Annotated in this window: 43 protein-coding genes and 1 pseudogene (1 of these 44 cut by a window edge); 20 read left to right on the top strand and 24 right to left on the bottom strand. The window is 70.5% G+C overall.

From position 1 onward, the window contains the following. From murC to ACZ4Z5_RS10545, 3 genes are all read right to left on the bottom strand, one after another. Window positions 1-308 carry the start of a UDP-N-acetylmuramate--L-alanine ligase gene (murC, locus tag ACZ4Z5_RS10555; RefSeq protein WP_468259560.1) on the bottom strand. 1,084 nt of this gene lie to the left of the window's left edge, so the window shows 308 of its 1,392 coding nt (coding positions 1-308); it begins with the start codon at window positions 306-308; its stop codon lies beyond the left edge, outside the window. Window positions 309-441: 133 nt separating this feature from the next. Beyond that, the gene (locus ACZ4Z5_RS10550; protein WP_468259557.1) at window positions 442-909 is read right to left on the bottom strand and encodes an indole-3-glycerol phosphate synthase; all 468 of its coding nucleotides are present in this window, start codon (window positions 907-909) and stop codon (window positions 442-444) included. Window positions 910-1,036: 127 nt separating this feature from the next. Continuing rightward, window positions 1,037-1,801, bottom strand: coding sequence for a pyrimidine reductase family protein (locus ACZ4Z5_RS10545; protein WP_468259554.1), 765 nt, complete (start codon window positions 1,799-1,801; stop codon window positions 1,037-1,039). A 36-nt stretch (window positions 1,802-1,837) separates the two neighbouring features. Between ACZ4Z5_RS10545 and zapE the strand changes: the two genes are divergently transcribed. The 3 genes from zapE to ACZ4Z5_RS10530 all read left to right on the top strand — a co-directional run bounded on the left by zapE (window position 1,838) and on the right by ACZ4Z5_RS10530 (window position 4,166). Then, on the top strand, window positions 1,838-2,929 hold the full coding sequence (zapE, locus tag ACZ4Z5_RS10540; RefSeq protein ID WP_468259551.1) for a cell division protein ZapE: 1,092 nt from the start codon (window positions 1,838-1,840) through the stop codon (window positions 2,927-2,929). Window positions 2,930-3,118: 189 nt separating this feature from the next. Then, window positions 3,119-3,544: an OsmC family protein gene (locus ACZ4Z5_RS10535; RefSeq protein WP_468259548.1), complete on the top strand. Its 426-nt coding sequence runs from the start codon at window positions 3,119-3,121 to the stop codon at window positions 3,542-3,544. Between the two features lie 157 nt (window positions 3,545-3,701). Next, window positions 3,702-4,166 carry an SRPBCC family protein gene (locus tag ACZ4Z5_RS10530; RefSeq protein WP_468259545.1) on the top strand — a complete coding sequence of 155 codons (465 nt, stop codon included), beginning with the start codon at window positions 3,702-3,704 and terminating at the stop codon, window positions 4,164-4,166. Window positions 4,167-4,198: 32 nt separating this feature from the next. On the opposite strand, the gene ACZ4Z5_RS10525 is transcribed toward ACZ4Z5_RS10530, so the two are convergent. Then, entirely contained in the window at window positions 4,199-4,876 is a 678-nt protein-coding gene (locus tag ACZ4Z5_RS10525) for an AIM24 family protein (RefSeq protein ID WP_468259543.1), read from the bottom strand. Between the two features lie 194 nt (window positions 4,877-5,070). Here ACZ4Z5_RS10525 and ACZ4Z5_RS10520 point away from each other — a divergent pair, with 194 nt between their 5' ends. The 4 genes from ACZ4Z5_RS10520 (at window position 5,071) to ACZ4Z5_RS10505 (ending at window position 9,286) form a co-directional block, all read left to right on the top strand. Then, on the top strand, window positions 5,071-5,781 hold the full coding sequence (locus ACZ4Z5_RS10520; RefSeq protein ID WP_468259540.1) for a peptidyl-tRNA hydrolase: 711 nt from the start codon (window positions 5,071-5,073) through the stop codon (window positions 5,779-5,781). A 100-nt stretch (window positions 5,782-5,881) separates the two neighbouring features. After that, window positions 5,882-6,649 (top strand): DUF4142 domain-containing protein, encoded by a 768-nt coding sequence (locus ACZ4Z5_RS10515; RefSeq protein ID WP_468259537.1) that lies wholly within the window; start codon window positions 5,882-5,884, stop codon window positions 6,647-6,649. A 238-nt stretch (window positions 6,650-6,887) separates the two neighbouring features. Beyond that, window positions 6,888-8,288, top strand: coding sequence for a multinuclear nonheme iron-dependent oxidase (locus ACZ4Z5_RS10510; protein ID WP_468259535.1), 1,401 nt, complete (start codon window positions 6,888-6,890; stop codon window positions 8,286-8,288). Beyond that, window positions 8,285-9,286 carry a TIGR04222 domain-containing membrane protein gene (locus ACZ4Z5_RS10505; protein WP_468259532.1) on the top strand — a complete coding sequence of 334 codons (1,002 nt, stop codon included), beginning with the start codon at window positions 8,285-8,287 and terminating at the stop codon, window positions 9,284-9,286. Before ACZ4Z5_RS10510 ends, ACZ4Z5_RS10505 begins: the two co-directional genes overlap by 4 nt. A 177-nt stretch (window positions 9,287-9,463) precedes the next feature. On the opposite strand, the gene hemQ is transcribed toward ACZ4Z5_RS10505, so the two are convergent. Next, the gene (hemQ, locus tag ACZ4Z5_RS10500; protein ID WP_468259529.1) at window positions 9,464-10,201 is read right to left on the bottom strand and encodes a hydrogen peroxide-dependent heme synthase; all 738 of its coding nucleotides are present in this window, start codon (window positions 10,199-10,201) and stop codon (window positions 9,464-9,466) included. Window positions 10,202-10,205: 4 nt separating this feature from the next. Beyond that, window positions 10,206-11,666, bottom strand: a complete 1,461-nt coding sequence (gene hemG / locus ACZ4Z5_RS10495) for a protoporphyrinogen oxidase (protein WP_468259526.1) — start codon at window positions 11,664-11,666, stop codon at window positions 10,206-10,208. A 128-nt stretch (window positions 11,667-11,794) separates the two neighbouring features. On the opposite strand from hemG, the gene ACZ4Z5_RS10490 reads away from it, so the two are divergent. Beyond that, window positions 11,795-12,835: a DUF4349 domain-containing protein gene (locus tag ACZ4Z5_RS10490; protein ID WP_468259524.1), complete on the top strand. Its 1,041-nt coding sequence runs from the start codon at window positions 11,795-11,797 to the stop codon at window positions 12,833-12,835. A gap of 61 nt (window positions 12,836-12,896) precedes the next feature. Then, window positions 12,897-14,282 (top strand): FAD-dependent oxidoreductase, encoded by a 1,386-nt coding sequence (locus ACZ4Z5_RS10485; protein WP_468259523.1) that lies wholly within the window; start codon window positions 12,897-12,899, stop codon window positions 14,280-14,282. 28 nt (window positions 14,283-14,310) lie between these two features. Here the strand turns inward: ACZ4Z5_RS10485 and hemE are convergent, their stop codons facing one another. Continuing rightward, window positions 14,311-15,375 carry a uroporphyrinogen decarboxylase gene (hemE, locus tag ACZ4Z5_RS10480; protein ID WP_468259522.1) on the bottom strand — a complete coding sequence of 355 codons (1,065 nt, stop codon included), beginning with the start codon at window positions 15,373-15,375 and terminating at the stop codon, window positions 14,311-14,313. A 90-nt stretch (window positions 15,376-15,465) separates the two neighbouring features. Between hemE and ACZ4Z5_RS10475 the strand changes: the two genes are divergently transcribed. The 5 genes from ACZ4Z5_RS10475 to ACZ4Z5_RS10455 all read left to right on the top strand — a co-directional run bounded on the left by ACZ4Z5_RS10475 (window position 15,466) and on the right by ACZ4Z5_RS10455 (window position 22,519). After that, entirely contained in the window at window positions 15,466-16,128 is a 663-nt protein-coding gene (locus ACZ4Z5_RS10475; protein ID WP_468259520.1) for a DUF3000 domain-containing protein, read from the top strand. Between the two features lie 715 nt (window positions 16,129-16,843). Next, the gene (locus ACZ4Z5_RS10470) at window positions 16,844-17,506 is read left to right on the top strand and encodes a helix-turn-helix transcriptional regulator (RefSeq protein ID WP_468259517.1); all 663 of its coding nucleotides are present in this window, start codon (window positions 16,844-16,846) and stop codon (window positions 17,504-17,506) included. 88 nt (window positions 17,507-17,594) lie between these two features. Continuing rightward, entirely contained in the window at window positions 17,595-18,869 is a 1,275-nt protein-coding gene (locus tag ACZ4Z5_RS10465; RefSeq protein ID WP_468259514.1) for an HRDC domain-containing protein, read from the top strand. 303 nt (window positions 18,870-19,172) lie between these two features. Further along, a complete protein-coding gene (locus ACZ4Z5_RS10460; RefSeq protein WP_468259511.1) occupies window positions 19,173-20,393 on the top strand; it encodes a thiolase family protein in 1,221 nt (406 codons plus the stop codon). Continuing rightward, a complete protein-coding gene (locus ACZ4Z5_RS10455; RefSeq protein WP_468259509.1) occupies window positions 20,390-22,519 on the top strand; it encodes a 3-hydroxyacyl-CoA dehydrogenase NAD-binding domain-containing protein in 2,130 nt (709 codons plus the stop codon). The genes ACZ4Z5_RS10460 and ACZ4Z5_RS10455 overlap by 4 nt, the downstream gene beginning before the upstream one ends. Window positions 22,520-22,839: 320 nt before the next feature. Here ACZ4Z5_RS10455 and ACZ4Z5_RS10450 read toward each other — a convergent pair whose 3' ends face one another. Further along, on the bottom strand, window positions 22,840-23,940 hold the full coding sequence (locus tag ACZ4Z5_RS10450) for a PLL family lectin (RefSeq protein ID WP_468259506.1): 1,101 nt from the start codon (window positions 23,938-23,940) through the stop codon (window positions 22,840-22,842). Between the two features lie 127 nt (window positions 23,941-24,067). On the opposite strand from ACZ4Z5_RS10450, the gene ACZ4Z5_RS10445 reads away from it, so the two are divergent. After that, the gene (locus ACZ4Z5_RS10445; protein WP_468259503.1) at window positions 24,068-24,436 is read left to right on the top strand and encodes an NTP pyrophosphohydrolase; all 369 of its coding nucleotides are present in this window, start codon (window positions 24,068-24,070) and stop codon (window positions 24,434-24,436) included. 164 nt (window positions 24,437-24,600) lie between these two features. Here the strand turns inward: ACZ4Z5_RS10445 and ACZ4Z5_RS10440 are convergent, their stop codons facing one another. The 9 genes from ACZ4Z5_RS10440 to ngcE all read right to left on the bottom strand — a co-directional run bounded on the left by ACZ4Z5_RS10440 (window position 24,601) and on the right by ngcE (window position 36,693). Continuing rightward, window positions 24,601-26,112, bottom strand: coding sequence for an amino acid permease (locus ACZ4Z5_RS10440; protein WP_468259501.1), 1,512 nt, complete (start codon window positions 26,110-26,112; stop codon window positions 24,601-24,603). Between the two features lie 182 nt (window positions 26,113-26,294). Beyond that, window positions 26,295-28,208 carry a 1-deoxy-D-xylulose-5-phosphate synthase gene (gene dxs / locus ACZ4Z5_RS10435; protein WP_468259498.1) on the bottom strand — a complete coding sequence of 638 codons (1,914 nt, stop codon included), beginning with the start codon at window positions 28,206-28,208 and terminating at the stop codon, window positions 26,295-26,297. Window positions 28,209-28,385: 177 nt separating this feature from the next. Then, window positions 28,386-29,657 (bottom strand): sugar ABC transporter permease, encoded by a 1,272-nt coding sequence (locus ACZ4Z5_RS10430; protein ID WP_468259637.1) that lies wholly within the window; start codon window positions 29,655-29,657, stop codon window positions 28,386-28,388. A gap of 29 nt (window positions 29,658-29,686) precedes the next feature. Then, window positions 29,687-30,478, bottom strand: a complete 792-nt coding sequence (locus ACZ4Z5_RS10425) for an ATP-binding cassette domain-containing protein (protein WP_468259496.1) — start codon at window positions 30,476-30,478, stop codon at window positions 29,687-29,689. 186 nt (window positions 30,479-30,664) lie between these two features. Beyond that, window positions 30,665-31,765 (bottom strand): sugar ABC transporter substrate-binding protein, encoded by a 1,101-nt coding sequence (locus tag ACZ4Z5_RS10420; protein WP_468259634.1) that lies wholly within the window; start codon window positions 31,763-31,765, stop codon window positions 30,665-30,667. Window positions 31,766-31,897: 132 nt separating this feature from the next. Beyond that, complete coding sequence (locus ACZ4Z5_RS10415) at window positions 31,898-33,097, bottom strand: ROK family transcriptional regulator (protein ID WP_468259493.1); 1,200 nt, start codon at window positions 33,095-33,097, stop codon at window positions 31,898-31,900. 201 nt (window positions 33,098-33,298) lie between these two features. Continuing rightward, a complete protein-coding gene (locus ACZ4Z5_RS10410) occupies window positions 33,299-34,234 on the bottom strand; it encodes a carbohydrate ABC transporter permease (RefSeq protein ID WP_468259491.1) in 936 nt (311 codons plus the stop codon). A gap of 31 nt (window positions 34,235-34,265) precedes the next feature. Next, window positions 34,266-35,189: a carbohydrate ABC transporter permease gene (locus ACZ4Z5_RS10405; protein ID WP_468259489.1), complete on the bottom strand. Its 924-nt coding sequence runs from the start codon at window positions 35,187-35,189 to the stop codon at window positions 34,266-34,268. 52 nt (window positions 35,190-35,241) lie between these two features. Beyond that, window positions 35,242-36,693: an N-acetylglucosamine/diacetylchitobiose ABC transporter substrate-binding protein gene (gene ngcE / locus ACZ4Z5_RS10400; RefSeq protein WP_468259486.1), complete on the bottom strand. Its 1,452-nt coding sequence runs from the start codon at window positions 36,691-36,693 to the stop codon at window positions 35,242-35,244. A 477-nt stretch (window positions 36,694-37,170) separates the two neighbouring features. Here ngcE and ACZ4Z5_RS10395 point away from each other — a divergent pair, with 477 nt between their 5' ends. Continuing rightward, complete coding sequence (locus ACZ4Z5_RS10395; protein WP_468259484.1) at window positions 37,171-41,007, top strand: GH92 family glycosyl hydrolase; 3,837 nt, start codon at window positions 37,171-37,173, stop codon at window positions 41,005-41,007. A gap of 162 nt (window positions 41,008-41,169) precedes the next feature. Here ACZ4Z5_RS10395 and acnA read toward each other — a convergent pair whose 3' ends face one another. Beyond that, window positions 41,170-43,884, bottom strand: coding sequence for an aconitate hydratase AcnA (acnA, locus tag ACZ4Z5_RS10390; RefSeq protein WP_468259481.1), 2,715 nt, complete (start codon window positions 43,882-43,884; stop codon window positions 41,170-41,172). A gap of 524 nt (window positions 43,885-44,408) precedes the next feature. On the opposite strand from acnA, the gene ACZ4Z5_RS10385 reads away from it, so the two are divergent. The 3 genes from ACZ4Z5_RS10385 (at window position 44,409) to ACZ4Z5_RS10375 (ending at window position 47,304) form a co-directional block, all read left to right on the top strand. Then, window positions 44,409-45,938 (top strand): helix-turn-helix domain-containing protein, encoded by a 1,530-nt coding sequence (locus ACZ4Z5_RS10385; protein ID WP_468259479.1) that lies wholly within the window; start codon window positions 44,409-44,411, stop codon window positions 45,936-45,938. A gap of 299 nt (window positions 45,939-46,237) precedes the next feature. Beyond that, entirely contained in the window at window positions 46,238-46,630 is a 393-nt protein-coding gene (locus tag ACZ4Z5_RS10380; protein ID WP_468259476.1) for a hypothetical protein, read from the top strand. Window positions 46,631-46,635: 5 nt separating this feature from the next. Beyond that, window positions 46,636-47,304 (top strand): nucleotidyl transferase AbiEii/AbiGii toxin family protein, encoded by a 669-nt coding sequence (locus ACZ4Z5_RS10375; protein WP_219671137.1) that lies wholly within the window; start codon window positions 46,636-46,638, stop codon window positions 47,302-47,304. Between the two features lie 263 nt (window positions 47,305-47,567). Here the strand turns inward: ACZ4Z5_RS10375 and ACZ4Z5_RS10370 are convergent, their stop codons facing one another. The 6 genes and pseudogenes from ACZ4Z5_RS10370 to ACZ4Z5_RS10345 form a co-directional block, all read right to left on the bottom strand. Further along, window positions 47,568-49,157 carry a tropomyosin gene (locus tag ACZ4Z5_RS10370; protein WP_468259473.1) on the bottom strand — a complete coding sequence of 530 codons (1,590 nt, stop codon included), beginning with the start codon at window positions 49,155-49,157 and terminating at the stop codon, window positions 47,568-47,570. 231 nt (window positions 49,158-49,388) lie between these two features. Further along, the gene (locus ACZ4Z5_RS10365; protein ID WP_468259471.1) at window positions 49,389-49,901 is read right to left on the bottom strand and encodes a hypothetical protein; all 513 of its coding nucleotides are present in this window, start codon (window positions 49,899-49,901) and stop codon (window positions 49,389-49,391) included. Further along, window positions 49,823-50,800, bottom strand: a complete 978-nt coding sequence (locus tag ACZ4Z5_RS10360; RefSeq protein ID WP_468259468.1) for a hypothetical protein — start codon at window positions 50,798-50,800, stop codon at window positions 49,823-49,825. The genes ACZ4Z5_RS10365 and ACZ4Z5_RS10360 overlap by 79 nt, the downstream gene beginning before the upstream one ends. A gap of 770 nt (window positions 50,801-51,570) precedes the next feature. Then, complete coding sequence (locus ACZ4Z5_RS10355) at window positions 51,571-52,659, bottom strand: MerR family transcriptional regulator (RefSeq protein WP_468259632.1); 1,089 nt, start codon at window positions 52,657-52,659, stop codon at window positions 51,571-51,573. 499 nt (window positions 52,660-53,158) lie between these two features. Then, window positions 53,159-54,865 (bottom strand): BTAD domain-containing putative transcriptional regulator, encoded by a 1,707-nt coding sequence (locus ACZ4Z5_RS10350; protein WP_468259630.1) that lies wholly within the window; start codon window positions 54,863-54,865, stop codon window positions 53,159-53,161. Between the two features lie 9 nt (window positions 54,866-54,874). Then, window positions 54,875-55,135: pseudogene (locus ACZ4Z5_RS10345) on the bottom strand (AfsR/SARP family transcriptional regulator); the annotation flags it as partial. Between the two features lie 951 nt (window positions 55,136-56,086). Between ACZ4Z5_RS10345 and ACZ4Z5_RS10340 the strand changes: the two are divergent. Beyond that, the gene (locus tag ACZ4Z5_RS10340; protein WP_468259466.1) at window positions 56,087-57,559 is read left to right on the top strand and encodes an NDP-hexose 2,3-dehydratase family protein; all 1,473 of its coding nucleotides are present in this window, start codon (window positions 56,087-56,089) and stop codon (window positions 57,557-57,559) included. Window positions 57,560-57,671: the final 112 nt, after the last annotated feature.

The following is a 57,671-nucleotide window of genomic DNA, read 5'->3' as shown; positions in this document are numbered from 1 at the left end:
AGCGCGTCGGAACGGTGCACGACGGGGATGCCCAGCTCGGCGGCCCGGGCCAGCTCGGGGTTGTCCTCGCGGATCGCGCTGGACACCACGACACAGGTGGCGTCGTCCGCCAGGTGCTCGGTGGCGTGTCCGATGTGGACGGTGACACCGAGGGCGCGCAGCGCCTCGGAGGTGGCCGACTCGCGTGCGTCACTGCCCGCGACCTTGGCACCGCGCTGGGCGAGGATCTTCGCGATGCCCGACATTCCGGCGCCGCCGATGCCGATGAAGTGCGGCCGTTCCATGGCGGAAGGGATGGCGGCTGCCATGCGGTGTCTCCCCGGGTAGTGACGTGACTCGGGGGCCCAGCCTAGTTGCTCGCCACAGGTCCGGCGGAGCCCGGAGGGGGCGTGCCCGTTCCCGCACCGCGGTCCGGGGCCGGAGACGCGGCCGGAACCGGGCTCACTCGCTGTGCGCGAAGAGCTTCAGCACGGGCACGCCGACCTTGTGACGGGCCCGGGACGCCCAGTCCCGGTGGAAGAACTCCTCGACGAAGTGGGGGGCGGTCAGGACGATCACCTCGTCCGCGCCGGATTCCTCGACGACCTCCCTGAGCTTGTCGAGCGGATGCTTCTCGACGATCTGGCCGACGGCCCCGCTCCCGGCGGCCCGCAGTGCCGCGACGGAGTGCTCCAGGGCCCGCTCGGCCGGCTGTCTCGCCTCCTGGCCCGCGGGTTCCTCGGCCTCGTGGACGGCGTCGTCGATCTCACCGAGCGCGACGTCGTCGATGGCGCGCAGCAGCCGGTCCTGGTCCCCACGGGGCTGGAGCAGGACGATGAAGGAGACCTGCTCGTCCCCGTGCAGGCTGGTGACGAATTCCACGTCGACGGACGTCAGGGGCTTCTCGATCATCAGAACGCTGGTGAACACGGTGGTGGCCCTTCTCCAGTCTTGGGCCGCGGTGGCCCCAGCGGAAACCATCCTTCCCCGTGCCCGCACGGGGTTGCCGGGAGTGTGCCCACCCGGCAGTAACCGGAACGACAAGTTCCACCGATTGTCAGATCCGACGGTAGCGGGTGAACAGAAACCCGGCCTCTTCCAGCAGGGAGTCGAGCGCGAACCGCTCGGGAACGGACACTCCCGGTCCGCCGGCGATCCGCTGGGCACTGCCGGCGGTCATCGACGGCGAGAGGGTCAGACACAGCTCGTCGAGCACGCCCGCGGCCACGAACTGGCCGAGCAGTCGTGGCCCGCCCTCGGTCAGCTGCCTGGTCAGCCCGCGCCCGGCGAGCACCTGCACGGCCCTGGCCGGGTCGACCCCGGCGCCGTCCCCCGCGACGAGCACCTCGGCACCCGCCTCCTCGGCCGCCCGGACCCGGTCCTGGTCCGCCGCCGCGCCGGTCAGCACCAGGGTCGGCACCAGGGGGGACGTGAACAGCGGCATGGAGAAGTCCAGGTCCAGGGACGCGCTCACCACGGCGATCACCGGCGCGGGCCCCTGCCCGGCGGCCGCCCGGCGCGCGGCGAAGGCCTCGCGGGCCCGCGCGGGCCGGTAGCCCTCCATCCGTACGGTCTCGGCCCCCACCACCACGACGTCGGCCAGGGCCCGCAGCGTGCCGAAGATCCGCATGTCGGTGTCGGAGGAGATCGGCTGCGAGCGGCCCTCGTGCTGCGCGGCGCCGTCGAGCGTGGTGACCATGTTGGCGCGCAGCCACTTCCGCTCGCCCGCCGGATACGCGTACGCGTCGGCCAGGGCGTCGAGGTCCCACTCCCGGTCGCTGGTCTCGGCTGTCTGGTCGGTCACAGGGAACAGGCGTCGCATTCGTGCAGTCTGACACGGCACGTAAAGTGGAGGGCTGTGTCGTCCTCCACCGCCGCGCCGGGGCAGCGCCCCATAGCCGACGCGGCCCCGCTGTCCCTGTGCGCCCGCGAGCCGCACGTCCCCGCCGACCGTCTGGTCGCCGAGATGGTGCCGCCGCCGCGCTTCGACTCGGTCCGCTTCGATACGTACATCCCGGATGCGAAGCAGCCGAGCCAGTCCGAGGCGGTCTCCGTGCTCGCCTCCTTCGCGGCCGGGCTCGGCGGTGCGCATGCGAGCGGCGGCGGGAAGCGCCGCTGGTTCGCGAAGAAGCCCGCCGCCCCGACGGGTCCGCGCGGGATGTACCTGGACGGCGGCTACGGCGTCGGCAAGACCCATCTGTTGGCTTCGCTGTGGCACGCCACCCCGGCGGCACCCGAGCTCAAGGCGTTCGGCACGTTCGTCGAGCTGACGAACCTGGTGGGTGCGCTGGGCTTCCAGCAGACGGTGAAGACGCTGAGCGGGCACCGCCTGCTGTGCATCGACGAGTTCGAACTGGACGACCCGGGGGACACCGTCCTGGTCTCCACCCTGCTCGGCAAGCTGGTCGACGCGGGTGTGGCGCTCGCCGCCACGTCCAACACCCTGCCCGGCAAGCTCGGCGAGGGCCGGTTCGCCGCCGTCGACTTCCTGCGCGAGATCCAGGGCCTGTCCGCACACTTCCGCCCGCTGCGGATCGACGGCGAGGACTACCGCCACCGCGGTCTGCCGGAGGCCCCGGCGCCGTACTCGGACGAGGTGGTCACCAAGACCGCCTACGCCACACCGGGGGCGTCGCTGGACGACTTCCCCTCCCTGCTCGACCACCTGGCCCGGGTGCACCCCAGCCGCTACGGCGCACTGACGGACGAGGTCGGCGCGGTGTGCCTCACCGATGTGCAGCCGATACCGGACCAGTCGACCGCGCTGCGCCTGGTGGTCCTCGCGGACCGGCTGTACGACCGGGAGGTGCCGGTCCTCGCCTCCGGGCTGCCGTTCGACCGGCTGTTCAGCGAGGAGATGCTGAAGGGCGGGTACCGGAAGAAGTACTTCCGGGCGATCTCCCGGCTGACCGCCCTGGCCCGGGACGCGAAGGGCCTGGTCGAACAGTAGGTCATGGTTCGCCCCTACGGGGGACCAGCTTCGCGCCTGTTCACGGGGGACCGGCCGGGGACCACTGGTGCAGACCGAGCCGGCCTCCCGATGTACCGAAAAGATTCCCTCGACGGGTATTCGGTCGGGCGGTCGGGGACTTGATCGACTGTAGGTTGGGGCTCACACCCCATCAGAAAGGGATCGATCATGGCCACCACCCGCCAGGCCCACACGGTTTGGGAAGGCAACCTGCTCGAGGGTTCGGGCAAGGTGTCGCTGGACTCCTCCGGCATCGGTACCTACGACGTCTCCTGGCCGTCGCGGGCCGAGCAGGCGAACGGCAAGACCAGCCCCGAGGAACTGATCGCCGCGGCCCACTCCAGCTGCTTCTGCATGGCCCTCTCGCACGGGCTGACCGGTGCCGGCACCCCGCCCACCCGCCTGAACACCCGGGCGGACGTCACCTTCCAGCCCGGCGAGGGCATCACGGGGATCCACCTCACCGTGCAGGGCGAGGTCCCGGGTCTCGACGAGGCGGCCTTCGTCAAGGCGGCCGAGGACGCCAAGGCGAACTGCCCGGTGAGCCAGGCCCTCAAGGGCACGACGATCACCCTGAGCGCGTCGCTCGCCTGACGTCCGACGACTCGGCGGCGCGACCCGCGCACGGCTCACCCGGCATCGGCCGGGTGAAGCCCGGTGCGGGTCGCGACTCCGGTCAGCCGGTCAGCCGGAGCAGGCCCATCAGCCCGCTCAGCGGGTACGGAGCCCCGGAGCGGGTGAGAATCCGGCCATGGACACACCACAGGTCGCCGTCGAGCGGCGGATCGCGGCGCCGCGGGACCGCGTCTGGGCCGCCCTGACCGACCTCCGGGGGATGCCGGAGGTGCTGAGCGGCGTCGAGCGGGTCGAGCTGCTCGGCGAGGGCCCGTTCGCGGTGGGCACCCGGTGGCGCGAGACCCGCCGGATGTTCGGCAAGGAGGCCACCGAGGAGCTGTACGTGACCGTGTGCGAGGCACCGGTCCGCTACGTCGTCGAGGCCGACTCCGCGGGCACGCACTACGTCTCCGAATTCGCCCTCCGTGAGGCGGCGTCCCCGTCGGGGACCGTGGTCCGTATGACCTTCGCCGCCACTCCCCCGGGCGGCTTCGCCGGCCTCCTCGCCAGGGTGCTCGGCGGTGTGGGCCGCCGGGCGGTGGCCAAGGCCATCGCCCGGGACCTGGCGGACGTCGCCGCCCACGTCGAGCGGCACGGCTGACCCGCACCCGGCACGCGGACCCGTCCGCGGCCTCAGCCGGCCGACGCCTTCTGCGGGGTCGATTCGCTGGGCCGCACGATCACCAGGCCCTCGCCCCGCAGCATCAGTTGGACCGCCTCGCCGGAGCCTCCGCGGATCATCGAGCCGAAGGACTGCGAGCGGTGCAGCGAGGTGTCGAGGTGGGCGCTCCAGCCGACGACGGCGTCGGTGTCGACGTAGACGGGCTGCTGGGCACTGACCGGTATGACGATCGGGTTGCCCTCGCAGATGAGGCCCAGCCTGCCGTGGCCGGTGAAGACGGAGTTGAAGATGCCGCCGCCGGTGATTCCGGCGCCCTTCACGGTCGTGATCTCGTAGGAGAGCGTGGAGTCGAAGCAGAGCACATTGCGGCCGTTGACGGTGAGGGCGTCGCCCGGTTCGAGGTCCACGATGAAGCAGTTGGCCGCTTCGTGGGCGAACCACGCCTCGCCCCGGCCGCGAACGGCCATCAGCGGAAGTCCCTCGCCGGTGACGGCCCGCTTGAGCATGCCGCCTATGCCCTGGCCCTTGCGCTCGAACGCGAGGTCGCCGCGGAAGGCGATCATGGATCCCTGGCGGGCGAGCATCTCACCGTCGACGGCGTACTTGATGGACTTGGCGTTCTGCAGGGTCATACCGGGCGCGGTGGCGGGCTGTGCCATGTTCTCCGCGGCGAAGAGGTCGCTTTTCATGCCGCGCATGGTGTCCCGGAGTCCTCCGTTCCGCCAAGTTGCGGTGCGGGACCTCCGTCAAGGTGCGGTGCGGGACCTCCGTCAAGGTGCGGTGCGGGACCTCCGCGAGGATGCAGTGCAGGGGCGTCCGCCGGGAAGGCGGCGCCGCGACCTCCGCCGGGAAGGCGTGCGGTGGCGGCTGGCAGACTGGTCCGGTGAGCAGCAACGACAGCACCGAGAGCCCCTTCCGTCACGAGGTCACCGCCCGTGACGCTGCCCCGCAGTTCGTCCTCCCGATGGTGGTCCGTATCGAACGGGACGCTCCCCCGGCACGTACCGACGCGCTGGAGACGGCAGCCCGGGCGGTGCTGATGATGCTCTCCGACGAGCGGTCGCAGGACGAGGGTGAGTGGGCTGACGCCGTACGGGACTGGCAGGACGGCCGGATCCGCAAGGTGGTGCGCCGGGCGCGCGGCGCGGAATGGCGCAAGGCCGCGGCGCTGCCCGGCATCACGGTGACCGGGCGGACGGCGGAGGTCCGGGTGTTCCCGCCGGTGCCGCTGGACGGCTGGCCCAAGGAGCTGGCGAAGCTCCAGGTGTCGGGCACCGATCTGGACGATCCCGAGGCGCCGGGCCCGGCCGATGGCGCCCGGCCGGTGCTGTGGCTGAACCCCGGCCTGGAGATGTCGGCGGGCAAGGCCATGGCGCAGGCCGGACACGGTGCACACCTCGCATGGCTGGAACTTCCGGACACGGAGCGGGCGGAGTGGCGCGACGCCGGGTTCCCGCTGTCCGTCCGGATTCCGGACGCGGAGCGGTGGTCCGGGCTGACCTCGGGGCCTCTTCCGGTGGTGCGCGACGCCGGATTCACGGAGATCGCTCCCGGTTCGTGCACCGTGGTCGCAGACCATCCCGCCCTTCGGTGAACGGACGGGCCTCGCTGTCCGTATCCTTCCGTATCCGTCGGTACCGCCAAGTACGCTGTCCGACCATTCAGTTGGCGGCCACGCTCGGGAGGCTCTTTTGTTGCGGCGCATCAACGGCACGGCTCTCATCATCGCGGCACTCGTCGCGACCATAGGAGCCCTCGCATTTCCCGTCTGGTCGTACGCCGACCGGTCGGGCACCGGGCAGGCGAATCTCAACGCCTCCTCGGTGGCGACTCAATGGGGGCCGCTGTCCGCCACCGACCGTGACTTCCTCGTCAAGGTCCGGCTCGCCGGCCTGTGGGAACTGCCGGCGGGCCAGCAGGCGCTCGAGCGTGCCCCGAGTGCCGCGATCAAGGCTGCCGGGGACCACCTGGTGGTCGGCCACTCCGACCTCGACAGACGGGCCCGCGACGTGGCGGCGAAGCTCGGCGTGGAACTGCCGAACCAGCCCACCGAGCAGCAGCAGGGCTGGCTGCGCGAGCTGACCGCCGCCCAGGGCAAGGAGTACGAGGTCAAGTTCGCCAACATCCTGCGCAACGCCCACGGCAAGGTCTTCGGCCTGATCGCCCAGGTCCGGCACACCACCCGGAACACCCTGATACGCCAGCTGGCGAACGACGCCAACGCGACGGTCCTGGACCACATCACGATGCTGGAGGCGACCGGGCTCGTCGACTTCGACGCCATCGCCAACGAGGCGGCCGGCGCCGCGACCGCCAGCCCCAGCGGCCCGCCGCCGCCGAACGGCTCCGTTCCGGCCCCGCCGCTGCCGGCCGTGCCGAGCGGCAACGCCACGCTGACGTCCCGGCCGTCGACCCAGCCGCTGGACCCGACGATGCCCGGCATGTCGATGCCGCCCCAGTGATCCGGCCCGCCCGGGATCCGGCGGGCGGCATCCCACCGTCCCACCGTCAGGACGGCCGGGTGATGACGGCCGGATGACGGGCCGGCGGCGGGGCCGCCGGCGGGCGGCCGGCCCGAACGGCGGGTTCCGGCCCGGAATCGGGCCCGGAACCTCAAATGAAGCTCTGAACGTCCCCTCCTCCGGATTGACCCCCGCCCAGCGGGGTCATGACCTCAGCACAGCGCGGAGGAGGGGGACCATGGAGCGACTGGGGATCGGCATCGGCTGGCGTCCGGAGATAGCCGCGACGATCGAGCGGCTGCCGGGAATCGACTGGGTGGAGACCGTCGCGGAGAACATCTGCACGGACCACCTGCCCGACTCGCTGCGCCGGCTGCGCGAGCGGGGCGTCACCGTGATCCCGCACGGAGTGTCGCTGGGGCTCGGCGGCGCCGAACGGCCCGACCCGGGCCGGCTCGCCGGCCTGGCGGCACGGGCCGAGACCCTCGGCGCCCCGCTGGTCACCGAACACATCGCGTTCGTACGGGCCGGGGGGCCGCTCACCGCCTCGGCACGGCTGGAGGCCGGTCATCTGATGCCGGTGCCCCGCACCCGGGACGCCCTGCGCGTGCTGTGCGAGAACGTACGCATCGCGCAGGACGCCCTGCCCGTGCCGCTCGCCCTGGAGAACATCGCGGCCCTGATCTCCTGGCCCGGCGAGGAGCTGACCGAGGGCCAGTTCCTCTCGGAACTGGTCGAGCGGACCGGAGTACGGCTGCTCATCGACGTCGCCAACCTCCACACCAACCACGTCAACCGCGGCGAGGACCCGGCCGCGGCACTCGACGAACTGCCCGTCGAGGCGATCGCCTATGTGCACGTGGCCGGGGGCCTGGAGAAGGACGGCGTCTGGCACGACACCCACGCCCACCCGGTGTCCCCGCAGGTGCTGGACGTCCTCGCCGAGCTGCGCTCCCGCATCCACCCGCCCGGCGTGCTGCTGGAACGGGACGAGGCGTTCCCGCCGGCCGCCGAGCTGGAGGCCGAACTCGACGCGATACGCACAACCCTGGCCGAGCCCGTCACCCTGCGCCCCCGGCCCGGGCGCGGTCCCTCGACGGAACTCCACGCCCCTGACACGGACCACGCGAACCACGAGGGAGCACCCCGGCGCGGCCTCCCCGCACCGGCCGAGGCGTCCACTCCCATGGCGGCCGCCGGGCGGGAGACGCCCGACGGCCTCCCCGGCGAGGCGGACCGTACCCGGCTCGCCCTCGCCCAGACGGCCCTGCTGTCCGCGCTCGTCGCGGGCACACCGGCCCCCGAGGGCTTCGACACCCGGAGGCTGCGGGTGCAGAGCCGGGCCCTGGCGGCGAAGCGCGCCGACGTCATCGCGAAGGTCGCGCCCGAACTGCCCGACATCCTGGGCGCCGACTACCGTCCCCGCTTCCTCCGGTACGCGCGCACCCGCCCCATGACGGCCGGCTACCGCCGTGACGCCCTGGACTTCGCCGAGCACCTGCTCCTCGTCGAACGGCTGGAGGACCCGGAGACCCGCGGACGGCTCACCCTCTGGTGGGAGGAGCGCTCGGGGTCGCGCCCGCCGGGGCGGGCGACCCGTCTGCTGCGCGCCGCCCGCGCCGTGTTCGCGGGGAGGTGACCGTCGTGGTCGTCCTCGCCGTCCTGTTCGACGTCGCCCTGACCGTGTCCTCCGCCCTGCTGGTCATCGGACTCGCCCGCGCCCGCAGGCCCGCGCGGACCGGCGGTGAGACGCTGCACGACGCGCTGGAGGCCGCCTACCTGTCGGGCGGTCCGGCGAGGACCGCCGACACTGCGCTCGCCGTCATGCACGCCGACGGCCGGCTGGCCCTCGACGGGACCGGCGTCGTCGTGGTCCGGCACGCCACCGCCCACCGGCCCGTGGAGCAGTCCGTACTCGACCTGTGCGCGGCCGTGCCCGCACCCTCGCTGCACTGGCTTCGCTCGGCGCTGATGTCCGGCCCGGCGGTGCAACGGGTGGGGTACGCGCTCGAAGAGCGCGGCCTGACGGTCGGCCTCGTCGCACTCGTCAAGTGGGAGCTCTGGGGCATCCTGCAGACCGTCCTGTGCCTCGTCGGCCTGCCGTTCGCCGCGGTGGTGGCCTTGACGGGCCTGTGGGACGACGGGGCGAGCGGGGTGTCGGCGGGGCTGCTCGTCGTACCGTTCCTCGTCGGCGGTCTGGTCATCGGCATCGTGTGCACGGTCATGGCGACGCGGGAGATCACCGCGGCCGGCCGACGCGCGCTGCACTTCTACCGTCTGACGCACGGCTATGACACCGACACCGCCCACCTGGTGGCGACGGGCGGCGTACGCGCCCTGCCGGACCCCGTGCTGCGGGCGCAGTTCCAGGCGGCGGCGCGCAGAGCGCAGGCGACGGCGATGCGCCGTGGACCGGGGCACGGGCCCGGCCCCGCTTCCGGTGCGGGCTCCGGTACGTCGGCCGTGGTGGGCGGGTGCTCGGGCTGGAGCTGTGGCGGTGGCGGAGGGGGCGGCTGCAGCGGCGGGAGCAGCTGCGGGAGCTCCGCAGGGGGCGGCAGCAGCTGCGGCGGGAGCTCCGGAGGCGGCGGCAGCAGCTGCGGCGGGAGCTCCGGAGGCGGCGGCGGCGGCAGCTGCTGAACCCCGCCGCCCGGGGACTCACACCGGAACCGGGCCCATGCCCGAGCCCCGGCGGGACGACAGGCACCGTGGTGCGGCGCGCCCGTCCGCGCGCCGCCCCCGGAGCCCCACCCGGTGTCGCTGGACGTCCGCGTCCCCTGACGCGGCGTCTGATCTTCCGGGTGCGTACCGGACTCGTCAGGCGAGGCCGGCGACCAGGTCCGCGACCGACTTGCGGCGGCCGGTGAAGAACGGCACCTCCTCGCGGACGTGCATCCGCGCCTCGGACGCCCGCAGATGACGCATGAGGTCGACGATGCGGTACAGCTCGTCCGCCTCGAAGGCCAGCAGCCACTCGTAGTCGCCGAGCGAGAAGGACGCCACGGTGTTGGCACGGACGTCCGGGTAGCCACGGGCCATCTTGCCGTGGTCGGCGAGCATCCGGCGGCGGTCCTCCTCCGGCAGCAGGTACCAGTCGTACGAGCGGACGAAGGGGTAGACGCTGACGTAGTCGCGGGGCGTCTCGTCGGCGAGGAAGGCCGGGATGTGCGAGCGGTTGAACTCGGCGGGGCGGTGCAGCGCCATGTTCGACCAGACCGGCTCCGTTGCGCGGCCCAGGCGGGTGCGGCGGAAGAGGTTGTAGGCCTCCTGGAGCTGGTCCGCGGTCTCGGCGTGCCACCAGATCATCAGGTCGGCGTCGGCGCGCAGACCGGAGAGGTCGTACGTGCCGCGGACGGTGACGTCCTTGGCGGCGAGCTGGTCGAACAGCTCCTGGACCTCGTCGGCGTATCCGGTGCGGTCCTCGGGGAGGACGTCGCGCAGCTTGAAGACGGACCACAGGGTGTAGCGGATGACCTCGTTGAGGTCCTTGGCCCTCTTGCCGGCGTTCGGGATCTTGCCCGAGGGGGCGGGTGAAGCGTTTTCCGGAGCAGTCATGCCGTTATTGTCCCGCGTCACGATCCGTGCCCGGCGCGGGGGTGGGGAGGCCGGACAGCGCGGCCAGCGTCTCGTCGGCGGCGCGCCTGCCGTCGGCGATGCAGGCGGGGATGCCGACGCCGTCGTAGACCGCGCCGCACACCCGCAGTCCGGGCAGCTCGGCGAGCTCCTCGCGGATCCGGGCGACGCGGTCCAGGTGGCCCACGGGGTACTGCGGCAGGCCGTCCAGCCAGCGGGTGACCTCGCTCGCGACCGGCAGGGCGGCGAGCCCGGTGGCATCCTCCAGGTCGCGCAGCGACATCGCGACGAGGTCGGCGTCCTCGCGGTGCAGCCGCTCCTCCTCCCCGTAGCGGCCCAGGGAGGTGCGCAGGAGGAAGAGGTCCGGAGCCGCGCCGTCGGACCAGCCCCACTTGCCGGTGGAGAAGGTCGACGCCTTGATGTCCCGGCCGTCCACGGGCGGCACCAGGAACCCGGAGCGGCCCGCCGTCGCCGGGAGCCCCTCCACGTCCCGGCGGCGGAACGCGAGGGTGACCAGTGCCATGGAGGCGTACTCGACACGGGACAGTTCGGCGGACGCCGCCGGGGCCTCCGCGGCGAGCAGGGCGGACGCGGACCACGCGGGGGTGGCGAGGACGACTCCGTCCGCGGCGTGGACGCCGTCGGTGGTGCGTACCTGCCAGCCCTCCGGGGTGCGGGTCAGGGCCTTCACGGGCGAGTCGAGGAGGATCCGGCCGCCGAGCGCGCGAACGGCGTCGGCGACGGCTTCCGGCAGCACACCGACACCTCCGTCGATGCCCATGAAGACGGGCCCGGCGGTCTGCCGCGCCGCGGCCTCGGCCTGGATCTCGCGGACCCCCTCCAGCAGGGACGCGTGGGTCCTGACGGCCTCGAAGAGACGGGGCGTGGCGGCCTTCATCGAGATCCGGTAGGCGTCCCCCGCGTACACGCCGCCGAGCAGCGGCTCGACGAGCCGGTCGACGACCTCACGGCCGAGCCGCTCCGCCACGTACGCGCCGATCGCGACGTCGTCGCCGACGGGCGTGCGTTCCCGCTCGCGGTCCTGGCCGGCCCGGGCGAGCCCTTCGGCGGACAGCACCCCGGCCAGCTTGCCGGGGTCGCCGGGCACGCCCATGACGTGTCCGCCGGGCATCGGGGTCAGGCTGCCCCGGTTCCAGAGGGCGGCACTCGTGGTGACGGGTGCCTGGAGCCGGTCGCCGAGACCGACGGCCCTGGCCAGGTCGACGGCTTCGGGGCGCACGGCGAGCATCGACTCGGCGCCGAGGTCGACGGGTGCCCCGGCGATCTCGCCGGTGTGCAGTTTGCCGCCGACGCGGTGACTTCCCTCGATGACGGTGACGGATGCACCGGACACGAGGAGGCGGTGTGCCGCCGCGAGACCGGCGATGCCGCCTCCGATGACGACGACGTGACGCTGAAGTCCGGTACGCGGGTCGGCGTTCTGCATGCGTCCATGGTCTCAGACCCGTTTCGCGTCCCGACCGTGACCCTTTCGGAACCGCGGGCGGGCAACCCGGTGCGGTGCCCCGTACGTCGAACGGACATCACTCACCACGCACGCTGGGGGTTCAGGAGATGCGAGCAGTACCGGGGTACGGACGGCGGCGGCGCGGCGCGGCGCTCGCGGCAGTATTGCTGGCCGCGTCGCTCACGGTCGCGGGCTGCGGTGCCGGGGGCGAAAGCAGCGGCGGCGCGAAGCCGGCGCTGGCGGACAGCAAGGGGCGCGGCGACGGGCGGCCCGCGGACGCGGCGGCGGGTGCGGAACGCGCGGACGCCGCCGGCAAGGCAGGGGCGCCGTCGGCGGCCCCCGCGAAGCCCACGGCCCACGTCATCCGCACGGCGGAACTGGGCGTCCGGGTCGACGACGTGCAGAAGGCGCTGGGCAAGGCCCGCTCGGTGGCGGTGGCCGCGGGCGGGCTGGTCGGCAGCGAGTCGACCGAGCGCGACAGGTACGGCCATGTGTACTCGCGGATCGTGCTGCGCGTCCCGCAGGATTCGTACGACGACGTGCTGGGCGACCTGGCGGGCACCGGCAGGCTGCTGTCCCGCACCTCCGAGGCGAAGGACGTCACCGACCAGGTCGTGGACGTCGACAGCCGGGTGCGGTCGCAGCGGGCGAGCGTGGCACGCGTGCAGAAGATGATGGACCGGGCCTCGTCGCTCGGTGATGTGGTCATGCTGGAAGGGGAGTTGAGCAGGCGTCAGGCGGAGCTGGAGGCGCTCCTCGCCCAGCAGGCGTCGCTGAAGGACCGGACGTCGTTCGCGACGATCACCGTCGAACTCACCGAGACGGAGCCGAGGAAGGCGAAGGAGAAGGAGGAGGACCCCGGTTTCCTGGACGCGCTGTCCGGCGGCTGGGAGGCGTTCCTCACGACGGTGCGCTGGGTCGCGGTGGTCGTGGGTGCGGTGCTGCCGTTCGCAGCGGCACTGGCGCTGCTGTACGTGCTCTTCCGGCTGGTCCGGAGCCGGCGGCCGAAGCGCCCGGCGGTGACGGCCCCGGCCCCTGCGGGCACGCCGGCCGGAAACCCGGTTCCGGGCGGCCGCGTTCCGGCGGGAGGGAACGTCCCGTACCCCCGGAACGTATCGTCGGGACAGGAGACCGAGCGGCAGGACTGACCGGGCGGGTCTCCCCGGGCAGGACTGACCGGCGCAGCACGGAACGGGCCGGAGGACGCACATGGCGGCGGAACGACTGGTGGTCATCGGCGGTGATGCGGCCGGGATGTCCGCCGCCTCGCAGGCCCGGCGGATGAAGGGCGCCGACGAGCTGGCGATCGTGGCCTTCGAACGGACCCGTTTCACCTCGTACTCGGCCTGCGGCATCCCCTACTGGGTGGGCGGGAGCGTGCCCGAACGGGACGCGCTCGTCGCCCGCTCGCCCGACGAACACCGGGCCCGGGACATCGATCTGCGCATGCGGACCGAGGTGACCGAGGTCGACGTCGCCGGGCAGCGCGTCCGCAGCCGCGACCTGGAGTCCGGTGCGGAGGCGTGGACCGGCTTCGACAAGCTGGTGGTGGCGACCGGCGCACAGCCGGTGCGCCCGCCGCTCCCCGGGATCGACGCGTCCGGCGTCCACGGGGTGCAGACCCTCGACGACGGACAGGAACTGCTGGACGGCCTCGCCGGCACCGCAGGCCGCAAGGCGGTGATCGTCGGGGCCGGCTACATCGGCGTGGAGATGGCCGAGGCACTGCTGGACCGCGGGTACGAGGTGACGCTGGTGACCCGCGACGCCCAGCCGATGGCCACGCTCGACCCGGACATGGGGCGCCTGGTCCACCGGGCGATGGACGGCCTGGGCATCCGCACCGTCACGGATGCCCCGGTCACCGCGGTCCGCACCGGGGACGACGGCCGGGTGCGGGCGGTGTCGACCGCGGAGGCCGACTACCCGGCGGACGTGGTGGTGCTCGGCATCGGCGTGGAGCCGCGCACCGCGCTGGCCCGGGAGGCGGGACTGCCGCTGGGGCCGAGCGGGGGCCTGCTGACCGACCTGGCGATGCGGGTCCGGGGCCACGAGAACATCTGGGCGGGCGGCGACTGCGTGGAGGTCCTGGACCTGGTGTCCGGACGCACCCGCCATGTGCCGCTCGGCACGCACGCCAACAAGCACGGCCAGGTCATCGGCTCCGGCGTGGGCGGCGGCTACGCGACGTTCCCCGGCGTGGTGGGCACGGCGGTGAGCAAGGTCTGCGATCTGGAGATCGCCAGGACGGGTCTGCGGGAGAAGGACGCACGGGCGGCGGGCCTGCAGTTCGTGACCGTCACCATCGAGTCGACGAGCCGCGCCGGTTACTACCCGGGAGCGGCGCCGATGACGGTGAAGATGCTCGCCGAGCGCCGTACGGGACGGCTGCTCGGGGTGCAGATCGTGGGCCGGGAGGGTGCGGCGAAGCGGGTCGACGTGGCGGCCGTCGCCCTCACCGCCGGGATGACGGTGGAGCAGATGACGGCCCTGGACCTGGGCTACGCACCGCCGTTCTCCCCGGTGTGGGACCCCGTGCTGGTCGCCGCCCGCAAGGCCGTGCAGGCCGTACGGGCGGCGGAGGGCACCGTCTGAGAGGCGATCGCCCCGGCCGGCGGTCCGCTCAGCGGGCGGTCTCGGTGTGGACGAAGTCCACCAGGCGGGTCAGCGCGTCCGGATCGGTGGTGGGCAGCACCCCGTGGCCGAGGTTGAAGACATGGCCCTCCAGACCGCTCGCGGCGGTCAGGACCTCGCGGGTCTTGGCCTCGACCGCCTCGGTGGAGGAGAACAGCACGGCCGGGTCGAGGTTGCCCTGGAGCGCCTTGCCGGGGCCGACGCGGCGGGCGGCCTCGTCGAGCGGGACGCGCCAGTCGACACCCACGACGTCCGCGCCCGCCTCTCCCATCAGGCCGAGGAGCTCACCGGTGCCGACACCGAAGTGGATGCGGGGCACGCCGTAGTGCGCGACGGACCCGAACACCTTGGCCGAGGCGGGCATCACCGAGCGGCGGTAGTCGGCGGGGGCCAGCGCACCGACCCAGGAATCGAAGAGCTGCACCGCCGAGACGCCGGCCTCGATCTGCACCTTCAGGAAGGCCGAGGTGATCTCGGCGAGCCGGTCGAGCAGGTCGGCCCAGAGCTGCGGGTCGCCGTACATGAGGGCCTTGGTGTGCTCGTGGTTGCGGCTCGGGCCGCCCTCGACGAGATAGCTCGCAAGGGTGAACGGGGCGCCGGCGAAGCCGATGAGCGGGGTGGAGCCCAGTTCGGCGGTGAGCAGCCCGATGGCCTCGGTGACGTACGGGACGTCCTCCGGGGTCAGATCGCGCAGCCGGCCGAGGTCGGCGCGGGTGCGGATCGGCTCGGCGACGACCGGACCGACGCCGGGCTTGATGTCGAGGTCGACACCGATGGCCTTGAGCGGGACGACGATGTCGCTGAAGAAGATCGCGGCGTCGACCTTGTGGCGGCGCACCGGCTGGAGCGTGATCTCGGTGACCAGCTCGGGCCTCATGCAGGAGTCCAGCATGGGGATGCCCTCACGCACCTTCAGGTACTCGGGCAGTGAGCGCCCGGCCTGCCGCATGAACCAGACCGGTGTGTGCGGCACCGGTTCGCGCCGGCACGCCTTGAGGAAGGCGGAGTCGTACGTCCTGCTGCGCTGGCCCGAGGGGCTGTGGTTGGCACTCACGCCTGAATCTTCGCATGCACCCAGGCCGTGGATCCTCCGGCCAGGGTGTCTTCCCTGCACGCGAGCCGGCTTCCGCCTAGTCTTCCCCGCATGGCTGCGGCTCAGGGACGAACTTCTGATGGCGCCGACGGCGTGGACAGCGAGGACGGGAACGCAGACGGGAACTCCGTCCCGCCGGACTTCCGCCAGGCGGTCGACGCGTTGCGCGGGGCGCGGCTGCGCCCGGAGATGGTGGTGGAGCAGTCCCGTCCGCCGCAGCGGCTGGCGCCGCACGCGTACGCCCTGGAGGCGGTCGTCGTCGAGGAGGACGAGGACCTGGCCGACGGCCGGCTCGTCCTGCTGCACGACCCGGCGGGGCACGAGGCGTGGCAGGGACGGTTCCGGCTGGTGACGCTGGTGCGGGCGGAACTGGAGCCGGAGATGGCGGCGGATCCGCTGCTGCCCGAGGTGTGCTGGTCGTGGCTGACGGGCGCGCTGGAGGCGCGGGGGCTGTCGTACGGGGAACCGAGCGGCACGGTCACCCGGGCGGGATCGCACTACTTCGGGGCGCTGGCGGAGCGCAGACCGGCGACACAGATCGAGATCCGGGCGTCGTGGACACCGCGCGAGGGACTCGGCGGGGTGCCGGACACGGCGGCGCACCTGGCGGCCTGGTGCGATCTGCTGTGCCAGGTGGCCGGGCTGCCGCCGGTCGGCCCCGCGGACGCGGGCGTGGTGTCGCTGCCGCAGCGACGGGGGCCGCAGTCACGGTGACGGGGCGGACGGGATACGTCCTGCTCAGGGCGGGGGACGCGCGGGGGTGACGCACAAGGGCGGGTAGCGCCCCCTCTGCGCTCGCCGACCCGCCGAGGTGCCGGGGCGCACGGCTCGTCGGCGGCCCCGCTCCGGGGCGGAGGCGGCCCCGCTCCGGGGCGGGGGCGGCAGGACGGCGTCCGGCTGCCGACGGCGTTCCCGGGTCTTCCCTCCGGTCCGGCGCGAAGCGCTCCCTCTGGTCGGCTCAGTGGCTGCCTGCCCCCGCTTGGCCGTGCTCCCTCCGACCGGCCCGGGAGCGGTTCCCCGGTGGGTGCGCGGGCCTTCTCGCGCCCACGAGGCGGGGCCGACCGCGCGGCCCACCGGCGCCCGCCGGCCGCCGGCCGCCCCAAGCCTCCGTCCGCTCCGGCGCGGCGTTCCGTCGTCCCGTACTCCGTATCCGTTCCCCACCCGGTCTTCGGGTTCCGATCTTCGATCCCGTTCTTCGGTTCCCTCACTTCGGTTCCGTCTTTGCACTCCTTCTTATGGATCTTTCTTCCGGTTCCTTCTTCGGATGATCGAGCACCCGTCCGAATTGCCCGAATTGTTACTCACTAAATCGTGATCTTTCTCTAAAGCCGCCGAGGTTTGCTGCCGAAGAGCTCAATGACCGACAAACACGGTTCGCCCCGGCTTCATCCCCGAGCCGGCCACGTCCCGCAACTCCCCAGGAGGCCTGGTGTCCGTTCTCCTCGAGCAGCCCGCAAGCCTGGTCGCCTACCGCCCGAACAAGCCGACGGCCATGGTCGTCGTGGCCGACCCGCGCGTCCGCTCCACCGTCACCCGTCACCTGTGGGCCCTCGGGGTGCGCGATGTCATCGAGGCGTCGTCCATCGCGGAGGCCCGCCCGCGCATCGGCAATCCGCGTGACATCTGCGTCGCCGATGTGCACCTGCCCGACGGGTCCGGCCTGACCCTGCTGTCCGAGACGCGTGCCGCCGGATGGCCCAACGGTCTGGCCCTGTCCGCCGCGGACGACATCGGCGCCGTGCGCAACGCGCTGGCCGGCGGAGTGAAGGGTTACGTCGTCACCGGTACCCGTACGAACATCGGGCACCCCTCCCGGCCCGGCGCCGCCCCCATCGGTTCCGCCGCCTCCCGCCTGCACCGCCGCCCCCCGGGTGCCCCGAGCCACCCGGGCGGTTACCGCGAGCTGTCGGGCCGCGAGGTCGAGGTGCTGCGCCTGGTCGCGGAGGGCCAGTCCAACAAGGCCATCGGCGTGTCCATGGGGCTGTCCGCGCTCACGGTGAAGAGCCATCTCGCCCGAATCGCGAGGAAGCTGGGCACCGGCGACCGGGCCGGCATGGTGGCGGTCGCGCTGCGCACCGGGATCATCCACTGACCGGCCCAGGCCGGCGCCCATCCACCGCGCGCCCGTCGACGGAACGTTCCGTCGGCGGGCGCCCGTCATCCACGGATACCCTTGACAGGTGACCGACGCCCAAGAGACCGCAGCAGAGACAGCACTGCGAACCATCGGGGGCGACCCCCCGGACGACGTCGAAACGGCGCCGATCCCCTTGCTGGAGCCCCGTGAGGGCGTTCCCCCCGTCGTCGCGAGCCAGGACGCCCTGGACGAGGTGATCGCAGCCTTCGCCGCAGGCACGGGGCCCGTGGCCGTCGACGCCGAACGGGCGTCCGGCTACCGCTACGGCCAGCGCGCCTATCTCGTACAGCTCCGCCGCGCCGGGGCCGGGACCGCACTGGTCGACCCGGTCGGCTGCCCCGACCTCTCCGCCCTCGGCGACGCGCTCGGCGACGCCGAGTGGATCCTCCACGCGGCCACCCAGGACCTGCCCTGCCTGCGCGAGATAGGCATGCTCCCCACCCGGCTGTTCGACACCGAGCTGGCCGGACGGCTGGCCGGCTTCCCCCGGGTCGGCCTGGGAGCGATGGTCGAGAGCGTGCTCGGCTACGCACTGGAGAAGGGACACTCGGCCGTCGACTGGTCGACCCGTCCGCTGCCCGAGCCGTGGCTCCGGTACGCCGCGCTGGACGTCGAACTCCTCGTCGACCTGCGGGACGCCCTGGAGAAGGAACTGGACCGGCAGGGCAAGCTCGACTGGGCGCACCAGGAGTTCGCCGCCATCGCGGCGGCACCGCCCGCCCCGCCGCGCAAGGACCCCTGGCGGCGCACCTCGGGCATGCACAAGGTCCGGCGGCGCCGGCAGATGGCGGTCGTACGCGAACTGTGGACCACCCGCGACCGCATCGCCCAGCGGCGTGACGTCTCGCCCGGCAAGGTGCTGGGCGACGCCGCGATCGTGGAGGCCGCGCTCGCTCTGCCCGTGAACGCACAGGCGCTGTCCGCGCTGCCCGGCTTCGGCAGCCGGGTGGGGAGGCGGCAACTGGAGCAGTGGCAGGCGGCCGTGGACCGGGCGAAGGCGCTGCCCGACTCGGCGCTCCCCCAGCCCGGGCAGCCGGTGGCCGGCCCGCCGCCGCCGCGGTCCTGGGCGGACAAGGACCCCGCCGCGGCGGCGCGGCTGTCGGCTGCGCGGGCGGGCGTCTCGGCCCTCGCGGAGCAGCTGAACATGCCGCAGGAGAACCTGATCACTCCGGACACCGTCCGCCGGGTCTGCTGGGAGCCTCCCGCGCAGACCACGGCCGCCGCGGTGGCCGAGGCGCTCGCGGCACTCGGGGCGCGGCCCTGGCAGATCGAGCAGGTCACTCCGGTCCTCTCGGCTGCGCTGGCGGCGCGCGCCTGACGCCCGGCGGGCGCGGCGCGTGCCGTCGCTCCCGCCGGCCACTCCCCCTCCGGCCGATCGTCGCGCCCACACCGCGCGCACCGGGTGAACCACTCGCACCGTGTGCACCGCAATCCACCGGTTCCAGGGCCGGTGCAGGTCCGGGGGGAGGACCAGGCGGACGCGTGACCGGCGGTGTGACCTTCGCCGCTCCGGCTGTGAGGGGTGGGCAGCTTGGTTACCCGCAAGTAGCATGACGGTGTGCAGCGCGCTCTCCGGGCGCGCTTGCAGCAGTGCCATCCCGCACCCTGGAGGAGAGCCATCGTGCCTCGTACCATCAGGGACGTCGTTTTCGTCGACGGCGTCCGCACCCCGTTCGGCAAGGCGGGCCCGAAGGGCATCTACCACGAGACCCGCGCCGACGATCTCGTCGTCAAGGCGATCCGGGAGCTGCTGCGCCGCAACCCGGACCTCGACCCCAAGAAGATCGACGAGGTCGCCATCGCCGCGACCACGCAGATCGGCGACCAGGGCCTGACCCTGGGCCGCACCGCGGGCATCCTCGCGGGTCTGCCGCAGTCCGTCCCGGGCTACTCCATCGACCGCATGTGTGCGGGCGCGCTGACCGCCGTGACCTCGGTCGCCGGCTCGATCGCCTTCGGCGCCTACGACGCCGCAGTCGCCGGTGGTGTCGAGCACATGGGCCGCCACCCGATGGGCGAGGGCGTCGATCCCAACCCGCGCTTCGTCTCGGAGAAGCTGGTCGACGAGTCGGCCCTGTTCATGGGCATGACGGCGGAGAACCTCCACGACCGCTACCCGCAGATCACCAAGCTGCGCGCCGACGAGTACGCCGTGCGCTCCCAGGAGAAGGCCGCCAAGGCCTACGCCGACGGCAAGATCCAGCAGGACCTGGTGCCCGTCTCGGTGCGCCGCACCAGCCCGGAGGGCGGCGAGACCGGCTGGGGCCTGGTCACCGCCGACGAGCCGATGCGTCCGGGCACCACGCTGGAGAACCTCCAGGGCCTCAAGACCCCGTTCCGTGTGCACGGCCGCGTCACCGCCGGTAACGCCGCCGGTCTCAACGACGGTGCCACCGCGTCGCTGATCGCCTCCGAGGACTTCGCGCGCGAGAACGGCCTGCCGGTCAAGATGCGCCTGGTCTCGTACGCCTTCGCCGGCGTCGAGCCCGAGGTGATGGGCTACGGCCCGATCCCGGCGACCGAGAAGGCCCTCGCCAAGGCCGGCCTGTCCATCGGCGACATCGGCCTGTTCGAGATCAACGAGGCGTTCGCCGTCCAGGTCCTGGCCTTCCTGGAGCACTACGGCATCGCCGACGACGACGCCCGCGTCAACCAGTACGGCGGCGCGATCGCGTACGGCCACCCGCTGGCCTCCTCCGGCGTACGTCTGATGACGCAGCTGGCGCGGCAGTTCGAGGAGCAGCCGCACGTCCGCTACGGCCTGACCACCATGTGCGTCGGCTTCGGCATGGGCGCCACCGTGATCTGGGAGAACCCGCACTTCGACGGAGGCAACAAGTGAGCACCACCGCTGAGCTCCTGAAGGGCGCGGCCGAGCTGTTCCCGGACGAGGTCGTCACCCAGGCGCATGTGCGCCACCTCGACCTCCCGGGCGGCGCGGGCAGGTTCGCCCTCATCACCCTCGACAACGGCTTCGACCACACCAAGCCGACCACCTTCGGCCCGCAGTCGCTCGCGAACCTGAACGTCGCGATCGACCAGGTCGAGAAGGAGGCGGTCGAGGGCGCGATCGTCGGCGCCGGCATCACCGGCAAGCCGTTCATCTTCGCGGTCGGCGCCGACCTCAAGGGCGTCGAGCTGCTGAAGCAGCACTCCGACGCGCTCGCCATCGGCAAGGGCGGCCACGACGTGTTCAAGCGTCTGTCCTCCCTCGCGGTCCCCACCTTCGCGTACTACAACGGCGCGGCGATGGGCGGCGGTGTCGAGGTCGGTCTGCACTGCACCTACCGCACCGTCTCGAAGGCCCTCCCGGCCTTCTCCCTCCCCGAGGTGTTCCTGGGCCTGGTCCCGGGCTGGGGCGGCTGCACGATCCTGCCGAACCTGATCGGTGCGGACCGCGCGGTCTCGGTGATCATCGAGAACTCGCTCAACCAGAACAAGCAGCTCAAGGGCAAGCAGGTCTTCGAGCTCGGCATCGCCGACGCGATCTTCGAGGGCGCCGACTTCCTGGAGCGTTCGCTCGTCTGGACCGCGTCCGTCCTCAAGGGCGAGACCGCCGTCGAGCGTCCCGAGATCGACCGTGGTGAGGCCTGGGACCAGGCCGTCGCCCGCGGCCGGTTCATCGCCGACTCCAAGGTGCACGGCGCGGCCCCGGCCGCCTACCGCGCCCTGGACATCATCGAGGCGTCGAAGGACGGCGACCTGCAGAAGGGCTTCGACGCCGAGGACCAGGCGCTCGCCGACCTCATCATGGGCGGCGAACTGCGGTCCGGCATCTACGCCTTCAACCTGGCGCAGAAGCGTGCCAAGCGCCCCGCCGGCGCCCCGGACAAGAGCCTGGCCCGCCCGGTCACCAAGGTCGGCGTCGTCGGCGCCGGTCTGATGGCCTCCCAGCTGGCCCTGCTGTTCCTGCGCCGCCTGGAGGTGCCGGTCGTCCTGACCGACATCGACCAGGAGCGCGTCGACAAGGGCGTGGGCTACGTCCACGCCGAGATCGACAAGCTGCTCGGCAAGAACCGCATCTCCCAGGACAAGGCCAACCGTCTGAAGGCCCTGGTCACCGGTGTGCTGGACAAGGCCGAGGGCTTCGCGGACGCGGACTTCGTCATCGAGGCCGTGTTCGAGGAGATGTCGGTCAAGCAGAAGGTGTTCGCCGAGGTCGAGGCCGTCGCACCGGCCCACGCGATCCTCGCGACCAACACCTCGTCCCTCTCCGTCACGGAGATGGCGTCGAAGCTGCAGCACCCGGAGCGGGTCGTCGGCTTCCACTTCTTCAACCCGGTCGCGATCCTGCCGCTGCTGGAGATCGTCCGCGGTGAGAACACCGACGACGCCTCGCTGGCCACGGCCTTCGCCGTCGCCAAGAAGCTGAAGAAGACCGCGGTCCTCACCAAGGACGCCCCGGCGTTCGTCGTGAACCGGATCCTGACCCGCTTCATGGGCGAGATCCAGAACGTCATCGACGAGGGCACCCCGGTCGCCACGGCCGAGAAGGCCATCGAGCCGCTCGGTCTGCCGATGTCCCCGCTGGTCCTCCTGGAGCTCGTCGGCCCGGCCATCGGTCTGCACGTCTCCGAGACCCTGAACCGCGCCTTCCCGGAGCGCTTCAAGGTCTCCCCGAACCTGAAGAAGGTCGTCGAGGCGGGCAAGCGCGGCTTCTACGTCTACGACTCGGGCAAGCCCGAGCTGGACCCCGAGGTCGCCGCGCTCCTGGAGCAGGGCGACAACGTCCTGACCGAGGAGCAGGTCCGCGCCCGTGTCCTGGACGCGGTCGCCCAGGAGATCGGTCTGATGCTGGACGAGGGCGTCGTCGCCGAGGCCCAGGACATCGACCTCTGCCTGATCACCGGCGCCGGCTGGCCCTTCCACCTGGGCGGCATCACGCCGTACCTGGACCGTGAGGGCGTCTCGGAGCGCGTGAACGGCAAGAAGTTCCTGGCGCAGGGCATCGCGAGCGTCCCGGCGTAACGCCGACGAACGACAGTGGTCCCATCACCCGCAGGGTGGTGGGACCACTGTCGTTCCGGCGGCGCGTGGTCGGGTCGAGCCGTCGGCAGGAAGAGAGCCCGAGGAAGGGAGCCGGAGGAAGCGAGGGAAAGAGGCGGGAGAGAAGCCAGGGAGAGAGCCACGGGCGGGCGCACCGCGCCACGGCAGCGCAGCCCGGACCATCAGCCCGTTCGGCGGATCGAACCGCCCGTCCAGGTCTCCTCAGGCGCGCCTGGGACGCACATGCCCGGCCCGGGGGCCACGCCCTCCGCAGACGCGCATGGCCCGAGGCCCCCGCTCGCTCAGACGCGCGTCCACGGCCCGAGGGCCACGCCGCCGGTCTCGTCCGTCTGCCGGGCCACGCACAGCGTGCCGTCCGCCGCCAGGGACGCCAGCACCACTCGCCCGTGGGCGTCCACGGCGAGCGCGGGCACCCCCTGGGACGCCTCGCCGGTCGCGGCCCAGACGAGCCCCTGGGCTTCCGTGCCGGTCGGGCAGGAAGCGATCACGGGACGTCCGTCGCGGCCGCGGAAGGCGAGCACCGTGACGTCCTGTTCGCCGATGGCCGTGCGGAGCACGGCGAGCGGCCCGCCGTCCGGGTCCCCTCCGAGGTCCATCGGGTCCTGGCCGGGGCGCAGGGCGTACACACCGGGCTGCTCCCGGTCGCACCAGTAGAACGTGGCTTCGGTGTCCCCGGTGGCGAGCACGGCCGCGGAGAGCGCCCTCGGGGCGCCGGGGACGAGGTCGCCCGGGGTGAACGGCCCGCCCCGCTCGGCCTGTTGCCAGTACCGCAGACCGTCGTCCGCGGGTGCGGCCATCGCGACCGTGCCGGAGGGTCCGCGGCCCGCGGTCATACCGTCCAGCAGGGCGGACGCGCCGTCGAGGCTCTCCCAGCCCTGCCACTTGCCGGTGGTGTCCTGCCGCCGCAGGTGCACGCCGCGGGCGGCGTTGCGCATGAAGACGTGGACGTTCCCGCCGTCGTCGACGGCGACCGCCGGGACGCCGATGCGGTTGCCCTTCTCCGGGGCCTTGTAGGACGTTCCGAGGGAGTGCCAGGGTCCGAGGGGGCGACCGGTCTGGTACTGGATCGCGTGCTTGATGTCCACGCCCTGCTCGGTGCGGGAGTGGACGACGAAGTGCACATAGCCGTCGGGGCCCTGGCCGACCGACAGATGGGTCATGCCGGGCGCCTCGAAGAAGTCCGGGCCGGACCACTCCGGTCCGCCGGGACGGGTCTCCGTCCAGCGCAGCAGCCCGCCGTCGGTGGGGGCGTAGGCGGTGAGCCTGCCCTCCTTGCCGCGCAGCAGCCAGCCGGTGGTGGCGGGACCGCCGGCTCTGCGGGCCGGTGCCGCCGCCTGGCGGGGTGCGACGGAGCGGGTCTTTCGCGCGGACCTCAACGCCATGGCTTCGCCGCCAGCCTTCCTCGCTCCTACGTCACACCTTCCGGTGAGAATAGCATTCTGGCTGGTAGGCGGAGCGGGCGGCGGTCCGCGCCCCGGCTGGTGCGGGACGGGTGCGAGGGTGGGACGTATGGCCTCTTTGGTGATCGTCGACGCGGCGAACGTGGTCGGTTCCGTGCCCGACGGCTGGTGGCGGGACCGCCGGGCCGCGGCCGAACGGCTGCGGGACGCGCTGGTGCCCGTCGCCGAGGAGGGCCTGCCGGGACACCCGGGGCCGACGGACCTGGTTCTGGTCGTCGAGGGTGCCGCCCGCGGCGTGGAGTCCGTGCCGGGGGTCCGGGTGGAGCAGGCGGACGGCAGCGGCGACGACCGGATCGTGGAGCTGGTTCGGGGGGCGGCGGGCCGGTCCGTGGTGGTGGTCACCGCCGACCGGGAGCTACGGCGCCGGGTGGGCGAGCTCGGTGCGCGGACCGTGGGCCCGCGCACCGTCTGGGGCTGAGCCCGTATACCGCGCCGCACGGCGCGCGGTACCGCCGACGGCGGTGTCCCCTCGCAGCACTTCGATCTGGGCGGCCCGTCTCCCGCGGCCCTTCCCCGCTGGAACGGCTCCGCCCCGTGGCCCTGTCGCGCACAGGACCACGGGGCGGAGGAACCGGATCGGCGTCAGAACTCCGCGTCCTTGCCCAGCTTGCCGAGCCGGCTGTGGCCGCGTCCGTACAGGAAGTAGACGATGACGCCGATGACCATCCAGACGGCGAACCGCAGCCAGGTCTCGGTCGGCAGGTTGAGCATGAGCCACACCGAGGCGGCGATGGACAGGATGGGGACCACGGGCACCCACGGGGTGCGGAAGGCCCGGTGCAGGTCGGGCCGGGTGCGGCGGAGGATGATGACGCCGAGTGCCACGAGCACGAAGGCGAAGAGCGTACCGATGTTCACCAGCTCGGCGAGGTTCTCGAGACTGGTGAAGCCCGCGATGATGGCGATCACCCCACCGAGCAGGATGGTCGCCCGGTAGGGGGTGCGGTACTTCGGGTGGGTGATGGAGAAGAAGCGCGGCAGCAGTCCGTCGCGGCTCATCGCGAAGAACACCCGGGTCTGGCCCAGCAGCAGGATCATGCAGACGGTGATGAGGCCGACGATCGCACCCAGACTGATGGCGCCGCTGAAGAACGGCTGCCCGACCGACTTGAACGCGTCGGCGAGCGGGGCGGTCGCCGACATCTGCGTGTAGTACTGCATACCGGTGACCACCAGCGTCACGGCCACGTAGAGCGCCGTACAGACGAACAGGGATCCCAGGATGCCGCGGGGCATGTCCCGCTGGGGGTTCTTGGTCTCCTCCGCCGCGGTGGCGACGACGTCGAAACCGATGAAGGCGAAGAAGACGAGGGAGGCCGCGGTGAAGATGCCCATGATGCCGAAGTTGGTGGGCTGGTAGCCGAAGAGCACCTGGATCAGCGGCGCATGGAGACCACCGCCCCCTTCCTGCGGCTGGGCCGGCGGGATGAACGGCGAGTAGTTGGCCGACTTGATGAAGAACAGGCCCGCGATGATGACCATCAGCACGACCGTGACCTTGACGACGACGACGATCGCGGTGATCCGGGCGGACAGCTTCATGCCGATGACCAGGATCGCGGTCAGCGCCAGGACCAGGAGGAAGGCCAGCAGGTCGAACTGTCCTCCGGCGTCCGGTCCGGACAGCGCGACCGGCATGTCCCAGCCGAGGTTGGTGTTCAGGAGGTGGCGGGCGTACCCGGACCAGCCGACCGCCACCACGGCGGTACCGAGGGCGAACTCCAGGACCAGGTCCCACCCGATGATCCAGGCGGGCAGTTCGCCGATCGCGGCGTACGAGAAGGTGTACGCCGAGCCGGCCACCGGCACGGTGGACGCGAACTCGGCGTAGCAGAGCGCCGCCAGGGCGCAGACGACGCCGGCGGCGACGAAGGAGAGGGATGTGGCGGGCCCGGCGTTGTCCCGGGCCGCGATGCCGGTGAGGACGAAGATGCCCGTACCGATGATCACGCCGACACCGAAGACGGTGAGGTCCCATGCGGTGAGGGACTTCTTCAGTGCGTGCTCGGGCTCCTCGGTGTCGCGGATCGACTGCTCGACCGTCTTGGTGCGGAACACCCCGGAGTCCTGACGGGGCTGTTGCTCTGTGCTCACCGGCGTACCTCCGTGGCCATGGGTGTGTATCCATGGTCGGAGTGCAGGGGGCTGGTCGCGCGCCGAGCGGACGTTTTTCACGCAAACGGCGCCCTTTGCCACATCAGCGACAAAAGCGGACGGGGGCAAAAGCGGACGGGCCGCCCCCGAAGGGTCGGCCCGTCCTGATGGAGCGTTACGGGTCAGTCGCGGGCGGCCTCGGCGGGCTCGTCCTCCAGACCGCCGTCGAGCCGCGCGACCAGACCGGTGACCTGGCGTGCGATGTCCGGCGCGGTCAGCCCGATCTCGGCCATGACCTGCTTGCGGGAGGCGTGGTCGAGGAAGCGCTGCGGGATGCCGAAGTCGCGCAGCGGCAGGTCGACGCCGGCGTCGCGCAGGGCCTGGGAGACCGCCGAGCCGACGCCTCCGCTGCGGCCGTTGTCCTCGACGGTGACGACGACGCGGTGCTGCGCGGCGAGCGGGGCCAGCGCCTCGTCGACCGGTTTCACCCAGCGCGGGTCGACGACGGTCGTCGAGATGCCCTGCTTGTCGAGCAGGTCGGCGATCTCCAGGCACATCGGGGCGAGCGCGCCGACCGAGACCAGCAGCACGTCGGGGGTGTCCGTGCCCGCCTCGCGCAGCACGTCCATGCCGCCGACCCGGCCCACCGCGGGGACGGCCGGTCCGACGACACCCTTGGAGTAGCGCACCACGGTCGGCGCGTCGTCGACCTCGACGGCCTCGCGCAGCTGGGCGCGCAGCTGCTCGGCGTCGCGCGGCGCGGCGAGCCGCAGACCGGGGACGACCTGGAGGATCGACATGTCCCACATGCCGTTGTGGGAGGCGCCGTCGTCGCCGGTGACACCGGCCCGGTCCAGGACGAAGGTGACACCGCACCTGTGCAGCGCCACGTCCATCAGGACCTGGTCGAAGGCGCGGTTGAGGAAGGTCGCGTAGACGGCGAAGACGGGGTGGATACCGCCGGTGGCGAGGCCGGCCGCGGAGACCGCGGCGTGCTGCTCGGCGATGCCGACGTCGTAGACCCGGTCGGGGAAGGCGTCGGCGAACTTCTTCAGGCCGACGGGGTGCAGCATCGCCGCGGTGATCGCGACGATGTCCTTGCGCTCCTTGCCCAGCTTGACCATCTCGTCGGCGAAGACCGAGGTCCAGCTGGCGGCGGCGGTCTTGACCGGCAGGCCGGTGTCGGGGTGGATCGGGCCGATGCCGTGGAAGCGGTCGGCCTCGTCCTGCTCGGCGTGCTTGTACCCGCGGCCCTTCTCGGTCAGGCAGTGCACGATCACCGGACCGCCGAAGCGCTTGGCGCGGCTGAGCGCGGACTCCAGGGCGGAGATGTCGTGGCCGTCGATCGGGCCGACGTACTTCAGGCCGAGGTCCTCGAACATGCCCTGCGGGGCGATGAAGTCCTTCAGGCCCTTCTTGGCGCCGTGCAGTGTCTCGTAGAGCGGCTTCCCGACGACCGGGGTGCGCCCCAGGATGTCCTTGCCGCGGGCGAGGAACCGCTCGTACCCGTCGGTGGTGCGCAGGGTCGCGAGGTGGTCGGCGAGACCGCCGATGGTCGGGCCGTACGACCGCTCGTTGTCGTTGACGACGATGACGAGGGGGCGGTCCTTGGCGGCGGCGATGTTGTTGAGCGCCTCCCAGGCCATTCCGCCGGTGAGGGCGCCGTCACCGATGACCGCGACGACGTGGTCGTCCTTCCTCAGGACCTGGTTGGCCTTGGCGAGGCCGTCGGCCCAGCCGAGGACGGTCGAGGCGTGCGAGTTCTCGATGACGTCGTGGTCGGACTCGGCACGGGAGGGGTAGCCGGACAGACCGCCCTTCGCGCGCAGTGCGGAGAAGTCCTGGCGGCCGGTGAGCAGCTTGTGGACATAGCTCTGGTGGCCGGTGTCGAAGAGGACCTTGTCCTTCGGGGAGTCGAAGACCCGGTGCAGGGCGATGGTCAGCTCGACCACACCGAGGTTCGGCCCCAGGTGCCCGCCGGTCTTGGACACCGCGTCGACGAGGAACGTCCGGATCTCCGCGGCCAGCTGGTCCAGCTGCTCCGGGGTGAGCCCGTCGAGATCGCGCGGTCCCTTGATACGGGTAAGCAGAGCCACCCGTGCCTCCTTGCGTGTGTAGCCGGTCGAGCTTGCCGATTCGGTGAGTCTAGTGTTCCGTCCGCGACCTTGGTCATCGGGCCGTGCGTCGTGCGTCACGCGGATGGCCGATACCTGTGTATGCACGCACGAGTGCCCGGCACCGGTTCCGGTGCCGGGCACTGCTGGTGCGGATCGTTACGCGCGGCCCGCGGTCTTCTGGGTCCTGCGGGTGACCGAGTCGATCACGACGGTGGCGAGCAGCACACCACCGGTGATCATGTACTGGATCGGAGTCGCGATGCCCTGGAGGGACAGTCCGTACTGGATCGAGACGATCACCATGACGCCGAGCAGGGCGTTCCAGGTGCGGCCGCGGCCACCGAAGAGGCTGGTGCCGCCGATGACCGCCGCAGCGATGACGTTCATCAGCAGGTCGCCGGCGCCGGCGCTCTGGTTGGCGGCGGCGATCTTCGACGCCCAGAACAGACCGCCGATGGCGGCGAAGGTGCTGGAGATCGCGAAGACGGAGACCCGGACGGCCGTGACGTTGATACCGGCGCGACGGGAGGCCTCGACGCTGCCGCCGAGCGCGAAGACCTTGCGGCCGTAGGCGGTGCGGCGGAGCACGAAGTCCGTCACGACCAGGATCGCGAGGAAGAGCACCAAGGCCAGCGGCAGACCGCGGTACTGGTTGAACATGTACGCCGCGGCGAACGAGATGGCGCCGAGCACCACCGTGCGCAGCACGATGTCGATCAACGGACGGGACGGGACGCGGGCGGCCTCGCGGCGGCGGTTGTCCAGCACCGAGGACAGGAAGAACAGGACCACGGCGGCGCCGGCCAGCCCGTAGGCGGCGGCGACGTCGCTGAAGTAGTACGTGGTCAGCTTGCCGACCACGCCCTCGCCGTCGATGTTGATCGTGCCCTGCTCGCCGAGCAGCTGGAGCATGAAGCCGAGCCAGAAGAGCAGACCCGCCAGGGTCACCGCGAAGGCGGGTGCGCCGATCTTGGCGAAGAAGAAGCCGTGGATCGAGCCGATGACGGCGCCGCCGGCGATGGAGACGAGGATCGCCAGCCACTCGTTCATGCCCTGGTTGACGGTCAGCACGGCGAGGACCGCGCCGGACACACCGCTGACCGAACCGACCGACAGGTCGATCTCGCCGAGGAGCAGCACGAAGATGATGCCGACGGCCATCATGCCGGTGCCGACCATCGCGACGGAGATGTCACTGAGGTTCTTCGCGGAGAGGAAGTTCGAGTTCAGGCTCTGGAAGATCGCGGCGATCACGATCAGGCCGATGATCACGGGGATCGAGCCCAGGTCGCCGGCGTGCACCTTGCGCTTGAACTCGGAGATGTAGCCGCCGAAGCCCTGTTCGCGGACGAGCAGGCGGGGGTCGACGGCGGTGACCGCGTCGTGGGCGGCCTCCGGGTTCACGACCTGGTGGCCGACGCCCGGCATGGTCTCGGTGGGGTGGGTCTTGTGGTTCCTCACAGCTGGCCCTCCGAGGTGCGTCGCGCCGCACGACGGGTCACGGCGTTGTCCGTGGCGCCGGTGATGGCGGAGATGATCTCTTCCTGCGAGGTGGACTTGACGTCGAAGACCCCGTTGTTCCTGCCGAGCCGCAGCACCGCGACCCGGTCCGCGACTGCCTTGACGTCGGCCATGTTGTGGCTGATGAGGATCACGGCGTGGCCGCGCTCACGCAGCCGCTCGACCAGGTCGAGCACCTGTGCGGTCTGCTCGACGCCGAGGGCCGCGGTCGGCTCGTCGAGGATCACGAGCTTCGGCTCGCCGAGCATCGAACGGGCGATGGCCACGGTCTGCCGCTGGCCGCCGGACAGCGAGGCGATCGGGATCCGGACGCTGGGGATGCGGATCGACAGGGTGGTGAGCAGCTCGCGTGCGCGGCGCTCCATCTCGACCTCGTTGAGGACGCCGCGGCGGCGGATCTCCCGGCCGAGGAACAGGTTGCCGACGACATCGATGTTGTCGCACAGGGCGAGGTCCTGGTAGACCGTCGCGATGCCCAGGTTCTGGGCGTCGTGCGGCTTGCTGATCGAGACCGGGCGGCCTTCCCATTCGATGACGCCTTCATCGATGGGGTGGACACCGGCGATCGTCTTGACCAGCGTCGACTTTCCGGCACCGTTGTCGCCCACCAGGGCGACCACCTCACCGGCGTGGATCTCCAGCTCTACGTCGGTGAGCGCCTGAACAGCACCGAACCGCTTGGAGACACCGCGCAACGCCAACACGGGCGCAGCGGACACGTGAACCATCTCCTTCGCCGCCTGACCGGCGGGGATACCGCGCCGGGGAGAGGGCGCGGAGGGTTGAGCAGGTGGAGGGAGGGAAGCTGCCGTCCGGCGCCCCGCCCGAGCTGCGGGGCTGTTGAGGGGCGGGGCGCCGGCGGGGCTTCGGGTGAGTCCGGGCAGGACTCACATCGGTGACTTGCCCGGCGTTCCTTACTTGATGCCGAGCGAGTCGCAGGCGGCCTTGTACTTGTCGGTGCAGATTTCCTGGACCGTGTAGACGCCGTCCTTGATCACGGTGTCCGCGATGTTCTTCTGGGTCAGCGCGACCACGGGGATCAGCAGGCTGGGGACGCCCTTGGTGGTCGGGCTGTCGACGGTGGTCTTGGCGATACCGGTCAGCTTGTCGCCCCGGGCGAGCGCCACTGCCATGTCGGCGGCGGCAGCGGCCTCCGGCGCGTACGGCTTGTAGACGCTGCTGTACTGCTCACCCGCGACGATACGCTGCACACCGGCGAGCTCGGCGTCCTGACCGGTGACCGGCGGGAGCTTGGCGTAGCCGGCGGCCTTCAGGGCGGTGATGATGCCGCCCGCCATGCCGTCGTTGGCGGAGTACACGCCGATGATCTTGTCCTTGCCAAGGGCCGAGATCGCCGCCTCCATGTTGGTGTTGGCGTTCTCCGGCTTCCATTCCTTGGTGTCGTACTCGCGGCCGACGTTGACCTTGCCGTCGAGCTCGGCGTGCGCGCCCTTCTTGAAGAGGGCGGCGTTCGGGTCGGTGATCGAGCCGTTCATCATCACGATCTGGCCGTCCTTGGCCTTCGCGCCCAGGGCCTCCAGGAGCGACTTGCCCTGGACGTGGCCGACCTCTTCGTTGTCGAAGGAGGTGTAGCCGTCGATCGGGCCCTCGGCGAGACGGTCGAAGGCGACGACCGGGATGCCCTCGTCCTTGGCCTTCTTCACGCTGCCCGCGATCGCCTTGGCGTCGACCGCGTCGATGATCAGCGCGTCGACCTTGTTGGTGATCATGGTGTCGACCTGCTGGCTCTGCAGAGTCGCGTCCTGCTTGGCGTTGGCGTAGACGACCTCGGCCTTGCCGCCGGTGAGCTCCTTGACCCGCTTCTCGATCAGGGGCTTGTCGAACTTCTCGTAGCGGGCGGTCTGGTTCTCCGGCAGGAGCAGACCGATCTTCAGGGCGTCACCCTTGTCGCCACCGGTCTCCTTGGCACCGCCGCCGGCCTCCTTGGCACTGCCACAGGCGGCGAGGGACACGGCCATCGCGGTTGCGGCCACGGCAACGGCGGCACGACGCATTCGCATGTTCACTTCATAACCTCCCTGACGAGGCCGCGTCGCTGCGGCCGAGGTGGCTGTGAGTCAACTCGGCCGCAACGCCACCGTCAAGGAGTAAATCCTTAACGAGATGACAACGGTGCCATCCGTTTTCTAAGTGAAGGCAGGCGTGGCGGCCGACCGAGATGAGTCAAGCAGGGTCGAATCACCCATTTCGCTGAGTACGAGCGCCAGCGCGCCCAGCACCTCCGCCCGGCTGCCCAGCGCCCCGGGAAGCACCGACAGTTGACGGGCGGCGCTCGGGATGGCGTAGCGGGCCACCGAGTCCCGTATCGGTCCGAGGACCAGCTCCCCGGCCTCCGCCAGATCCCCGCCGAGTACCACCCGGCTGGGATTCAGCAGATTGCAGAGGTTGGCGACACCGCTGCCCACGTGCCGCCCCACGTCCGCGATCACCCGGCGGCAGCCCGGGTCGCCCTCGCGGGCCAGCTGCACCACCCGCTCCATCGTGAGATCCGGCCCGTGACCGGGCTGGAGCAACGGCAGCACGTACCGCGCCGCGGCGAAGGTCTCCAGGCAGCCGCGGTTGCCGCAGCGGCACACGGGGCCCGACTCGTCCAGGGTGATGTGCCCGATCTCGCCGGCGGTGCCGCCCGGGCCGCGGTAGATCTGGCCGTCGATCACCAGGCCGGCACCGACGCCGCTCGCCACCTTGATGTAGGCCAGGTCCCGGACGCCCCGGCCGCCGCCCCAGACCAGCTCCCCCAGGGCGCCGAGGTTGGCGTCGTTGTCCACGTACACCGGCACGCCCAGCCGGCCGGACAGTTCCTCGCGCGGGTTGATGCCGGTCCAGCCCGGCAGGATCGAGGTGGAGCCGAGCGTGCCGGACTCCACGTCGATGGGCCCGGGCACGCCGAGACCGACGCCGACGACCTTGTCCCGGCTGATCCCGCTGGCTTCGATCAGCCGTGTGACCAGCACTTCCGCCCGGTCGAAGCCCTCCTTGGAGGAGGCGTCGACATCGAGCGGCTCGGACTCCTCGGCGAGCACCTGGTGGGCCAGGTTGCCGACGGCGACCCTCAGGTGGGTGTGCCCGAAGTCGACGCCGATGACGATGCCCGCGGAGCCGCTGAGCGAGACGCTGCGGGCCCGTCGCCCGCCCGCCGAGGTGGGCGTGACCTCGACCGTCCCCCCGTCCTTGAGCTCGCGCACGATGTTGGAGACGGTCGCTGCGGAGAGGCCGGTGGTCCGGGCGATCTCCGCCTGGGTGAGCGAGCCCGCCATGCGCACCGCCCGCACGACCCGTTCCAGATTGGCCCGGTGCAACGACGTCTGCGACCCCGGAGTCTCCATCGACTCACCACTCCTGCCTTTTCTCCAACATGTGAACTCTAAGCTCAGCGTTCTGGGCTGTTCCCCGTCAAGAGCTTGAGCAACTCCCGGCAATGGGACAAACCACACATAAAACTAATCCCGCCCGGTGAGTACCGGGCGGGTGCCGTGGAAAAGGCGGTTCCGAAGGCCGTCCGGCGGTCGGCCCCTACGTCATCCGTCCTATTTGACGGCTCCGGCGGTGAGTCCTGCCTGGACCTGACGCTGGAAGGCGACGTAGACGACCAGCACCGGGAGCACGGCGATCATCATGCCCGCCATCAGCGCGCCCCAGTCGTTCTCGTAGCCCTGCTGGAGGGCGATCATGGCCAGGCCCTGGGTCAGCACATACCGGTCCTCGTCCTGGTTGAGCACCATCGGCAGCAGGTACTGGTTCCACTGACCGAGGAAGTTGAAGATCCCGACGCTGATCAGCCCGGGCCGGGCCATCGGTAGCATCACCTGGAAGAACGTCCGGGTGTGCGAGGCCCCGTCGATCATCGCGGCCTCGGCCACCGACGTCGGCAGGGTCCGGAAGAAGGCCGTCAGGAAGAAGACCGTGAACGGCAGCGAGTAGGCGATGTAGACGAGGACCAGCCCGTGGTGCGTCGCCAGCAGCGAGCTCCCGGGGAAGTCCCTGAGCACGAAGAACAGCGGGATGACCAGCATGAACACCGGGAAGGACATCCCGGCGACGAAGAGGTGGTGGATCAGCCGGTTCCCGGGGAACGTGAAGCGCGCCAGGACGTAGGCCGCCATCGCCCCGAGCACCATCGTGCCGGTGAGCGAGCCTCCGACCACGATCGCCGTGTTGAGGAAGTACCGGCCCATGTTCGCCTTGTTCCAGGCGTTGGACCAGTTCTCCCAGTGGAGCACGGACGGCGGCGACCAGGGCGAGCCGAGGATGTCCCCGCTGGTCTTGAAGGAACTCCACAACACCCAGAGCAGCGGTACGCCCACCATCAGCGCCCACAGCACGAGGATGCCGTGCGAGAAGACGTTCAGCACGCCGCCGCTGCCCGCGGCCGCGGCGGCCTTCGCGCGGGCCGTCCTGCCGGGTGCCCGCCGGCCGTCCGGGACGGCGCCCTCCTTGGTCACCGCGTCGGTGCGGGTCGTCATCCGTCCCCCTGGGATTCGGTCCGTCCGGAAGCTAGAACTCGATCCGCTCACGGCGCGCGAAGCGCAGCGTGAGCACCGCGAACGTCATGGTGACCACGAGCATCGCGACGCCCATCGCGGAGGCGTAGCCGAACTGGCTGTCACGGAAGGCGGTCTGATAGAGCCTCAGCGGCATGACGTCGGTGGCTCCGTCGGGGCCGCCCATGTTCACCGACATGATCTGGACGAGCGCGAACGCGTCCAGGGCGATGATCCCCATGTACACCCAGCCGGTCTGGACGGTGTCCCACAGCAGCGGCAGGGTGATCCGCGAGAAGGTGTGGAACCGGCCCGCGCCGTCGAGCAGCGCCGCCTCGTAGATCTCGCGGGGGACCGACGCCATGGCCGCGGAGAAGAGCACCACGTAGAAGCCGACGTGCGACCAGACCATGACGGCGCTGATACAGGCCAGGGCGAGGTCCTTCTCGCCCAGCCAGGAGTTCTGGAGGGCGTCGAGGCCGATCGCGCCGAGCAGCGAGTTGAGCATCCCGTCTTCGGGGTCTGGGTTGTAGATGTTCCACCAGATCACCGCGATGACCGTGACGGAGACGACCTGCGGGAAGAAGAAGACCAGCTTGTAGAGGCGGGAGCCGGCCACGCCGGTGACGGCCTCGTTCCTCCGGCGCCGGCCGCCGATGTTGAGCAGGGAGGCGAAGAGGAGGCCGAGGCCGAGGGTGACCGCGGGGACCGCGGCCAGCATGTAGACGTTGTGGCGCAGGGCGTTCCAGAAGTCCTCGCTGCTCCAGAGCTTCCGGAAGTTGTCCAGGCCGACGAAGCGCGCGGTGCCCACCAGACCCGACCAGTCCGTCATGGCGATCTGGAAGGCCTGGACGAACGGCGAGATCACGAAGATCCCGTAGACCAGGAGGGGCAGGGCCAGGAAGCCCACGATGAATCGGTACTTGCCGTGTTCCATGGTGCTTCGCGGCCTTCCCCTCGTCGGTCCAAACGGCCCGGTCGGACCGGCGTCAGGCGGAGCGCTTGAACTTCTGCACGGCGTCGTCCCCGGCGACCGCGTCGGCGTACTCCTGGGTCTTCCTGATCCAGTCCGCGGCCTTGAGGTCACCGGTGAGCAGCTGGCTGGTGAGGCCGCCGATCTTGTCGTCGGTCAGTGCGGGGTACCACTCCTGGAGCTGAATGCTGATCAGGTTGTCGCCGGCCGCCTTGAAGGCCTTGCTGGCGGACGCGAGCCCCGGTGACAGGGTCATGCCCTCCGTGGCGTCCACCACGCAGGTCAGCGACTTGACCTTGGTGGCGAAGTTCTGCGCGTGCTTCCTGGAGAGCATGATGCGCAGCAACTCCATGCCGCCGGCCGGGTTCCTACCCATCCTCGGGACGATGTACGGCTCACTCGGCTCGGCGCGCAGGCTGCCCGCCGGCATGCCGTCGTCCGGGCCGCCGCCGAAGAGCGCGCCGACGGCCATACCGAAATCGGCGGGGGTGGTGGGCCCGGCCTCGTTCTCGACCCAGGAGCCGTTGGGGATGAAGACGGCCTTGCCCTTGGTCCACGCCGTCTGGGACTGGATGTGGGTCAGGCCCTGGCTCCCTTCGAGGAAGAAGCCCTTGGCGGCCAGCTCCTCGTAGTGCCCGACGACCTGCGCCACGGCGTCGTTGGAGAGCCAGGCGCGCGGCTCCAGGTTGTCGATGGCGATCCACTTCTCCATCCCGCCGATCTTGGCGATCTGGGCGAAGAGGTTGAAGTGGACGTAGTAGGGATACTTGCCGGGGTACGTCCAGGGAGCGATGCCCGCCTTCTTGATCGCGCCGCAGAGCGCGACCATCTCGTCGAGGGTCTTCGGGTACGCCCAGCCCCTGGACTCGAGCAGCTTCTGCGAGTACCAGGAGCCGTAGACCGTGAAGGCGTAGTACAGCACGTCGACGACGTCGCCGTGCCGCCCCTTCTCGATGGTGCTGGGATGGATGGTGTCGCGGACCTTCCTGGCGGGATCGTCGAGGGACGCCGCGTCGAGGAGCGGGGCCAGGTCCTGGAGCTGCTTCTGGCTGGACAGCTTGTTCATGTCCAGGTGGTCGGCACCGGAGTTGTCGATGACGTCGGGCGGATTGCCGCCGGCGAAGCGCGGCGTCAGCTTGGGGCCGACCTGCTGCGTCCCGGTGTGCTTCACCTCGGCGCCGTAGGTCGCCCGGTAGTCCGCCTCGGCGTCCTTGGCGTACTGGTCGCCGAGTCCGCCCTTGAAGATGAACGCCTCCAGCGGGGCGCCCTCCTTCACTCCGAGCGGGTTCTTCGGGGACGTCTTGCCGCCGGGAGCCTTGCCGGCCTTGTCGTCGCCGCCCCCGCCGCCCGTGGCGCAGGCGGACAGGAGGCTCATCGTCGGTACGGTGATCAGGCCGAGCGCCGCGGAGCGTTTGATCAGGTCGCGGCGGCCGAGGCCCTCAGGGTCGTGGACGGAGATGGATCCCATGCGCAAGTCCTCGCCTTCTCCAGGACTGGGGCGGTGACCGGTCGCCCGTACGGACTCGCCCGTGGGCGAAGGGCCCCGCCACCGCGGTCGGTGAAGCTGGGTCGTGCACGGTCTCGACGGGAGCGCAGGACGGCGCGGTGCAGGCCGGCTGAGGATCCGAGCCGTCCCCGTCCCCCGGTCCGCGACCGATGGTTCCGGCACCACGGACCCCGACAGGTATAGTCCTGTCCCCGCCGACTGAGCAAGATCGGGCGCAGGGTTGAACGCCAGACTTTCCCGAGTCGAGACCTCGCCGAAACCTCACTTCGAAAACCTCCGGACACCCCTGGGGCCGGAGGGCGAACGTCCGGCCGCACTGCCGGAATCATCCTTCCCCCCACCCAACGCCCTTGACACCACTGGGCACTTGACCCACTACTGGTCCTGCGTTCTCGTTGACAACGTTGTCCATCCGCGTTCTTCGGAGGAACATCCGGAATGCTGCGCAGATCACGGCCCAGACACGCACCGGTCCTCGCCCTCGTGGCGCTCGCCTGCACACTCGTCGTCACCTCCCAGGGGGCCGCCGTCGCGCAGCCCGCCCGGCCCGCCGCCCCCGCCCGCGCGTTCGCCTCGTCCCTCGAGGCGGGCCAGCCGCAGCCGGACTGGCGCAGCACCGTCGACACCGCGCCCGACGGGACGAAACGGTCCGCCGGCGTCGACGGCGGCTTCACCAGCGGAATCCCGGGCAATGTCACCGACCGGGTCACCGACGTCCGGGCGAGCGCCGAGAACACCGGGGCGGGCGAGGTCAAGGAGAACCTGGTCGACGGACAGCCGAGCACCAAATGGCTGGCCTTCGAGAAGACGGCGTGGCTGGAGTTCGACCTCGACGAACCGGTCAAGGTCGTGACGTACGCACTGACTTCGGCGAACGACGCCGCGTCGCGCGACCCGCGGAACTGGACGCTCAAGGGGTCCGCGGACGGCCGGGAGTGGACGGCCCTGGACACCCGGGAGGGCGAGACCTTCCCGGAGCGCCTCGGCACCAGGACGTACGGCTTCAGCACCGGCACGGCGTACCGGCACTTCCGGCTGGAGATCACGGCGAACAACGGCGCCGGCCTCACCCAGCTCGCCGACGTCCAGTTCTCCGACGGGGACACCACCCGGCCCGTGCCCGAGGACATGCTGGTCGTGCCGGACCGCGGCCCGGGCGGCTCCCCGACCGCCAAGGCCAACGCCGGTTTCACCGGCGTACGGGCACTGCGCTACGCGGGCAACCACACGGCGGACGGCCGCGGTTACTCGTACAACAAGGTGTTCGACGTGGACACGGCCGTCACCCGGGACACCGTGCTGTCGTACCGGATCTTCCCGTCCATGCCGGAGACCGACCTGAGGTACCCGGCCACCCGGGTGGCGGTCGACCTCGTGTTCGCCGACGGAACGCTGCTGAGCGATCTGGGCGCCCGGGACACCCACGGGGGCCGGCTCTCCCCCCAGGGGCAGGGCGAGGCGCGGACGCTGTACGTCAACCAGTGGAACGAGGTGTCGGCGCGGATCGGCACGGTCGCGGCGGGCCGGACCGTCGACCGGATCCTGGTGGCCTACGACGCTCCCGACGGCCCGGCGAAGTTCCAGGGCTGGATCGACGACATCCGGCTCGCGCCGACGCCCCCGGAGAAGCCCCTCGCCCGTCTCTCGGACTACGTCTCGACCACCCGTGGCACCAACTCCAGCGGATCGTTCTCGCGCGGCAACACCTTCCCCGCGACGGCCGTGCCGCACGGCTTCAACTTCTGGACGCCGGTGACCAACGCCTCGTCGAAGAGCTGGGTCTACGAGTACGCCCGCGCCAACAACGCGGCCAACCTGCCCACGCTCCAGGCGTTCGGCGCCAGTCACGAGCCCAGCCCCTGGATGGGTGACCGGCAGACCTTCCAGCTGATGCCGTCCGCCGCGGCGGGCACGCCCGACGCGTCACGCTCCGAGCGGGCCCTGCCATTCCGGCACGACCAGGAGACCGCGAAGGCCCACTACTACGGCGTGACGTTCGAGAACGGCCTGAAGGCCGAGATCGCGCCCGCCGACCACGCGGCGATCATGCGTTTCCGGTTCCCCGGCGACGACGCGAGCGTCGTCTTCGACAACATCTCCAACGAAGGCGGGCTCACCCTTGATCCCTCCGCCTCCGCCTTCACCGGCTACTCGGACGTGAAGAGCGGTCTGTCGACCGGCGCCACCCGGATGTTCGTGTACGGCGTCTTCGACGCGCCCGTCACCGCGAGCGGCCCGCTGACCGGCGGCGGGGGCAAGGACGTCGCCGGCTACATGCGGTTCGCGCCGGGCGCCGGCCGTACGGTCACCCTTCGCATCGCGACCTCGCTCATCGGCATCGACCAGGCGAAGAAGAACCTCGCCGACGAGATCCCGCCGTCCGCGACCTTCGAACAGATCAGGAACCGCGCCCAGCGGGCCTGGGACGACCTGCTCGGGCGGGTCGAGGTCGAGGGCGCGAACCACGACCAGCTGACCACGCTCTATTCCAGCCTCTACCGGCTGTACCTGTACCCCAACTCCGGTTTCGAGAACACCGGCACCGCGGCGCGGCCGCGCCTGCGGTACGCCAGCCCGTTCTCGCCGCAGACCGGCCCGGACACCCCCACCCACACCGGCGCCAAGATCGTCGACGGCACCGTCTACGTCAACAACGGCTTCTGGGACACCTACCGCACGGCCTGGCCCGCCTATTCCTTCCTCACCCCGGAGCGGGCCGGGCGGCTCGTCGACGGCTTCGTCCAGCAGTACAAGGACGGCGGCTGGATCTCCCGCTGGTCCTCGCCCGGCTACGCCGACCTGATGACCGGCACCAGCTCCGACGTCGCCTTCGCCGACGCCTACGTCAAGGGCGTGCGGTTCGACGCCGAAGCCGCGTACGAAGCGGCCCTGAAGAACGCGACGGTCGCCCCGCCGCACTCCGGAGTGGGCCGCAAGGGCATGGAGACCTCGCCGTTCGCCGGCTACGCGAACACCGCGACCCATGAGGGACTGTCATGGTCCCTGGAGGGATACCTCAACGACTACGGCCTCGCGAAGATGGGCGAGGCCCTGCACCGGAGGACCGGCAAGCAGCGCTACAAGGAGGAGGCGGACTACTTCCTCAACCGCGCCCGCAACTACGTCAGGCTCTTCGACCAGCGGGCAGGCTTCTTCCAGGGCCGCGACCCCAAGGGTGTCTGGCGGGTGCCGTCCGACAGCTACGACCCCCGCGTCTGGGGCTATGACTACACCGAGACCAACGGCTGGGGCTATGCGTTCAGCGCCGTCCAGGACAGCCGCGGCCTCGCCAACCTCTACGGCGGGCGGGAAGGCCTCGCCAGGAAACTCGACACCTACTTCTCCACCCCGGAGACCGCGTCGGCGGAGTTCGTCGGCTCGTACGGCGGCGTCATCCACGAGATGACCGAGGCCCGTGACGTCCGGATGGGCATGTACGGGCACAGCAACCAGGTCGCCCACCACGCCGCCTACATGTACGACGCGGCCGGGCAGCCCTGGAAGACCCAGGAGAAGGTCCGCGAGGTGCTGCGCCGGCTCTACACCGGCAGCGCCATCGGCCAGGGCTACCACGGAGACGAGGACAACGGCGAGCAGTCCGCCTGGTACCTCTTCAGCGCGCTCGGCTTCTACCCGCTGGTGATGGGCAGCGGCGAATACGCCATCGGCTCACCGCTCTTCACCAAGGCCACCGTGCACCTGGAGAACGGCCGGGACCTGGTGGTGAAGGCCCCGCGCAACAGTGCCCGGAACATCTACGTCCAAGGCGTGAAGGTCGACGGCAGGCGCTGGAACTCCACCGCGCTGCCGCACGCCCTGCTCGCCCGGGGAGGCACGCTCGAATTCACGATGGGACCGCGTCCCTCGGCGTGGGGCACGGGCCGGGACGCCGGTCCCGTCTCCATCACCCGGGACGACGAGGTCCCGGCACCGGCCGGGGACCGTATCGAGGGCACCGGTCCGCTGTTCGACGACTCCTCGGCGACATCGGGTTCCTTCACCTCGGTGGACCTGCCGGTCCCGTCCGCGACCCGTGCGGTCCGGTACACGCTCACCTCGTCGGCGCGGGACAGGGCACCGACGGGCTGGGTGCTCCAGGGCTCGCACGACGGGGCCGCGTGGACCGATGTGGACGAACGGTCCGGCGAGGCGTTCACCTGGGACCGGCAGACCCGGGTCTTCACGGTCGCGCGTCCGGGGGCGTACGAGCGGTACCGGCTGGTGACGGCCACCGGTGCGCCGGTGGTGCTGGCGGAGACCGAACTGCTCGCGTAGCGGTCGGCGCGTGCTGGCGTCCCGGCGTACGGCGTCCCGCCCCAGCCGGATGGGCCGGAAGTGCCGACCCGGCGCGCGCGGAAAGGCCGGCGCAGATGGAAGGGCCGGCGCATGCGGAAGGGCCGCACCCGAGCAGTGCGGCCCTTCGCCAAGGCGCAGGCCTTACTTGCGGATCAGGCTCCGCAGCACGAACTGCATGATGCCGCCGTTGCGGTAGTAGTCCGCCTCACCGGGGGTGTCGATACGGACGACCGCGTCGAACTCGACGCCCGTGTCGGTGGTGACCTTCATGGTGCGCGGCGTGGTGCCCTCGTTGAGCTCGGTCACGCCGGAGATGGAGAAGGTCTCCTCGCCGGTCAGGCCGAGGGACTCCGCCGAGGCGCCCTCCGGGAACTGCAGGGGCAGGACGCCCATGCCGATGAGGTTCGAGCGGTGGATGCGCTCGTAGGACTCGGCGACGACGGCCTTGACGCCGAGCAGCGCGGTGCCCTTCGCCGCCCAGTCGCGGGACGAACCGGAGCCGTACTCCTTGCCGGCCAGGACGACCAGCGGGATGCCCTGCTCGATGTAGTTGCGGGAGGCGTCGTAGATGAAGGAGACCGGGCCGCCCTCCTGCGTGAAGTCACGCGTGTAGCCGCCCTCGGTGCCCGGCGCGATCTGGTTGCGCAGGCGGATGTTGGCGAACGTACCGCGGATCATGACCTCGTGGTTGCCGCGGCGCGAGCCGTAGCTGTTGAAGTCGCGGCGCTCGACGCCGTGCTCCGTGAGGTACTTGCCGGCCGGGGTGTCGGCCTTGATCGCGCCGGCCGGGGAGATGTGGTCGGTGGTGACCGAGTCGCCCAGCTTGGCGAGGACGCGGGCGCCCTCGATGTCGCTGACCGGGGCCGGGTCCATCGTCATGCCCTCGAAGTACGGGGGCTTGCGGACGTAGGTGGACTGCGGGTCCCACTCGAAGGTGTTGCCGGTCGGGATCGGCAGCGCCTGCCACTGGGCGTCGCCGGCGAAGACGTCCCGGTAGGACGAGGAGAACATGTCCTGGCCGATCGCGGCGGCGACGACCTCGTTGACCTCGGCCTCGGAGGGCCAGATGTCCTTCAGGAACACCGGGTTGCCGTCGGTGTCGGTGCCGATGGCGTCACGGGTGATGTCGACCTTCATGGAGCCCGCGATGGCGTACGCGACGACCAGCGGCGGGGACGCCAGGTAGTTCATCTTGACGTCGGGGTTGATCCGGCCCTCGAAGTTACGGTTGCCGGACAGCACCGAGGTGACGGCCAGGTCGTGCTCGTTGACGGCCTTGGAGACCTCCTCCGGCAGCGGGCCGGAGTTGCCGATGCAGGTGGTGCAGCCGTAGCCGACCAGGTTGAAGCCCAGCTTGTCGAGGTACGGGGTGAGGCCGGCACGGTCGTAGTAGTCCATGACGACCTTGGAGCCCGGGGCGAGCGTGGTCTTGACCCACGGCTTGCGGGACAGGCCCTTCTCGACCGCCTTCTTGGCCACCAGCGCGGCGGCGACCATGACGTACGGGTTCGAGGTGTTGGTGCAGGAGGTGATCGCGGCGACGGTGACGGCGCCGTGGTCGATCTCGTAGCTGGTGCCGTCGGGGGCGGTGACCAGGGTCGGGCGGGTCGGCACGCCGTTGTGGACGGCCGGGGCGTCGGAGGCCGGGAAGGACTCCTTGCCCGCCTCGTCGCTGTCGTCGACGTAGTTGCGGACGTCCTGGGCGAACTGCTCGGCGGCGTTCGCGAGGACGATGCGGTCCTGCGGGCGCTTCGGGCCGGCGATCGACGGCACGACGGTGGAGAGGTCGAGCTCCAGCTTCTCGGAGAAGTCGGGCTCGGCGGCCGGGTCCAGCCAGAGGCCCTGCTCCTTGGCGTACGCCTCGACGAGGGCGACCTGCTGCTCGGAGCGGCCGGTCAGGCGCAGGTAGTTCAGGGTCTCGCCGTCGATCGGGAAGATCGCGGCGGTGGAGCCGAACTCCGGCGACATGTTGCCGATGGTGGCGCGGTTCGCGAGGGAGGTGGCGGCGACGCCCTCGCCGTAGAACTCGACGAACTTGCCGACGACACCGTGCTTGCGGAGCATCTCGGTGATGGTCAGCACCAGGTCGGTGGCGGTGGTGCCGGTGGGCAGCTCGCCGGTCAGCTTGAAGCCGACGACGCGCGGGATCAGCATGGAGACCGGCTGGCCGAGCATGGCGGCCTCGGCCTCGATGCCGCCGACGCCCCAGCCCAGTACGCCGAGGCCGTTGACCATGGTGGTGTGCGAGTCGGTGCCGACGAGCGTGTCGGGGTACGCCTGGCCGTTGCGGACCATGACGGTACGGGCCAGGTGCTCGATGTTCACCTGGTGCACGATGCCGGTGCCGGGCGGGACGACCTTGAACTCGTCGAAGGCGGTCTGGCCCCAGCGCAGGAACTGGTAGCGCTCCTTGTTGCGGCCGTACTCCAGCTCCACGTTCTGCGCGAAGGAGTCCGGGGTGCCGAACTTGTCGGCGATGACGGAGTGGTCGATGACCAGCTCGGCGGGGGCCAGCGGGTTGATCTTCGCCGGGTCGCCGCCGAGCTCCTTGACGGCCTCACGCATCGTGGCGAGGTCCACGACACAGGGCACACCGGTGAAGTCCTGCATGATCACGCGGGCCGGCGTGAACTGGATCTCCTGGCTCGGCTGCGCCTGGGAGTCCCAGTCGCCGAGCGCGCGGATGTGGTCGGCGGTGATGTTGGCGCCGTCCTCGGTACGGAGCAGGTTCTCCAGCAGCACCTTCAGGCTGTACGGGAGGCGGGCCGAGCCCTCCACCTTGTCCAGCCGGAAGATCTCGTACGACTCGTCGCCCACGCGCAGCGTGCTGCGGGCGTCGAAGCTGTTCGCCGACACGATGGTCTCCTTCATCAATGTGCGCGTTCTCTCAGCATCCTGCCGCCAGGACGTGTCGCCGATCCGCTAAGGTAAGGCTTAGTTAGGTCACCCTTACCCCGGTGGGCGGCTGCGGTGCGCCTTCCGACAGATATCTCGATGTCGAGATAACTCTAGTACATCAATCCACCATGCACCGAGGCATGTCCCCGGAGCATCCGGAACGGCGTTCGACGAGGCGGCCGCCACTCCGGGCACACTGGACCGGATCCGCCGAATCCGCACCCGGGCACACCGGGCCGCCCCTGCAAAGTGAGCGACCTCACGCACCCCCTTCCGCGCCCCCTTCGCGAGGCAAGACCGATAATTCACCCATTCAGCCGGGTTATTCGGCATGCACCAATAAATGGCCTAATCATGAGTAAAGGCCGCACATCCACCTGACACCACCTCACCAGACCGGTGACCTGCGCAATCTGCCTCCGCGTCACCCGAATGCCACACCCGCCCCAGGAGGTATCTCATATCTGAGATAGCCTGCCGCCATGACCGACGACTACCTCGTACGCATCGGCAAGCTCATCCGTGACGCACGACAGCACCGCGGCTGGACTCAGGCACAACTGGCAGACGCGCTCGGCACCAGCCAGAGCGCGGTGAACCGCATCGAGCGCGGGAACCAGAACATCAGCCTTGAGATGATCGCCCGCATCGGTGAGGCCCTGGACAGTGAAATCGTGTCCCTGGGGTATGCGGGACCCATGCATCTCCGCGTGGTCGGCAGGCGCCGGCTCTCCGGCGCCATCGACGTCAAGACGAGCAAGAACGCGTGCGTGGCCCTGCTCTGCGGCTCCCTGCTGAACAAGGGCCGCACGGTGCTGCGACGAGTGGCCCGTATCGAGGAGGTCTACCGGCTGCTGGAGGTCCTGCACTCCATCGGTGTCCGCACCCGGTGGATCAACGAGGGCCGCGATCTGGAGATCGTGCCGCCCGCCGAGCTGGACCTCGACTCGATCGACGCGGGAGCCGCGCGCCGGACCCGCAGCATCATCATGTTCCTCGGCCCGCTGCTGCACCGGCTCGACCGCTTCCGGCTGCCCTACGCGGGTGGCTGCGACCTCGGCACCCGGACCATCGAGCCGCACATGATCGCCCTGCGCCGGTTCGGTCTCGACATCACCGCCACCGAGGGGCTGTACCACGCGGAGGTCGACCGCAGCGTCGCCCCCGAGCGGCCCATCGTGCTCACCGAGCGCGGCGACACCGTGACCGAGAACGCCCTGCTGGCGGCCGCCCGGCACGACGGCGTCACCGTCATCCGCAACGCCTCCTCCAACTACATGGTCCAGGACCTGTGCTTCTTCCTGGAGGCCCTCGGCGTACGCGTCGACGGCATCGGCACCACCACGCTCACCGTGCACGGTGTGCCGAACATCGACGTGGACGTCGACTACTCCCCCTCCGAGGACCCGGTCGAGGCGATGAGCCTGCTCGCCGCGGCCGTGGTGACCGAGTCGGAGCTGACCATCCGCCGGGTGCCGATCGAGTTCATGGAGATCGAGCTCGCGGTGCTGGAGGAGATGGGCCTCGACCACGACCGCTCCCCCGAGTACACCGCCGACAACGGCCGCACCCGGCTGGTGGACCTCACCGTCCGGCCCTCCAAACTGGAGGCGCCGATCGACAAGATCCACCCCATGCCGTTCCCCGGCCTCAACATCGACAACGTGCCCTTCTTCGCGGCCATCGCGGCCGTCGCCCAGGGCAAGACCCTGATCCACGACTGGGTCTACGACAACCGCGCGATCTACCTCACGGACCTCAACCGCCTCGGCGGCCGCCTCCAGCTCCTCGACCCGCACCGCGTCCTGGTCGAGGGTCCCACCCGCTGGCGCGCCGCCGAGATGATGTGCCCTCCGGCCCTGCGCCCCGCCGTCGTCGTCCTCCTGGCGATGATGGCCGCGGAGGGAACGTCGGTCCTGCGCAACGTGTACGTCATCAATCGCGGCTACGAGGAGCTCGCGGAGCGACTCAACTCGGTGGGTGCGCAGATCGAGATCTTCCGGGACATCTGAAGGTTCTAAGAGAAAGCATCGTGAAACCCCTCCTGACCTGCAGAAATAGGCGGCAGGAGGGGGATCGTAGGCACCTCTGGGACTTTCCTGGGACTTCTGGCCGGGCGCGGAGGCTCTGAGTGACAGGGCACATCACGTGATCCATCATCGGAGTCGGCCTGAAAGGATCGCAGAGTCCGTCCTGCTCAGGGCTGAGCAGACTGCGGCAACCAGCTCACCCGGGGATCCGCCCCCGCTCGCTCCGGACGCAGCTCGCACATCATGACCCTCGCACCATCTCCGGCCGCCATAATGGACTCATGCCCTCCAGCTCACAGCACCCCGCGCCCACCCCGAGGGACGTCTCGGACGCGGACGCCAAGGACCTCGCGCTGTATCGGGAGAAGTTCCGGTGCCGTCTTCCGGAGTCGCTGGACGAGTTGCACGGCCCGACCCAGGGGGTCGTGGATCTGCCGCTGCACATGGCCTGGTCCGGGATGACCTCATACGACCTGGGCAAGCCGCGCCAGCGCATGGGCCTGTACCGCACCGTCCTGCACGAGGGCCTGCACGACGACCTGCCCCGCTACCTCAACCAGGACCTGCTCCTCCAGCTGTGGCCGGTGCTGCGCACCCTCGTCGGCCGCAGCGTGCGCGCCGTATGGGAAGATGCCTTCCCCGAGCTCGCCTCCCGGACCCGGGCAGCCGCGTGACGGACATGCCGGAGCTGCACACGCGGCTCCTGGCGGATGTGATCGCGCTCGGTTCCCCGTATCCACTGGTTCTCACCGGTGGATACGCCGTGCGGGCACACCGCCTCGTGAATCGCCCCAGCCAGGACCTCGACGTCGCCACCGAGAACCCGGCGCCCATGGCCGACATCGCCGCCACGCTCCGCGCTGGCCTGGAAGCCCGCGGCTGGAAGGTGCACGCGCTGGAGACTGCCCCGCTGTCCGCCCGCTTCACCGTGTCCGACCCGGCCACCGGGCAGGAGTGCGAGGTCGACATCCTCAAGGAGATCTTCTGGCGGCCGGTCACCCAGAGCCCGTACGGGCCCGTCCTCGCGGAGGAGGACGTGATCGGGACCAAGGTCCGCGCCCTCGCCGACCGCGGAGCGCCCCGCGACCTGATCGACGTGTTCGCAGCCTCCCGCCGCTGGACCAATGCCGAGCTCGAGGAGTTCGGCCGCCGCCACGCCCGCGGCCGCTTCGAGCGCGAGGATCTGCAATCGAACCTCACGGGCGCCGAGTGGACCGACGACGAAGCCTTCGCCGCCTATGGGCTCGATGACGCCACCATCACCGCTCTCCGCTCTTGGGCCGTGGAGTGGGCCGACGACCTCGCGGCCCGTCTCCTCGAAGAGGCCGATGATCCGGACATCGACTGATCACATCCGGATGAGACTGCATCTGCCGTCGATCAGAGCAAGAAACGAAGTGAGTGGGTGGGACAGCAGTAGATTACGGGCTTGTCCCACACCAAGCACGCCGGGCAGACCCTGGGGAGATCAGCCGGAGGTCGTATGGGGCCGAACGGCCGGAGCAATGCCTAGACCCAGGACATCAGGGTGGGCGCGGCAGAGGCTGAGGGCGGCACGTCTCAGCCTCTGCCCGGGCATACGGCCCGCAGGCGGGTGGCCCAAGCAGCCGACTACAGGTGAAGTCCGACGTGGTTCACGATGAAACGCTTCCCATCGGAGTCGAGGGCGAAGTAGATCCGTCCGACCTCGTTGGGTGACACCGCGTCCCGGACCTTGATGTGCGGCAGTCCGTCGCAGCGCTTCCCGTCAAACATGAAGTAGCGCTTGTCCTTGTCCTTGCTCAGCTTCTCGTCGCTGGGCGCGTACTTCAGTCCGTGGTTGTCGTAGAACCACTGAGTCAGCCTAGGCATATTGCCAGGGTTGGCGTACAGGTCCATCGCGGCCTGCGCAAGAGCGATCAGCTGGTCGGTCATCTCCTGGGGGTACGGATAGCGCGAGTCCTTCCAAGCGCGCCCCGCTCTCGCCGTGAACACGATGTGCTCCTCCGACGCCTTGGTGAGAGCCTTGAAAGTGGGTACGGCGTCCGTTCCCAGGGCTGGGACCTCACTCCAGGCGTCGAGTACGGCTGCCTGTCCGCTCCCGCTCTTCGACAGGTCGAAGTACTGCTTCTTCCAGTAATCCCGGTCCTGGCGCAGCGCCTCGGCGGAAGCGGCGTCGTCTCGCGCCTTGTCGCGTTCCTCCACGCAGCTTTGTGCCATGTCCTTCCACGACCTGGCGTCCTCTTCGAGCTGTCGCACGCGCTTTTGCAGAGCTTCGAGTTCGGCGGTGGTGTCGCCGGCGGCCTGGGCACGCGACAGATACTCGGCCGCCCTGCGCGCGCCCGCGCGGTACGATGCCTGCCGCGCCCGCTCCCACGCCGTGTCACTGCCGCGAGCAATGACCGAGAGGTGGGCGAGTGACGGCATCAGCCGGCGTTCCACGAAGAACGGCTCGGACACCTCCTCACGCGAGTAGGCGGGATGCTCCAGGCCGAGGTCGGGCCAGACCAGTCGGGCGCCCCCGCTGGGTACGGCCATCTGTTCGTGAGCCCGGCGGACGGCCTGTGCGGTCACATAGTTCAAAGTCACCACCTGAGCCAGCCCGGCGAGTTGGCCCGAGGCATCGGCCGCCGCGCTCCACCCCGCCTGGTCCCTGGGGTGCACCAGGACAATGGGGAGGCGTGTGCGCAGCGCCAGGGAGTCGAGAAGTACGGTCGTGTGGCTCTCCTCGCGGATCCTCTCGTAGCGGCCCGTGGCGAGCTGGCTCAGCACCCGCACTTCAAGTTCCCGGTCGCCGAGCACCGCCCGCAGCAGGTTGGGGCGCTTGAGCGGAGGGTCCTGCACCGGCGCGATCCACCCGTCGGGGATCTCCCGGCCCATGACAATTCTGAGCCCGCCACCGCCTTCTTCCAACTGGGAAACGGTGACCCGGGTGACGAACTGGGCCGGACCTGCGGACAACGGCTGGTGGATGGTCAGGCGCAGGGCACGGGTGAGGTCGTCGCCCGCCACCGTCCAGCTCACTGTGCGATCGCCGTGGCCGGGACTCTTTCCGGCGAGCACCGCCCGGCCGTCTTGGTCGAATTCGGTCACCGACGGTGCCGGTATCCGTCCGCCGTGGCTGAGCCAGTCTGCAAGATGGTCACGTAGACGCTCATAGACGTGGCCCGGATGCTCCTGGGCAGACTGGATGTCAAAACTGACGGCATACAGCGCCTGCATGGCGGCTCCCCTCAGCCCAGATGCCCTGCGCATTGGACCGGTTGCTCCCGAACGCGGTCAGGGCTCCACTCGGAGAAACACCGTAATGCCGCCACGCCGAAGTCGGTAATTCCCTGCGCGGGGGCTTCGACGCCAACCGTCAGGGCAGCCGAAGGCCATACGTGCTGGTCACTGAGGGGCGGGGGCCTGCCTGTGCGGAGCTGCAACCGCTTCCGGGGGGAGCGCCTTCGCTCAGCGTGCATGTCGACGCTGAGCGTTCCGCGCCGACTGCGGCAGCTCCTCCCCGCTCAGCGTGGCGAGCACGAGGCTGCGCTGTCCTCGGAAGCTGCGGATGACCTGCTGGCGGACGAGGTCAGTACTGGTTCCGGTGGTGCCAATCTGGCCCGTCTCCACCAGACGTGAGAACAGCGTGTTGTCCAGGTAGGCCGGGACGTTCTTGTAGCCGAACCGGAGGGCACCGTGCCGTCCGTCCTTCAATCGGCCGTCGTCGCAAAGCGATTCGAACTGCCGACGGGAGAAGTACATCCCGTGGATCATCTCCGTCGTGTGCGGCAGCACGGAACGCGGATGACAGAGCTTGATCCAGCTCGGACTCGGGTCCAACCGCTGTTCGTCGGCGGGACCGGCCTGCATCTCCGCGTACCGGTCCAGGCTCCTCATCCGTTTCAGTTCCTTGGCGAGGTTCCGGTCGCTGTTCGGGTAGTAGAAGCCGCCTCGCTCGGCGTCGAGCTTCTTGTACTGCACGAGGACGAGGCTGTGGCGCGTGACGTTGTAGAAGATGATGTCGCAGCCGAGCGCCTGCTCCGCCGGGGTGCGGTTGGCGTTCGCAACCAACAGCGTACGGTCGTGTCCTGGAACCTGCGCCAGGCCACATGGTTGGTCTCATCGCTGAGCCATCCGTGCATCGCACGGGTGTCGTGGATGACGAGATGGTCCTCGAGTGCCGGCTGATCACTCATCCTGCCGGAACGGGCGGAAGGGTCCCGCGGACGCGGCCCCGGTGGGTCAAGCAACTCGTCTGGGTGGCGGGCTGCGCCCACCATGTCGAGGAACAGCGGGGGCACCGTGTCGTCGTACAGTTCCTCCGCAGGCGGGTCCCACTCCGCCAGCTGGGAAGCCTGCATCCCGGCCATGCGTGCGACGGCCAGGGTCGCGTCGCGCTGCAGAGCCACTTCCTGTGCCGCCCGCGAGTCGCCGAAGTCCCAGGACTCGATGGCCCCCTCGATCAGCTGGACCGCTTCGGTCAGCTCCGGCCGGAGCCGCAGGAGCAGGGCGCGTATCGCCTCGCCCGTCCCCTTGCTCTGCTGACCCTCCTCGACCAGATGGCGCCGCTGAGCCGCAGTCAGTCCGTCGAGCAGCTCGGCCAGTGGAAGGGGCCTGCGCAGGCGGCGCACATGAGTGACGCGCAGTTGCTGATCCTGGTCTCTGCCTCCGCGTTGGCGGACCGACTTCCCCACGCGGGTGACCTTGAAACGCCCGTTGGCGTCCATGGAGGCGATCAGGAGCAAGTGACGGCCCTTGGACCACAGGTCACGCCGGCGCGTGAACGACCACTGCCACTCGTACCGCCGGGATTGATGCAAGTCCTCAAGAAACTCCAGATACTCGTCCTCGTTGTCACGGCACTTGATGATCGCCACCATGGCCGTATTCTTACTGGCCCCTCTGACAGACGGGCCTCTTCTTGCCATCAACGCGGGCTGTTTGTGGAACCCTCCGGCCAGGTAGGCCACCTTCCCGTCGTTGCACAGTGCCTCGACCGTCTGCCCGTCCAGGTGCGGGTCCTGGGTGCGGGACTCCTTCGGGCACAGGAGCCACAGGCCGTGCGGTCCCTCCGCCGGTCGGCGAGCGGCTGCCTGGAGGGTGACCAGGAACGTACACCGCCCTCGCCCCCAGTACCGGGCGATCAGACCCGCGTCGTGGAGGAAGAGCACCGTGCGCGGTTCGGCGCAGCAGGCGGCGAGGTCACGAACATCAGCGCACACCGCGTCCGTACTCCTTGCACAGGGCCGAGATAGTGGCTGCGGGCGGCGTTCCCTGGGACTTTTCTGGGACTTCCGGCTACATCAACGGGCAAGAGCGTGAAACAACCCAAAGGCGATTCCTGCAAGTCAGCGACCCGCGTCCGCCCATTGCCGCAGGTCACGTGCCTGTCGGGTCTTTTCCGGGACATCTAGCTGGTGGTGCCATGCGCGGTGCCCGATGGCCGGCGCGGCAGCGGTGGCCGTACCGGGGTGGACGTGACGCGCTCCGAGGGCGCCCTGATACGGCTGTCGGGACGGACCCACCGGTCCGTGCTCGACCTGTAGGGCGAGGACCTCCACGTCGGGGCGCCTTTGAGGCCAGGCGTCCCGACGAACGTCTGCTGATTCCGGCGGGTCCGCCCACTTGCGGCGTTCTCGCGCACGATGGTTCAGGCTACGAGCAGGCGGAGGCCGAGCTCTGCCGCGTCGAGATCGGCGAGGTCGCGGTTGCGCTCGGCCCACCGGCCTGAGGAAAGGTCGTCGCGGAGCCTGTTCACCGCCCGCTGCTCGGCCTCCGGCCCGACTCTGGTCCATACCGATACCGCGCGGCGCACATGTTCCTCCAGGTACGCCTCGGGCCGGCGCCAGTAGGCCTCGAAGAAGCCGTCGGCGCAGTCCCACGGAATGAGCACCGGCTCGATGCGAGCCCCGATCGCGCGGGCCAGCCGGTCCACCGGGGGCCGGCCGGCGACGAGGCCGGCGACCTCGGGCAGGTAGTCGCGGGTGAGCCAGAACCGGTGACGCCATCCGGCGTCACCGGCGTCGTGCGTGAACACCACCACGCGCCGGGCCACTCGCCGCATCTCGCGCAGCCCGGCGACCGGGTCCTGCCAGTGATGAACGGTGCTGAAGGCCATCGCCGCGTCGAAGGACTGGTCTTCGAACGGGAGGCTCTCCGCGGCGGCGGCCACGCATGGCGCCGCGCTCGCGGGACGCTGCGCCCGCATGACCGCCGACGGTTCCACCGCGGTCACGTCACGGTCCGGGGGTTCGTAGGAGCCGGTGCCGGCGCCCACGTTCAGTACCGTCCGTGCGTCCCCGAGCGCATCCCAGATCCTCGCGGCGATCCGCGGCTCGGTGCGTCGCGTCGCTGGGTAAGCGGACCCGATCACGTCGTACAACTGCGCGCCGAATACCTTCAGTTGTTCCTCTGAGGTTGTCCTGATCCCCATTGCCCGTGCCTCCAGTTCCCTGTCTATGGCCGTCACCATGGCAGCAGCGCGGTCGCGCTGTTCCAGCAGCAGGCCGCGCAGCCGGTGCAGGTGCGCGACCGCGTCGGTGTCCGGGTCGTCGACCAGATCCGCGATTTCGCGCAATCCGAAGCCCAGTCGCCGGTAGGCGAGCACCTCCCGGAGTCGCTCCACGTCGCCCGCCGAGTAGGCCCGGTATCCGGCCGCGGTCCGCGCGGACGGCTGCACGAGGCCGATCTCGTCGTAGTGATGCAGCGTGCGGACGCTCACGCAGGCCAGCGCGGCCACGCGTCCCACGGTCAGGTGTTCCTCCACGCCACCGACGATGCGGCATGACGCCACGTGAGGGTCAAGCGCTTCGCCCCTGGTACTGCGCGCGGCTCCACCGCCGCGCCGGCCAGTAGCTTCAGGCTGTCGAGCGGTCGTGGCCGCAGCCGGACAGCCGGCGACGCTGCGGTCACCGTGCCCAGGAAGACCGCCGGGCCTCCGAGGTCGGTATGGGCAGACAGCGCGCCGAGCTGTACGTGGGCCGTGTCCCGCGTCGGCTCCGGCCGACGGGGCACTGGACCACCCGGAGCCCCCGCCCCGGCACCGAGCCGGCCAACGGGGGGCCTCGTCGCTTCCGGGTTCAGCCGAGGAAGGTCTGCCGCCACTCCAGCGGCGACATGGTCAGCGCGGCTTCGGCCAGTTCGCGGGCAGAGGCGGCGAGAGCACCTGGCCACCGGGCGCGAGCACTTCGCCGCCTTCAACGGCTGCGGCGGCCCCATGGGCACCGGTCGTCGCGGGCTCAGCCGCAGGCGCGCGCCCAGGCCCGGTCGTCGGCCGCTGCCTCCTCGCCGGCGCTCACGCATTCCTGCACCAGCGTCGGCCTCTCCTCGTGCCCGCGCCCGTCGCAGGACAGCGTGTCGGCCAGCCGCTCGCGCGCGTACACGCGGGTCAGTTCGGGGAATGCGTAGTGGATCGCGTCGTTCTCCCACCGGACGATGGTGATCAGATGGCTGTCGACGAAGCGCTGGAGCAGGCGCTCCACCGTGCGGTTGTCGCTGCCGAGGAGTTCGACGACGGCCTCGGCGGTGAACTCGCCGGGCGGGAGGATGCTCAGCAGCCGGAAGACGCTCCGCTCCACACGGCCGAGCCCTTCGTAGGTGGCGTCGTAGCGGGACCGTACGTCGAGTTCACCGAGACGGAGCTCGTCCAGCAGCTTCTCGGAACAGGACAGCTGCAGGGCCAGGGTGGACAGGGGAAGCCCCGGGCTGCCGCAGAGGCGGCCCCCGATGCACCGCACCGCCAGGGGAAGACCGCCGACGGTCTCCACCAGCCGGCCGGCGGCGCGCCTCTCCCGCTGGACCCGGGCGGACCCGGCGATCCGGGAGAGCAGCTCGGTGCCCTCCGCGGTGTCCATGGCGTCCAGGTCGATGTTCCAGGCTCCGCCCAGGCCGTGCAGGCGCCTGCGGCTGGTGATGACGACGCCGCACTGCGGATCGCCGGGGAGCAGCAGGCCCACGTCGGACAGCAGCGACACGTCGTCCAGCAGGATCAGCAGCCGCCGGCCGACCGTGGTGGACCGGAACAGCTTGGACCGTTCCTCGAGGTCGGCGGGGATCTCGGATTCCGCGACCCCCAGGGCGCGCAGGAATCCATGGAGCACTTCGGCGGGGCCCGGGCCCGTGCCGCCGGAGCCGTGCAGATCCGCGTAGAGCTGTCCGTCCTCGAAGAACGACCGGACGGTGTGGGACATGTGTACGGCGAGCGCGGTCTTGCCCACTCCCGGCATGCCGCTGATGACCGCGACCGGGGTGGCCGTGCGGGGACGGGTGTGTTCCTCGTTCCCGGCCAGGACGGCGCGTGCCTGGCGGACGACGGAGTCGCGTCCCGTGAAGTCGCCGAGGTCCGGCGGAAGTTGCGCCGGGATGGGGACGCTCGGGGCGACGGGACGTGCCTCGGTCTCGGGGCGTGCGGCGGCGGCGGTCTGGTGGTGCTCGATCAGGACGGGCTGTCGGCGCTGCTCGTGCGCCGCCCCCACCGGGGCCTCGGACAATAACGCCTGGTGGAGTTCGCGGAGTTCCTGGCCGGGTTCGAGGCCGAGGTTGTCGATCATGCTGCGGCGCAGCACCTGATAGACCTCCAGCGCCTCGTGGCGGCGTCCGGACCGGTGGAGCGCGATCATCAGCGAGGCGTGCACGTTCTCGTGCAGCGGGCGGCTGAAAACGAGCGATTTCAGTTCGCTGATCAGTTCCTGATGGCGTCCCAGCCGGAGGTCCGCCTCGATCCGCAGGTCGAGGGTGCGCTCCCGGAACTCCTCCAGCCGTGTCACGTAGGAGGACAGCAGGCTGCCCGGCACGACGTCGACCAGAGCGGATCCCCGCCAGAGCGCCAGGGCCCGCTGCAGCACCTCGGCCGCTCCCGCCGGGTCCCCCTTCTTCAGGAGCGACTTTCCCTCGCCGGCCTCCACTTCGAATCGGTGGAGGTCGGTGCAGGCGTCGGGTATGACCAAGGTGTATCCCCCCGGCCTGGTGAAAAGAATTTCCTCCGAATGACGTTCCGCAAGGACCTTTCTGAGCTTGTAAATGTATGTCTGAAGCGTGGTCATCGCACTTGCGGGAGGATCGTTCTCCCATAGTTCGTCGATGAGCTCCGAGGTCTGTACGAGGGTGTTTCTCCGCATTACCAGGAGGGCGATCACCTGGCGTGGCTTGGGCGCGGTGGGAACTACATTGCGTATACCATCGAGAATTTCCAGCGGGCCAAGCACCCGGAAGTCCATCCCACATCCCCCGTTCAGTAACGCTGGCTTTGCTCGAGTTACCCATCTCTTTGTACAGGATTCATCCTGTCAATACCACAGGGCAAGGTCATTTACCCCGGCCCGGCGCACACTTCACGCCGCAGCGCACGGCCACCGCCCACGCGGCCGGAACACCCGCCCGCCTCGATCACCACTCCGGCGCCGGTGATGCACCCGGCCCGCACGCACGGGGTCACATGCGAGGGAGCCGCGGGCCATGACTGGAATGCACCCACGGGCAGCCGCCCGGGGCCGTGCGCGACCGTCCGGATTTCCACTTCGAATTCACGCCAACCCCTCACGGAAATTGGCCGGTTTGCGTTCGGTAAGGTCAGCGGAGCGTGAAAAGCGGTGACTGGATCACGGCCGGGACGGAGCGCCGGCGGTGACGGGTGGCGCCTCACTTCCGCTCCCGCTCGGACTCGCCACGATCCTGGCTCGAGTCCGGGAGGAGTCTCTCCGAGCGGTCCCCCGTCCAGGGGCCCGCCGTGCAGTCCCGTCGTCTCCCGCTCCGCTGCCGTGCGACGACGACTGCGCCCCGTTGGGACACCATCGTGTTCGTAACCCTCGCAGCTCGTCCTCGAGGAACGGTTGAGCCCGGTTCCGGACTCCAACCGGATGCGTGCCCGCCCCCGTTCGGGCCCCAGAGCGGCCCGAGTCGTCCGTGCGCCGCGCAGCCGGGGCACCGCGCGGTGCGGACCGGTGACGCACGCCGCGGCCTGCCTACGTCCAGAGGGATTCGAGTCCTTTGCGGGCGGCCCGCGCTGTACTGGGCCGTGCGCGCCGTCGACGGCCCGGCCTCCACCGGAGCGCGGTGGGCGGCGACCGGCGTACGAGGACACCGGTGACGGCCGTCCTCCCGACGCGGCGACGCGGAAGACCGCCGGGCACCCGGCACGGTCCTGTCCTCCGGCGCAAAGGAACCCTCTGGTGAACCGAGTCGTCCCGCCGCCCCCGTCACCGCCCGCGCTGCGGACGCTCCAGGAGCGGCTCGCGGGCTCGGCCCTCGCCGAGGAGAGCAGGGTCCGTCAGCCGTCTTCGTTCGCCTCGTGGTTCGCCGCCGCGCGCGAACGTTCCGCTCTCCGTGTCCGCCGGGTCGGACTCGACGGCCTCCGGGACTGGGAGAGGGAACCCGGCACGGGCGCGCTGCGGCACCGCAGCGGTGGTTTCTTCGCGATCGGCGGTCTGGACGTCCGTCTTCCCTCCGGTCCGGTGCCGCACTGGCAGCAGCCGATCATCCATCAGCCGGAGGTCGGCGTTCTCGGCCTGCTGGCGAAGGAGTTCGACGGAGTGCTGCATTTCCTCATGCAGGCCAAGGCCGAGCCGGGAAACAGGAACCACCTGCAGCTGTCCCCCACCGTGCAGGCCACCCGCAGCAATTACCAGCGGCTCCACAAAGGGCGCGCGGTGCCCTATCTGCGGTATTTCCAGGAGAGGGACCCGCACCACCTGATCGCCGATGTCCTCCAGTCGGAACAGGGCGCCTGGTTCTTCCGCAAGCGGAACCGGAACATCGTCGTCGAGGTCACCGAGGACGTCGTCGTCGAGGACGACTTCCGCTGGATGACGCTCGGCGAGATATACCGGCTGCTGGCGGTCGAGGACATCGTCAACATGGACACGCGGACGGCACTGTCCTGCCTGCCGCTGACCGGCGGCGGTCTCGACGGTCTGCCGGACACCGGCGACGCCTTCCGGGAGGCCCTGGTCCGCTCGTGCGCCGGGGAGCCGGCGGGTGTGCACACCATGGGCGAGGTGCTGAGCTGGATCACCGAGCACCGTGCCCGGCAGGAGCTCACCACCCGCCGGGTGCCGCTGGGCGAACTGCGTGACTGGCACAGCTCCCCGGAGCGGATCTCCCACGCCAGCGGCCGCTTCTTCTCCGTGATCGGTGTGGACGTCTCGGCCGGCAGTCGTGAGGTCGGCGGATGGTCCCAGCCCATGGTCGAGCCGCACGGGACCGGCGTGATCGCCGTACTGGTGAAGGAGATCGACGGTGTGCTCCACGTCCTGATGCGGGCCGGTACGGAGCCCGGCTATGTGGACGGGGTCGAGCTCTCCCCCACCGTCCAGTGCGTCCCCGAGAGCTATGAGGTGCTGCCCGGCGCGGCCCGGCCGCGCTTCCTGGACGACGTGCTGTCGGCCCCGCCGGAGCGGATCAGGTTCGCCTGTCTGCTCTCCGAAGAGGGCGGCCGGTTCCACCACGCCCTGAACCGCTACCTCGTCGTCGAGGCCGGTGACCGGGCCGGCGTCCTGGAGGACGGGGACCACCGCTGGCTGACGCTGCACCAGCTCGGCACCCTCCTGCGGCACAGCCACTACCTCAACGTCCAGGCCCGCAGCCTGGTGGCCTGCCTGCACAGCCTGCTCTCCCGCAGTCCCGGGGCGATGCCGGACCGGTGAGCGCCGGTGATACGGATGAAACGGACGAGTGGTGGGGGGGGGGGGGGGGGGGGGGGGGGGGAGAGGAAACACCCCCACCCACGCCAACCACCCCAACACCCAAAAAACAGCG

This window comes from Streptomyces sp. NPDC030222 (assembly GCF_055573115.1).
The sequence above is the reverse complement of the archived record's forward strand: the minus strand, read 5'-3'. Positions and strand labels throughout refer to the sequence as shown.

Excerpts from the sequence above, each read along its gene's own strand:
- ACZ4Z5_RS10545 (WP_468259554.1), bottom strand. The coding sequence starts at position 1,801 with ATGCGACGCCTGTTCCCTGTGACCGACCAGACAGCCGAGACCAGCGAC.
- ACZ4Z5_RS10535 (WP_468259548.1), top strand. The coding sequence starts at position 3,119 with ATGGCCACCACCCGCCAGGCCCACACGGTTTGGGAAGGCAACCTGCTC.
- ACZ4Z5_RS10530 (WP_468259545.1), top strand. The coding sequence starts at position 3,702 with ATGGACACACCACAGGTCGCCGTCGAGCGGCGGATCGCGGCGCCGCGG.
- ACZ4Z5_RS10525 (WP_468259543.1), bottom strand. The coding sequence starts at position 4,876 with ATGAAAAGCGACCTCTTCGCCGCGGAGAACATGGCACAGCCCGCCACC.
- ACZ4Z5_RS10510 (WP_468259535.1), top strand. The coding sequence starts at position 6,888 with ATGGAGCGACTGGGGATCGGCATCGGCTGGCGTCCGGAGATAGCCGCG.
- hemQ (WP_468259529.1), bottom strand. The coding sequence starts at position 10,201 with ATGACTGCTCCGGAAAACGCTTCACCCGCCCCCTCGGGCAAGATCCCG.
- hemG (WP_468259526.1), bottom strand. The coding sequence starts at position 11,666 with ATGCAGAACGCCGACCCGCGTACCGGACTTCAGCGTCACGTCGTCGTC.
- ACZ4Z5_RS10490 (WP_468259524.1), top strand. The coding sequence starts at position 11,795 with ATGCGAGCAGTACCGGGGTACGGACGGCGGCGGCGCGGCGCGGCGCTC.
- ACZ4Z5_RS10485 (WP_468259523.1), top strand. The coding sequence starts at position 12,897 with ATGGCGGCGGAACGACTGGTGGTCATCGGCGGTGATGCGGCCGGGATG.
- ACZ4Z5_RS10475 (WP_468259520.1), top strand. The coding sequence starts at position 15,466 with ATGGCTGCGGCTCAGGGACGAACTTCTGATGGCGCCGACGGCGTGGAC.
- ACZ4Z5_RS10450 (WP_468259506.1), bottom strand. The coding sequence starts at position 23,940 with ATGGCGTTGAGGTCCGCGCGAAAGACCCGCTCCGTCGCACCCCGCCAG.
- ACZ4Z5_RS10445 (WP_468259503.1), top strand. The coding sequence starts at position 24,068 with ATGGCCTCTTTGGTGATCGTCGACGCGGCGAACGTGGTCGGTTCCGTG.
- ACZ4Z5_RS10430 (WP_468259637.1), bottom strand. The coding sequence starts at position 29,657 with ATGCCGGGCGTCGGCCACCAGGTCGTGAACCCGGAGGCCGCCCACGAC.
- ACZ4Z5_RS10425 (WP_468259496.1), bottom strand. The coding sequence starts at position 30,478 with ATGGTTCACGTGTCCGCTGCGCCCGTGTTGGCGTTGCGCGGTGTCTCC.
- ACZ4Z5_RS10420 (WP_468259634.1), bottom strand. The coding sequence starts at position 31,765 with ATGCGTCGTGCCGCCGTTGCCGTGGCCGCAACCGCGATGGCCGTGTCC.
- ACZ4Z5_RS10415 (WP_468259493.1), bottom strand. The coding sequence starts at position 33,097 with ATGGAGACTCCGGGGTCGCAGACGTCGTTGCACCGGGCCAATCTGGAA.
- ACZ4Z5_RS10410 (WP_468259491.1), bottom strand. The coding sequence starts at position 34,234 with ATGACGACCCGCACCGACGCGGTGACCAAGGAGGGCGCCGTCCCGGAC.
- ACZ4Z5_RS10405 (WP_468259489.1), bottom strand. The coding sequence starts at position 35,189 with ATGGAACACGGCAAGTACCGATTCATCGTGGGCTTCCTGGCCCTGCCC.
- ngcE (WP_468259486.1), bottom strand. The coding sequence starts at position 36,693 with ATGGGATCCATCTCCGTCCACGACCCTGAGGGCCTCGGCCGCCGCGAC.
- ACZ4Z5_RS10395 (WP_468259484.1), top strand. The coding sequence starts at position 37,171 with ATGCTGCGCAGATCACGGCCCAGACACGCACCGGTCCTCGCCCTCGTG.
- ACZ4Z5_RS10385 (WP_468259479.1), top strand. The coding sequence starts at position 44,409 with ATGACCGACGACTACCTCGTACGCATCGGCAAGCTCATCCGTGACGCA.
- ACZ4Z5_RS10380 (WP_468259476.1), top strand. The coding sequence starts at position 46,238 with ATGCCCTCCAGCTCACAGCACCCCGCGCCCACCCCGAGGGACGTCTCG.
- ACZ4Z5_RS10375 (WP_219671137.1), top strand. The coding sequence starts at position 46,636 with ATGCCGGAGCTGCACACGCGGCTCCTGGCGGATGTGATCGCGCTCGGT.
- ACZ4Z5_RS10370 (WP_468259473.1), bottom strand. The coding sequence starts at position 49,157 with ATGCAGGCGCTGTATGCCGTCAGTTTTGACATCCAGTCTGCCCAGGAG.
- ACZ4Z5_RS10360 (WP_468259468.1), bottom strand. The coding sequence starts at position 50,800 with ATGGTGGCGATCATCAAGTGCCGTGACAACGAGGACGAGTATCTGGAG.